The 55145-nt window shown below is 66.1% G+C and carries 57 protein-coding genes (1 of these 57 running past the window's edge); 31 read left to right on the top strand and 26 right to left on the bottom strand.

From position 1 onward, the window contains the following. The 4 genes in view from doeB to VNQ78_RS13440 are tightly spaced (at most 23 nt apart) and all read left to right on the top strand, a layout consistent with a single transcriptional unit that may run on beyond the window. Nucleotides 1-593 carry the 3' portion of a N(2)-acetyl-L-2,4-diaminobutanoate deacetylase DoeB gene (gene doeB, locus VNQ78_RS13455; protein ID WP_414694071.1) on the top strand. Its footprint begins 412 nt before the window's first position, so only the last 593 of its 1005 coding nucleotides appear in the window; its start codon lies beyond the left edge, outside the window; the stop codon is at nt 591-593. Continuing rightward, the gene (locus VNQ78_RS13450) at nt 590-2044 is read left to right on the top strand and encodes an NAD-dependent succinate-semialdehyde dehydrogenase (protein ID WP_414694070.1); all 1455 of its coding nucleotides are present in this window, start codon (nt 590-592) and stop codon (nt 2042-2044) included. Before doeB ends, VNQ78_RS13450 begins: the two co-directional genes overlap by 4 nt. Further along, entirely contained in the window at nt 2044-3414 is a 1371-nt protein-coding gene (locus VNQ78_RS13445; RefSeq protein WP_325690570.1) for an aspartate aminotransferase family protein, read from the top strand. Before VNQ78_RS13450 ends, VNQ78_RS13445 begins: the two co-directional genes overlap by 1 nt. Nucleotides 3415-3437: 23 nt before the next feature. Continuing rightward, nucleotides 3438-4598 carry an alcohol dehydrogenase family protein gene (locus VNQ78_RS13440; protein WP_325690568.1) on the top strand — a complete coding sequence of 387 codons (1161 nt, stop codon included), beginning with the start codon at nt 3438-3440 and terminating at the stop codon, nt 4596-4598. A gap of 15 nt (nt 4599-4613) precedes the next feature. Here the strand turns inward: VNQ78_RS13440 and VNQ78_RS13435 are convergent, their stop codons facing one another. Further along, complete coding sequence (locus tag VNQ78_RS13435; RefSeq protein WP_325690566.1) at nt 4614-5267, bottom strand: GntR family transcriptional regulator; 654 nt, start codon at nt 5265-5267, stop codon at nt 4614-4616. Nucleotides 5268-5430: 163 nt separating this feature from the next. On the opposite strand from VNQ78_RS13435, the gene VNQ78_RS13430 reads away from it, so the two are divergent. From VNQ78_RS13430 to VNQ78_RS13405, 6 genes are all read left to right on the top strand, one after another. Further along, nucleotides 5431-6810 (top strand): SLC13 family permease, encoded by a 1380-nt coding sequence (locus VNQ78_RS13430; protein WP_325690564.1) that lies wholly within the window; start codon nt 5431-5433, stop codon nt 6808-6810. A gap of 32 nt (nt 6811-6842) precedes the next feature. After that, nucleotides 6843-8201 (top strand): malonyl-CoA decarboxylase, encoded by a 1359-nt coding sequence (locus tag VNQ78_RS13425; protein ID WP_414694069.1) that lies wholly within the window; start codon nt 6843-6845, stop codon nt 8199-8201. Nucleotides 8202-8212: 11 nt separating this feature from the next. Beyond that, on the top strand, nt 8213-9712 hold the full coding sequence (locus VNQ78_RS13420) for a malonyl-CoA synthase (protein ID WP_325690560.1): 1500 nt from the start codon (nt 8213-8215) through the stop codon (nt 9710-9712). Nucleotides 9713-9836: 124 nt separating this feature from the next. Then, complete coding sequence (locus VNQ78_RS13415; protein ID WP_325690558.1) at nt 9837-10403, top strand: hypothetical protein; 567 nt, start codon at nt 9837-9839, stop codon at nt 10401-10403. After that, a complete protein-coding gene (locus VNQ78_RS13410; protein ID WP_325690556.1) occupies nt 10400-10948 on the top strand; it encodes a hypothetical protein in 549 nt (182 codons plus the stop codon). The genes VNQ78_RS13415 and VNQ78_RS13410 overlap by 4 nt, the downstream gene beginning before the upstream one ends. Continuing rightward, nucleotides 10945-11493, top strand: a complete 549-nt coding sequence (locus VNQ78_RS13405; RefSeq protein ID WP_325690554.1) for a hypothetical protein — start codon at nt 10945-10947, stop codon at nt 11491-11493. The genes VNQ78_RS13410 and VNQ78_RS13405 overlap by 4 nt, the downstream gene beginning before the upstream one ends. 21 nt (nt 11494-11514) lie before the next feature. Here the strand turns inward: VNQ78_RS13405 and VNQ78_RS13400 are convergent, their stop codons facing one another. The 11 genes from VNQ78_RS13400 to VNQ78_RS13350 form a co-directional block, all read right to left on the bottom strand. Continuing rightward, nucleotides 11515-12813 carry a hypothetical protein gene (locus VNQ78_RS13400; protein ID WP_325690552.1) on the bottom strand — a complete coding sequence of 433 codons (1299 nt, stop codon included), beginning with the start codon at nt 12811-12813 and terminating at the stop codon, nt 11515-11517. 205 nt (nt 12814-13018) lie between these two features. Then, nucleotides 13019-14233: an NAD(P)/FAD-dependent oxidoreductase gene (locus tag VNQ78_RS13395; RefSeq protein ID WP_325690550.1), complete on the bottom strand. Its 1215-nt coding sequence runs from the start codon at nt 14231-14233 to the stop codon at nt 13019-13021. A gap of 10 nt (nt 14234-14243) precedes the next feature. Then, nucleotides 14244-14564: a 2Fe-2S iron-sulfur cluster-binding protein gene (locus tag VNQ78_RS13390; protein WP_325690548.1), complete on the bottom strand. Its 321-nt coding sequence runs from the start codon at nt 14562-14564 to the stop codon at nt 14244-14246. A 26-nt stretch (nt 14565-14590) separates the two neighbouring features. Next, nucleotides 14591-15775, bottom strand: a complete 1185-nt coding sequence (locus VNQ78_RS13385; protein WP_325690546.1) for a cytochrome P450 — start codon at nt 15773-15775, stop codon at nt 14591-14593. Between the two features lie 11 nt (nt 15776-15786). Further along, nucleotides 15787-16977, bottom strand: coding sequence for a cytochrome P450 (locus VNQ78_RS13380; protein ID WP_325690543.1), 1191 nt, complete (start codon nt 16975-16977; stop codon nt 15787-15789). After that, nucleotides 16974-17693, bottom strand: coding sequence for an ABC transporter ATP-binding protein (locus tag VNQ78_RS13375; protein WP_325690540.1), 720 nt, complete (start codon nt 17691-17693; stop codon nt 16974-16976). Before VNQ78_RS13375 ends, VNQ78_RS13380 begins: the two co-directional genes overlap by 4 nt. Next, on the bottom strand, nt 17686-18438 hold the full coding sequence (locus VNQ78_RS13370) for an ABC transporter ATP-binding protein (protein ID WP_325690538.1): 753 nt from the start codon (nt 18436-18438) through the stop codon (nt 17686-17688). The genes VNQ78_RS13375 and VNQ78_RS13370 overlap by 8 nt, the downstream gene beginning before the upstream one ends. Beyond that, the gene (locus VNQ78_RS13365) at nt 18435-19469 is read right to left on the bottom strand and encodes a branched-chain amino acid ABC transporter permease (RefSeq protein ID WP_325690536.1); all 1035 of its coding nucleotides are present in this window, start codon (nt 19467-19469) and stop codon (nt 18435-18437) included. The genes VNQ78_RS13370 and VNQ78_RS13365 overlap by 4 nt, the downstream gene beginning before the upstream one ends. 10 nt (nt 19470-19479) lie before the next feature. Further along, nucleotides 19480-20334, bottom strand: coding sequence for a branched-chain amino acid ABC transporter permease (locus VNQ78_RS13360; protein WP_325690534.1), 855 nt, complete (start codon nt 20332-20334; stop codon nt 19480-19482). Between the two features lie 80 nt (nt 20335-20414). After that, nucleotides 20415-21596 (bottom strand): ABC transporter substrate-binding protein, encoded by a 1182-nt coding sequence (locus tag VNQ78_RS13355; RefSeq protein WP_325690532.1) that lies wholly within the window; start codon nt 21594-21596, stop codon nt 20415-20417. A 61-nt stretch (nt 21597-21657) separates the two neighbouring features. Then, nucleotides 21658-22422, bottom strand: a complete 765-nt coding sequence (locus VNQ78_RS13350) for a GntR family transcriptional regulator (protein ID WP_325690530.1) — start codon at nt 22420-22422, stop codon at nt 21658-21660. 327 nt (nt 22423-22749) lie between these two features. Here VNQ78_RS13350 and VNQ78_RS13345 point away from each other — a divergent pair, with 327 nt between their 5' ends. Genes VNQ78_RS13345 through VNQ78_RS13315 form a run of 7 tightly spaced genes read left to right on the top strand, consistent with a single transcriptional unit; the run spans nt 22750 to nt 28439 of the window. Next, nucleotides 22750-23712 carry a MoxR family ATPase gene (locus tag VNQ78_RS13345; RefSeq protein ID WP_325690528.1) on the top strand — a complete coding sequence of 321 codons (963 nt, stop codon included), beginning with the start codon at nt 22750-22752 and terminating at the stop codon, nt 23710-23712. Beyond that, nucleotides 23706-24563, top strand: a complete 858-nt coding sequence (locus VNQ78_RS13340; RefSeq protein ID WP_325690526.1) for a DUF58 domain-containing protein — start codon at nt 23706-23708, stop codon at nt 24561-24563. Before VNQ78_RS13345 ends, VNQ78_RS13340 begins: the two co-directional genes overlap by 7 nt. 4 nt (nt 24564-24567) lie before the next feature. After that, complete coding sequence (locus tag VNQ78_RS13335) at nt 24568-24879, top strand: hypothetical protein (RefSeq protein ID WP_325690524.1); 312 nt, start codon at nt 24568-24570, stop codon at nt 24877-24879. Then, a complete protein-coding gene (locus tag VNQ78_RS13330) occupies nt 24879-25802 on the top strand; it encodes a VWA domain-containing protein (protein WP_325690522.1) in 924 nt (307 codons plus the stop codon). The genes VNQ78_RS13335 and VNQ78_RS13330 overlap by 1 nt, the downstream gene beginning before the upstream one ends. Further along, nucleotides 25799-26662, top strand: a complete 864-nt coding sequence (locus tag VNQ78_RS13325) for a vWA domain-containing protein (RefSeq protein ID WP_325690520.1) — start codon at nt 25799-25801, stop codon at nt 26660-26662. Before VNQ78_RS13330 ends, VNQ78_RS13325 begins: the two co-directional genes overlap by 4 nt. Then, the gene (locus tag VNQ78_RS13320) at nt 26659-27264 is read left to right on the top strand and encodes a hypothetical protein (protein WP_325690518.1); all 606 of its coding nucleotides are present in this window, start codon (nt 26659-26661) and stop codon (nt 27262-27264) included. Before VNQ78_RS13325 ends, VNQ78_RS13320 begins: the two co-directional genes overlap by 4 nt. Next, nucleotides 27258-28439 carry a hypothetical protein gene (locus VNQ78_RS13315; protein WP_325690517.1) on the top strand — a complete coding sequence of 394 codons (1182 nt, stop codon included), beginning with the start codon at nt 27258-27260 and terminating at the stop codon, nt 28437-28439. Before VNQ78_RS13320 ends, VNQ78_RS13315 begins: the two co-directional genes overlap by 7 nt. 107 nt (nt 28440-28546) lie before the next feature. On the opposite strand, the gene VNQ78_RS13310 is transcribed toward VNQ78_RS13315, so the two are convergent. Beyond that, a complete protein-coding gene (locus VNQ78_RS13310) occupies nt 28547-29134 on the bottom strand; it encodes an FMN-dependent NADH-azoreductase (protein WP_325690515.1) in 588 nt (195 codons plus the stop codon). Between the two features lie 97 nt (nt 29135-29231). Here VNQ78_RS13310 and VNQ78_RS13305 point away from each other — a divergent pair, with 97 nt between their 5' ends. The 3 genes from VNQ78_RS13305 (at nt 29232) to VNQ78_RS13295 (ending at nt 34480) form a co-directional block, all read left to right on the top strand. Further along, nucleotides 29232-30080 carry a LysR family transcriptional regulator gene (locus VNQ78_RS13305; protein WP_325690513.1) on the top strand — a complete coding sequence of 283 codons (849 nt, stop codon included), beginning with the start codon at nt 29232-29234 and terminating at the stop codon, nt 30078-30080. 159 nt (nt 30081-30239) lie between these two features. Beyond that, complete coding sequence (locus VNQ78_RS13300) at nt 30240-31340, top strand: efflux RND transporter periplasmic adaptor subunit (RefSeq protein WP_325690511.1); 1101 nt, start codon at nt 30240-30242, stop codon at nt 31338-31340. 5 nt (nt 31341-31345) lie between these two features. Then, nucleotides 31346-34480: a multidrug efflux RND transporter permease subunit gene (locus VNQ78_RS13295; RefSeq protein WP_325690509.1), complete on the top strand. Its 3135-nt coding sequence runs from the start codon at nt 31346-31348 to the stop codon at nt 34478-34480. 402 nt (nt 34481-34882) lie between these two features. On the opposite strand, the gene VNQ78_RS13290 is transcribed toward VNQ78_RS13295, so the two are convergent. The 5 genes from VNQ78_RS13290 to VNQ78_RS13270 form a co-directional block, all read right to left on the bottom strand. Continuing rightward, a complete protein-coding gene (locus tag VNQ78_RS13290; RefSeq protein ID WP_325690507.1) occupies nt 34883-35356 on the bottom strand; it encodes a sigma-70 family RNA polymerase sigma factor in 474 nt (157 codons plus the stop codon). Nucleotides 35357-35458: 102 nt separating this feature from the next. Beyond that, the gene (locus tag VNQ78_RS13285) at nt 35459-35623 is read right to left on the bottom strand and encodes a hypothetical protein (RefSeq protein ID WP_325690503.1); all 165 of its coding nucleotides are present in this window, start codon (nt 35621-35623) and stop codon (nt 35459-35461) included. Nucleotides 35624-35781: 158 nt separating this feature from the next. After that, complete coding sequence (locus VNQ78_RS13280) at nt 35782-36390, bottom strand: isochorismatase family cysteine hydrolase (protein WP_325690501.1); 609 nt, start codon at nt 36388-36390, stop codon at nt 35782-35784. Nucleotides 36391-36461: 71 nt separating this feature from the next. After that, nucleotides 36462-37052, bottom strand: coding sequence for a hypothetical protein (locus tag VNQ78_RS13275; RefSeq protein ID WP_325690499.1), 591 nt, complete (start codon nt 37050-37052; stop codon nt 36462-36464). 160 nt (nt 37053-37212) lie between these two features. Beyond that, the gene (locus VNQ78_RS13270) at nt 37213-37791 is read right to left on the bottom strand and encodes a response regulator (RefSeq protein WP_325690497.1); all 579 of its coding nucleotides are present in this window, start codon (nt 37789-37791) and stop codon (nt 37213-37215) included. Nucleotides 37792-37995: 204 nt separating this feature from the next. Between VNQ78_RS13270 and VNQ78_RS13265 the strand changes: the two genes are divergently transcribed. After that, a complete protein-coding gene (locus VNQ78_RS13265) occupies nt 37996-38796 on the top strand; it encodes a Ku protein (protein ID WP_325690495.1) in 801 nt (266 codons plus the stop codon). 3 nt (nt 38797-38799) lie between these two features. Further along, nucleotides 38800-41250, top strand: a complete 2451-nt coding sequence (ligD, locus tag VNQ78_RS13260) for a DNA ligase D (protein WP_325690493.1) — start codon at nt 38800-38802, stop codon at nt 41248-41250. A 22-nt stretch (nt 41251-41272) separates the two neighbouring features. Here ligD and VNQ78_RS13255 read toward each other — a convergent pair whose 3' ends face one another. The 6 genes from VNQ78_RS13255 to VNQ78_RS13230 all read right to left on the bottom strand — a co-directional run bounded on the left by VNQ78_RS13255 (nt 41273) and on the right by VNQ78_RS13230 (nt 44788). Beyond that, nucleotides 41273-42076 (bottom strand): Ku protein, encoded by an 804-nt coding sequence (locus VNQ78_RS13255; RefSeq protein ID WP_325690491.1) that lies wholly within the window; start codon nt 42074-42076, stop codon nt 41273-41275. 1 nt (nt 42077) lies between these two features. After that, nucleotides 42078-42320, bottom strand: coding sequence for a hypothetical protein (locus VNQ78_RS13250; protein ID WP_325690489.1), 243 nt, complete (start codon nt 42318-42320; stop codon nt 42078-42080). Nucleotides 42321-42420: 100 nt separating this feature from the next. Then, entirely contained in the window at nt 42421-42609 is a 189-nt protein-coding gene (locus VNQ78_RS13245; RefSeq protein WP_325690487.1) for a hypothetical protein, read from the bottom strand. 90 nt (nt 42610-42699) lie between these two features. Further along, nucleotides 42700-43701 carry a DNA topoisomerase IB gene (locus VNQ78_RS13240; RefSeq protein ID WP_325690485.1) on the bottom strand — a complete coding sequence of 334 codons (1002 nt, stop codon included), beginning with the start codon at nt 43699-43701 and terminating at the stop codon, nt 42700-42702. Nucleotides 43702-43704: 3 nt separating this feature from the next. Continuing rightward, nucleotides 43705-43917 carry a hypothetical protein gene (locus tag VNQ78_RS13235; RefSeq protein WP_325690482.1) on the bottom strand — a complete coding sequence of 71 codons (213 nt, stop codon included), beginning with the start codon at nt 43915-43917 and terminating at the stop codon, nt 43705-43707. A 13-nt stretch (nt 43918-43930) separates the two neighbouring features. Further along, entirely contained in the window at nt 43931-44788 is an 858-nt protein-coding gene (locus VNQ78_RS13230) for an SDR family oxidoreductase (RefSeq protein WP_325690480.1), read from the bottom strand. A 267-nt stretch (nt 44789-45055) separates the two neighbouring features. Here VNQ78_RS13230 and VNQ78_RS13225 point away from each other — a divergent pair, with 267 nt between their 5' ends. Both VNQ78_RS13225 and VNQ78_RS13220 read left to right on the top strand, forming a co-directional pair. Beyond that, entirely contained in the window at nt 45056-47110 is a 2055-nt protein-coding gene (locus VNQ78_RS13225) for a catalase (RefSeq protein ID WP_325690478.1), read from the top strand. A gap of 2 nt (nt 47111-47112) precedes the next feature. Continuing rightward, a complete protein-coding gene (locus VNQ78_RS13220; RefSeq protein WP_325690476.1) occupies nt 47113-48345 on the top strand; it encodes an FAD-dependent oxidoreductase in 1233 nt (410 codons plus the stop codon). 28 nt (nt 48346-48373) lie between these two features. Here VNQ78_RS13220 and VNQ78_RS13215 read toward each other — a convergent pair whose 3' ends face one another. Together VNQ78_RS13215 and VNQ78_RS13210 are read right to left on the bottom strand one after the other, a co-directional pair. Next, a complete protein-coding gene (locus tag VNQ78_RS13215; RefSeq protein ID WP_325690474.1) occupies nt 48374-48559 on the bottom strand; it encodes a DUF3008 family protein in 186 nt (61 codons plus the stop codon). Nucleotides 48560-48618: 59 nt separating this feature from the next. Continuing rightward, nucleotides 48619-48915, bottom strand: coding sequence for a PRC-barrel domain-containing protein (locus tag VNQ78_RS13210; protein WP_325690472.1), 297 nt, complete (start codon nt 48913-48915; stop codon nt 48619-48621). A 281-nt stretch (nt 48916-49196) separates the two neighbouring features. Between VNQ78_RS13210 and VNQ78_RS13205 the strand changes: the two genes are divergently transcribed. From VNQ78_RS13205 to VNQ78_RS13175, 7 genes are all read left to right on the top strand, one after another. Next, nucleotides 49197-49892 carry a FadR/GntR family transcriptional regulator gene (locus VNQ78_RS13205; RefSeq protein ID WP_325690470.1) on the top strand — a complete coding sequence of 232 codons (696 nt, stop codon included), beginning with the start codon at nt 49197-49199 and terminating at the stop codon, nt 49890-49892. A gap of 185 nt (nt 49893-50077) precedes the next feature. Continuing rightward, nucleotides 50078-50623, top strand: a complete 546-nt coding sequence (locus VNQ78_RS13200; RefSeq protein ID WP_325690468.1) for a TRAP transporter small permease — start codon at nt 50078-50080, stop codon at nt 50621-50623. Next, entirely contained in the window at nt 50620-51900 is a 1281-nt protein-coding gene (locus tag VNQ78_RS13195; protein WP_325690466.1) for a TRAP transporter large permease subunit, read from the top strand. The genes VNQ78_RS13200 and VNQ78_RS13195 overlap by 4 nt, the downstream gene beginning before the upstream one ends. A gap of 44 nt (nt 51901-51944) precedes the next feature. Beyond that, nucleotides 51945-52940 (top strand): DctP family TRAP transporter solute-binding subunit, encoded by a 996-nt coding sequence (locus VNQ78_RS13190; RefSeq protein ID WP_325690464.1) that lies wholly within the window; start codon nt 51945-51947, stop codon nt 52938-52940. Between the two features lie 57 nt (nt 52941-52997). Further along, entirely contained in the window at nt 52998-53828 is an 831-nt protein-coding gene (locus VNQ78_RS13185) for a carbon-nitrogen hydrolase family protein (protein WP_325690462.1), read from the top strand. Next, complete coding sequence (locus VNQ78_RS13180) at nt 53825-54604, top strand: HpcH/HpaI aldolase family protein (protein ID WP_325690460.1); 780 nt, start codon at nt 53825-53827, stop codon at nt 54602-54604. The genes VNQ78_RS13185 and VNQ78_RS13180 overlap by 4 nt, the downstream gene beginning before the upstream one ends. Next, nucleotides 54601-55145 (top strand): RraA family protein (locus tag VNQ78_RS13175; RefSeq protein ID WP_325690458.1); only part of this gene is annotated, 545 nt, incomplete at its 3' end. The genes VNQ78_RS13180 and VNQ78_RS13175, both read left to right, overlap by 4 nt.

Raw genomic sequence — 55145 nt, 5'->3', positions numbered from 1 at the left:
ATGTGGTGCTGGATTTCCACTCCGGCGGGCGCACGCTGGATTTCCTGCCCTATTGCGCCGCGCATATCCTGCCCGACAAGCGCCAGCAGGCGCAGAGCTTCGACCTCGTCCGGGCCTTCGGCGCGCCATGGTCGGTCAGGATGCTCGAGATCGACGCGGTCGGCATGTATGACACCGCCGCCGAGGAGATGGGCAAGGTCTTCGTCACCACCGAGCTTGGCGGCGGCGGCACCGCCAGTGCCCGCACCGCCCGCATCGCCCGCGACGGGCTGCTGAGCATGCTGGTCGCGGCCGGGGTGATGCGGGGCGCGGTCGCGGCGGGGCCGACCCAATGGCTCGACATGCCCGACGCCGATTGCTTCACCTTTGCCGAGGATGGCGGGCTGATCGAGTTTCACGCCGATCTGGGCGACCGGATTGAAAAGGGCCAGCCCATCGCCCGCATCTTTCCCGTCGCGCGCACCGGCCTGCCGCCCGTCACCGTTCACGCCAATCGCGCGGGCCTGTTCATGGCCCGGCATTTCCCCGGACTGGTCAAGCCCGGCGATTGCGTCGCGGTGATCGGCGTCGAAATCGAGGATGAACCATGTTGAAGGACCAGAAACTGTTCCGCGAGGATGCCTATATCGGCGGCGGATGGCGCGCCGCGGATACCCGCTTCGCCGTCACCGACCCCGCGACCGGGCAGGCCATCGCTCAGGTCGCGAAGCTCGGGCCATCGGGCGCGCGTGCGGCGGTGGATGCAGCCGAGGCCGCCTTTCCCGGCTGGGCCGCGATGCTGCCACAGGACCGTTCTGCGCTGCTTCTGCGCTGGTATCAGCTGATCCGCGACAATCGCGAGGATCTGGCGCGGCTGATGACCGCCGAGCAGGGCAAGCCGCTGTCGGAATCCCGGGGCGAGATCGACTATGCCGCGAGCTTCGTGGAGTTCTATGCCGAGGAGGCGAAGCGCCCGAATATCGAGAGCATCACCTCGCACCTCTCCACGGCCGAGATGGAGTTGTGGCGCGAACCGCTGGGCGTCGCGGCGCTGGTGACGCCGTGGAATTTTCCCTGCGCCATGATCACCCGCAAGGCGGCGGCCGCGCTGGCGGCGGGCTGCACGGTGGTGGTCCACCCCTCGGCCGAGACGCCGCTTTCGGCCACGGCGCTGGTGGAACTTGCGGACCGTGCGGGCATTCCGGCAGGCGTCTTCAATGTCGTGACCGGCGCGGCGCCCGAGATCGTCGCCGAATGGTGCGCCGATCCGCGCGTCCGCGCCCTCAGCTTCACCGGCTCGACCGAGATCGGCAAGCTGCTCTACCGCCAATCCTCGGACACGGTGAAGCAGCTGGTGCTGGAACTGGGCGGGCACGCGCCCTTCATCGCCTTTGCCGATTGCGACCTCGACCTTGCAATCGAGGAGGCGATCAAGGCCAAATTCGCGACCTCCGGGCAGGATTGCCTTGGCGCGAACCGCTTCCTGATCGAGCGTCCGATCTACGACGAATTCTGCCGCCGCTTTGCCGAGGCGACCGCCGCATTGACGCTGGGTCCGGGCATCGAGGATCGCGACCTTGGCCCCCTGATGAACGAGAACGCGGTCAGGAAGCAGGAGGAGCAGGTCCGCGACGCGCTGGACCTTGGCGCGCGGCTGCTGACCGGGGGTGATCGAGACGCGCAGGGGCCACTCTTCTATCAGGCGACCGTTTTGGCAGATGTCCCGCCCAACGCGCTGATTTTCCGCGAGGAAACCTTCGGCCCCGTCGCCGCCCTCGCCCCCTTCGAGACCGAGGCCGAGGCGCTTAGCATAGCCAATGCCACCGAATACGGGCTGGTCGCCTATCTGCACACGCAGGATCCGCGCCGCATCTATCGCCTGTCCCGCGCGCTGCAATTCGGCATGGTCGCCGTCAACCGCACCAAGGTCACCGGCGCGCCAATCCCCTTCGGCGGCATGAAACAATCCGGCCTTGGCCGCGAAGGCTCGCGCCACGGGCTCGAGGCTTTCACCGAGATCAAATACGTCTGCCGCGACTGGGCAGAGCAAGACAGGAGAGCGTGATGCTGACCAATGACGAGCTGTCCAAATGGGACCGCGAGAGCTTCTTTCACCCTTCGACCAATCTCGGTCCGTTTGCCCGGGGCGAGGGGGCGCAACGGATCATCCAGACAGCCGAAGGTGTCCATATCACCGATCGCGACGGCAACCGCCTGCTGGACGGCTTCGCCGGGCTTTATTGCGTGAACGTGGGCTATGGCCGGACCGAAATCGCCGAGGCCATCGCGAAGCAGGCGCAGGAACTGGCCTATTACCATTCCTATGCCGGGCATGGATCGGAGGCCTCGATCACGTTGGCGAAGATGGTGATGGATCGCGCGCCTGAAGGGATGGCGCGGGTCTATTTCGGCCTCGGCGGGTCGGATGCCAATGAAACGAACGTGAAAATCGTCTGGTATTACAATAATATTCGCGGACTTCCTCGGAAAAAGAAGATCATCTCGCGCTGGCGCGGCTATCACGGGTCCGGGCTGATGACGGGCTCGCTGACCGGGCTGGAGCTGTTTCACAAGAAGTTCGACCTGCCGCTGGCGCAGGTCATCCATACCGAGGCGCCCTATTACTTCCGTCGCAAGGAAGCTGGCATGACCGAGGAGCAGTTCAGCGCCCATTGCGCCGAGGAGCTGGAGAAGCTGATCGCGGCCGAGGGCGCGGACACCATCGCCGCCTTCATCGGCGAGCCGGTGCTGGGAACCGGCGGCATCGTCCCCCCGCCCAAGGGCTATTGGGAGGCGATCCAGAAGGTTCTGGCGCGCCACGACATCCTGCTGATCGCGGATGAGGTGGTGACGGGCTTCGGACGGCTTGGGTCGATGTTTGGCAGCGATCACTATGGCATCGCGCCCGACATCATCACCTGCGCCAAGGGCCTGACCTCTGCCTATGCGCCGCTTTCGGGCAGCATCGTCGGCCAGCGCGTCTGGGACGTGCTGATGCAGGGCAGCGACGAGTTCGGGGTCTTTGGCCACGGCTGGACCTATTCCGCCCATCCGATCGGCGCGGCGGCGGGCATCGCGAACCTGAAGCTGATCGACGAGCTTGGCCTTGTTGAAAATGCAGGAAAGACAGGAAAATACCTGAATAACCTCATGCAATCTGCATTGGCCGAACACCCGAATGTCGGTGAGATCCGGGGTGAGGGTATGCTCTGTGCGGTCGAACTTGTCCGCGACCGCGACAGCCGCGCCTTCTTCGACCCGGCCGAGGGGATCGGGGCCAAGGTGGTCGGCGCGATGCTGAAGCGCGGGGTGATCGCGCGCGCCATGCCGCAGGGCGACATCATCGGACTCGCCCCGCCGCTTTGCCTGACCGAAGCCGAGGCGGGCGTCATCGTGGAAGCCGCCGCGGATGCCGTTCGCGAAGTCTTGGGCTGACCATGACCGGGATTCCGAAAACCATGTCCGCCATGATCCTGACCTGTCATGGCGGGACCGACCGGCTGAAATGGCGGCAGGACTGGCCGGTGCCTCGGCCCGGACCGGGCGAGGTTCTGGTCCGCATCACCGCCTGCGCCAAGAACAACACCGATCGCAAGGTGCGCGAGGGGCTTTACTCGACCGCCGAGGACGGAGGGATCACCTCCTTTGCCATGGCCGGGACGACGCTCAGCTTCCCTCGCATACAGGGCGCGGATACCGTCGGCCGGGTGGTTGCGGTCGGCGATGGCGTCCCGCCCGGCAGGATCGGCGAGCGCGGCCTGCTGGATTTCAACATCTATCCCGATGCGCGTCCCGACCTGAACCTCGCGCCGGATTACTACGGCCACGGCGCGGATGGCGGGTTCGCGGAATATGGCGCGTTTCCCGCCGACCAGTTCCACGCCATCGCCAACCCGGAGCTTTCCGATGCCGAGCTTGCGACGCTCGGGATGTGTTCCTGGCAGACGGGCTATCACATGCTGACCGCGGCGGGCGTCCGGGCGGGCGAGCATGTCCTCGTCACCGGCGCTTCAGGCGGGGTCGGCACCGCGCTGATCCAGCTTTGCCGCGTGATCGGGGCGATCCCCCATGCCGTTGCGAGCGCCGGGAAAGGCGCGGCCCTGCGCGAATTGGGGGCGGAAAGCGTCATCGACCGCCGCGCGGTCACGGACTGGGCGGATGCGATCGCCGAGGCGACGGGCGGGGCCACCCTCGACGCAGTGATGGACCTTGTCGGCGGCGCGATGACGGTTCCGCTGATCGAGGCGATGTGCCGGGACATGCGCCAGCGCCGCACGCCGCCGCGCCTCTCGATTGCCGGGGCGAGCGGCGGCAATGTCACCGCGCTGCCCTGGACTCTGATCTACCTCAATCAGGTGCAGATCTTCGGCGTCTCGCACGGCACACGCGACGAAGCCCGCCAGCTTGTCGCCTGGATCAGGGAGGGGCGGCTCCGCCCCGTGCTGGCGGGGATCGTGCCGCTTTCCCGCCTCCACGATGCCGAGCGTCTTTTTATCGAGCGCGGCCGGGATTTCATCGGCAAGCTGGTCGTCGTGCCCGATGCGGTCCTGCGTGAAGGGAACGGGACGGATCGGCAGAACCTCATGGCCGGGTTCGCCGCCGAGGAGCCGGTCCCTTAGACGGCTGCCGCTGCCCTAGCCCTGACGCAGCGCGGCGATCAGGTCGTGGAAACGGTCGCCCTGCACGATGACATGGTCGCGAAGGGCGCGGGCCGCGCCCTCGGCATCGCCGGCGCGGATGGCCTTGACCACCGCGTCATGCTCGGCAAATGACCGCCCCATGCGGTTTCTGACCTGAAGCTGCATCCGCCGGTAAGGTTGCAGCATCGCGTGCAGCCTTGAGGCCTCCTGCTCGAGAAACGCGTTATGCGTCGCGCGATAGATGCAGTGGTGGAACTCCGAGTTCCGCGCGTAATACCCCTCGACGTCGCCCTCCTCGGCGCGCTGGCGGCAGGCGTCATGGGCCGCCTCGAGGGCCGCCATCTCGCTGTCGAGGATACGCCGCGCGGCCAGTCGCCCACAGGTCGCCTCGACCTCCGCCATGACCTCGAAACGCTCGGCCAGTTCCTCGGGGCTCCATTCGGTGACGAAGGTTCCGCGCTTGGGCAGGACGCGCACCAGTCCCGAGGCCTCGAGCTGATGCAGAGCCTCGCGGATCGGTGTGCGCGAACAGTCAAACTCGCGCTCCAGCGCCTCGGGATCGAGGCGCGCGCCGGGCTGGTAGATGCCTTGGACAATGGCGTTTTCCAGCGCATTTCGGATCCGCAGCGTATTTGGAATCGTCGCCATGCCTTCCCCCGTCATCCTGCGGATTCCTTATAGCAGGACGGCAGGTGCGATTCATCAGGCTTTCTGTTATATACATCACAAAATCCAAAACGTATAACAATTGCGGGAGGGGATTCGCGCCCGGCGTGGATCCAAGGAGATTGCAAGGAGGGAGGAGCCGCGCATGACCCCGCATTTTCTATCCATTTACGCTCTGGTCGCTATGTTCGTGGTGGCCACGATCTGGCCGATCAACATGGGCGTCCTGGCTTTTGTCGGGGCGTTTCTGGTCGGCACGCTGCTGGCCGGTCAAAGCACCAACGACATCATCGGAGGTTTTCCGGGCGGGTTGTTCCTGACGCTGGTTGGCATCACCTGGCTGTTCGCCCTGGCGCAGAACAATGGCACCATCGACTGGCTGGTCCGCATGGCGGTGCGCGCGGTCAAGGGCCGCATCGCGGCGATCCCGTGGATCATGTTCGGCATCTCGGCCATGCTGACGGCCGTGGGCGCGGTCAGCCCCGGCGCGGTGGCGATCGTGGCGCCGATCGCGCTGGGTTTCGCCTTCCGTTATCACATCTCGCCCTTGTTGATGGGCCTGATGGTGGTGCATGGCGCGCAGGCCGGGGGCTTTTCGCCGATCAGCATCTATGGCGGCATCACCAATGGCGTCGTGGCAAAGGCGGGCCTGCCGCTCAGCCCGATGACGACCTTCGCGGCCAGCTTCGCCGTCAACGCGGCCGTCGCGCTGATCCTGTTCATGGTGCTGGGCGGACGGGCCCTGATGCAGATGCGCCAGCAGATCGAGCCGGTCGCCGTCCCCCATGTCGAGATCGCCCGCGCCGCCACCGGCCCGCAGATCTTTGGCGACAGCGAGGCCGAGGCGATCAGCCCGCGCATCGGGCGCGAGGGCGGCGGCCATTCCAACAAGCTGGTGGATGAGGTCGATGAGGGCAACCATCCCGACGGCAGCCTCTATCAGATCGTCACGCTTGCGGGTCTGGCGTTGCTCGCGGTGCTGGTTCTGGCCTTCAAGCTGGATATCGGCTTTGTCGCGCTGACCATCGGCCTGGGCCTCGCGCTCTGGGTGCCGACGATGCAGAAACGCGCCATGGCACAGGTCGCATGGCCCGAGATCATGCTGATCACCGGCGTTTCCACCTATGTCGCGGTGCTGGAAAACATGGGAACCATCGACTTTGTCGGCCATAGCGTCGCAGGCATGGCCTCGCCGCTTCTGGCCGCCTTGATGCTGTTCTTCATCGGCGCCGTGGTTTCGGCCTTTGCGTCCTCGACCGCGGTTCTGGGCTCGCTGATCCCGCTGGCCGTGCCGTTCCTGCAGGGCGACACCGGCGTTGGCGCCATCGGCTTCATCGCCGGCATGGCCGTCGCCTCGACCATCGTGGATGTCAGCCCGTTCTCGACCAATGGTGCGCTGGTGCTGGCCAATGCGTCGGGCGTGGACAAGCAGGTCTTCTTCCGCAGACTGCTGAACTATGGCGCGCTCGTCACGCTGATCGCGCCGGTGGTCCTGTGGCTCATCTTCGTCGTGCTGCCGGGATGATCCCGGTGGCCAGTTCCCAAAAGGAGGCCATGATGAAAGCACCCCGCGCCAACCGCCCCGCCTTTCTGGGCGAGCTGTTCGAGAGTCTGACCGAACGCAGCCGCCGCCTGTGGGGGCGGCGGGGCGCGGCGGGCCCCGCCATCGAGGCACCGGACCTGTCGGAACTGGCCGAGGCGCTGCTGTCGCGGCGGGGCGAGGCCTCGGGCGTGGCCATCGCCCGCGAATTGCTCGCGGCCTTCGATCGGGCCGACCCGCAGGCGCGGCTGGCTTTCCTTCTGGTGCTGGCCGACCGCTTCGGCCCCGATACCGACCGGGTCGAGGCGGCAATTGCCGCGCTTGGGCGCGACCCCGGCTCGGCCGAGGCGATCGAGGATTTGCACGCCGCCGCCGAACCCCGCCGGCAGGAGTTGATGCGCCGGCTGAACCTCGCGCCCGGTGGCACGGCCGCGTTGGTGCGCCTGCGCGAGGAATTGCTGGCGCATCTGCGCGACAGCCCGATGCTGAAGCGCGTGGATGACGATTTCGGGCATCTTTTCGGGTCATGGTTCAACAGGGGCTTTCTGGTGCTGCGCCATATCGACTGGAACACTCCCGCCGCGATCCTCGAAAAGATCATCCGCTATGAGGCCGTCCACGCCATCCAGAACTGGGACGACCTGCGCAACCGCCTGCAACCGACCGACCGGCGCTGCTATGGGTTCTTCCATCCCCAATTGCTCGACGAGCCGCTGATCTTCGTCGAGGTGGCGCTGACCAAAGCCATTCCCGAGGCGGTCGGCGGGCTTCTGGACCTGAACCGCCAGCCGATCGAGGCCGAGGAGGCGACGACTGCCGTATTCTATTCGATCTCGAACACGCAGCGGGGCCTTGCCGGGGTGTCCTTCGGCAATTTCCTGATCAAGCAGGTGGTCGAGGAGCTGAAGGCCGAATTGCCCGATATCCGCACCTTCGTCACCCTCTCGCCGGTGCCGGGTTTCGCGTCATGGCTGGCGGCGCAGCGCAAGGACGAAACCTCGGAGATGATCGACGCCGACCAGCGCATCGCCTTCGCGCTGCTGGACGAGCCGGGCTGGCATGAGGATGCCGAGAAGGCCGAGGCCCTGCGCGCGCCCCTGCTGGCCGCCGCCGCCAGCTATTTCCTGCGCGCCCGGGACCGCAGGGGCCGGGTGCCCGATCCCGTCGCGCGTTTCCATCTGGGCAATGGCGCGCAGCTTGAACGCCTGAACCATCTCGGCGATGTATCGCCCAACGGGATGAAGCAGTCGCATGGGCTGATGGTCAATTATCTCTACGACCTCGACCGGATCGAGGCGAACCACGAGGCTTTCGCCGAGCGCGGCACCGTCACCGCCGCCCCGGCCGTGACCCGCGCCCTGCCGAACACGAACTGAAAGGAACCATGATGAGCGACAATCTTTTCGACATCCTTGTGCGCGGCATCACCGACCCCGACGCCACCGCCATCGAGACGCTTTCGGGCGAGCGCATCAGCTATGGCGACCTTGTCGCCCGCACGGGCCGCATGGCGAATGCGCTGGTCGGCCTGGGTGTCCGGCCCGGCGACCGGGTGGCCGTGCAGGTCGAGAAATCCGTCGAGGCGATCATCCTCTATCTGGCGACGGTGCGGGCGGGCGCGGTCTTTCTGCCGCTGAACACCGGCTATACCCCGGCCGAGATCGAATATTTCATCGGCGACGCGGGGCCTGCGGTCTTTGTTTGCGACCCCGCAAAGGCCGAGGCACTGGCCGAGGCCGCAGGCTCGGCCCGGCTGATGACGCTGGGCGCGGACGGGCAAGGCAGCCTGAGCGAGGCGACCAAAGGCCAACCCGAGGAGTTCGCGACCGTGCCGCGTGCGGCGGACGATCTGGCGGCGCTGCTTTACACTTCGGGGACCACGGGGCGGTCCAAGGGGGCGATGCTGACGCATGGCAACCTCGTCTCGAACACCCGCGCGCTAATCGAGGCCTGGGAATACGGCCCGACCGACGTGCTGATCCACGCCCTGCCGATCTTTCACACCCATGGCCTCTTCGTCGCGACCAATGTGACGCTGTTCTCGGGCGCGTCGATGATCTTCCTGCCGAAATTCGACGTCGACCGCATCTTCGAGGGGATGAGCCGCGCCACCGTGCTGATGGGTGTCCCGACCTTCTATACCCGGCTTCTTCAGGACGACATGCTGAACGTCGAGACCACGGCGGGGATGCGGCTTTTCATCTCGGGCTCGGCGCCGCTGCTGGCCGACACCCATCGCGAATGGCGCGAGCGGACCGGCCACGCGATCCTTGAACGCTACGGCATGACCGAGACGAACATGAACGCCTCGAACCCCTATCGCGGCGATCGGGTGGCGGGGACGGTCGGAACGCCCCTGCCCGGTGTCGAGATCATCGTGGCCGATCCCGAAACCGGCGCCGAACTGCCCAAGGGCGAGATCGGCATGATCGAGGTGCGCGGCCCGAACGTCTTTTCGGGTTATTGGCAAATGCCGGAAAAGACCGCCGCCGAATTGCGCGACAACGGCTTCTTCATCACCGGCGATCTGGGGCGCTTTGACGAAAACGGCTATCTGCACATCGTCGGGCGCGGCAAGGATCTGATCATCACGGGCGGCTACAACGTCTATCCGAAAGAGATCGAGACCGAAATCGACGCCCTGCCCGGCGTCACCGAATCCGCGGTGATCGGCCTGCCGCATCGCGATTTCGGCGAGGGTGTCACGGCGGTGATCGTCGGCCCTGCCCCGCCTTCGGAAGCCGAGGTTCTGGCCGCGCTCGAGGGGCGGCTGGCCAAGTTCAAGTTGCCGAAGCGGGTGCTGTTCGTCGATGACCTGCCCCGCAATACCATGGGCAAGGTGCAGAAGAACCTGCTGCGCGCCCAGTTCGGCGGGCTTTACGACTGAAGCACCCAACAGGCGGCGGGCACCGGCTTCGCCGCCTGGAATATACGCGCAAACCCACGACACCTCGCACACGCGCAGGGCGAAAATGGTTGATGGCGGGCCGGGTATCCGGTTTTATAGGATGATGGCTCAGTCCCTGAAATCAGCGGTCGGGCGGATCCGCATTCGCATCATTGCCGCGATAGGCCTTGTGGCCGCCATTGTCCTGACCTGGTGGATGAAGGTCGAGGATGCGCGCATACCGGACGCGCCGCCGCCAATTGCCTTTGGCCAACCTGTCAGCGTCGGTCGCTCGGTTTTCATCCCCGAGAAGCTTGCCCTTGCGAATGACGAGAACGGCGAGCGAAAGCTCGTCCTGACCGGATTGATCGAGAATGTGACGGGTTCGACCCAGGTGGCGGTATTCGGATTTCCCGAAATGCTGCCCGTCCTTTCGTCAGGCGATACGGAATTTCCCGCCCCGCGGGTCAATCTCGTTCGAGACGACGATTTCCTGAAACAGCTTGAACCGCGTATCCGCGAGGCTATCGCGATAATCTGGGATGTGCCCCCGGATTGGCAGGCGCAGGATGTGTTGATCGCCTTCAGCGCGCAGCAATTCAAGCTCAACGACAACCTCTATTCGAAATCCAGCTGGTTGCAGTTTCATCCGACAGGCAGGCTGACCGCGCGACCGGAGCAGGGGGCGTGATCTCCGTCGGGAATATCGCGGTGGTCCTCTTCGGTGCGGCGGCATTGGGTGGGATGATGAACACGGTTCCCGACTATAACAGCAGTTTCCAGCCATTCTCCATTTTCGCCGATCAGGACGGCATCGGAAAAGGCCGTCAGTTCACCGCTGAATTGACGGGGCTGAAGTCCGCCAAGGTCATCTCTTACGCACAATTCGGTCAGGAGGTTTCGCGCGACAGTTCCGCAACCTTTCTCATCGCCGAACTTTCGATTACCGGCCGGACTGAATCGCGCCAGCTCGAGGCGATCTGGCTTGGCGCGACAGGGCGGCAATACAGCCAGTCCGCCCGGCTGGAGGACGCGCCGCGCAACCTCTCCTCGGCCCGGTTCGAGCCGGGGCTGACCGATCGCACCATCGCCGTGTTCGAGATGCCCGAGGACGAGATCGTCGGCGGACGTCTGGTTCTGGCTCCGCGCGCCAGCATGGTGATGGATGGCGCGGTGTATTTTGCCGAAGCCGGGGCTCCGCCCGCAAACCACGAAATGCTGAGGCTGGAGCCGTGAAAAACCTGGGTTGGCTTGCGGTGACACTCGCCCTATTCATCGTCACGCTGGTCCTGACCGGCTGGCCCGCCTTCAAGGATCTGGGTCATCAACGCGAATGGAAGGCGGTCGCGGCGAGTTCGACCGAGGGGGAGCTTCACGGCATTCAGGTTGGCATCCGCGAGGTCAAGGCGGCCGTAGTCGATAACAGGCCGGACCGCGCCCTGCTTTTCCTGCGCATGGAGTTGCAGGGGCCGCAATCCGCCATGGAATCCTGGACCGACTGCCGCGCCAGCCTGCAATCGGCCAGCGGTGAGAGATGGTTGCCCATTGAGGGCTATTCGATCCGCGCGGCGATCCAGATCCTCGCGTCCGACGGGAAGGATAATGGCAACTGCAGCCCGGCAGGTGTGACCGGGAATGCCCCGGCCACCTTCGACCAGATCTATCGCCTGCCCGCCGGGGAGCTGGACAATCTGACCCTGAAGGTTTCGGGCTATGGAACGCGGCCTGAGGCCCTCGCTTTCCCGATCCGGCCGGAAGTGCGCAGGTTCCCTTCGCCTTAGCGCGTCCGGTTTTCGATGCTTCTAAGCCTCCGCAGCGTCTTTCTGTTGCGCGCGTCCGGCAAGTTCCAGTCCAGCCGCCAGAATGCAGAACTGGATGACCACGACGATCAATCCGGTCTGCGGCTGGCCGGGAAATCCGAACAGGATATTCTGCGGCTGCTCCAGCAAACGCCAGACCGCCGGATCCTGCGGACCAATAAGCTGCGCCGATCCGACCCATGCCCAGCGGCCCAGATAATCGGCCAGCCGCCACAGCACGATGACCGAGACCGTCAGCGCCACACCGGCCGAGGCGGCCAGCATGACGCCGTTCACGACCGCGTGCCAGCGCTTCACCGTCCCGCCCCAGAAATAGCCGAGGAAATCCGTGATCGGCTTTGGCAGGCCGGTCCAGCGTTTCAGTATCCCGCCGGTGACGCGCCGGGTCGTATCCGTCATCAGGTCGAGGTCATGGCCATAGATGATGGCGCCGAGGTTGAACCAGATCAGCGGCAGGGCCGAATACCAGAAGAGCGCGTTCAGCCATTGCAGCGGCTGGAACTCCGGCGCCCAGTCGATAGGGCGCGAGGCCGAACTCGTGACTTCGGCATTCGCGGCGGGGATCAGGTAATCCAGAAGCTCGCGCGGCGACGGCAATTCTGCCAGCCATCCGACAAGCTGATCCTTCCAGCCAGAGATCAGATAGAGGCCCAGCAGTGCCCAAGCCGTTTCGCAAGCCACGATCACCAGCGGCCAGAAACGGTTGCCGGTCTTCTTGTGCAGCTTCTTGGCGGTGTGGCGCAGCAGCCAGATCAGCAGAACGGCAATGACGATCCACCACGAGCTTTGCACCTCCAGCGCCGTCGGTCCGTTATCGGAGGGCGCCAGAAAGTCGATCCGGCTGTTCTGCGTATCCAGAAACAGTTTCGAATAGTCGCGCAGCGTATTCGAAAGAAACCCCCAGCCCGCATAATAGCCGTAGAACGGGATGAGGACGGCAAGCAGCGCGGCGGCGAAAAAACCGCGCTCGGGGGGCGTGGCGGCTTCGGGCGCGTCCGCGTCCTCGGCGGTCGAGCTTCGCCGATGCCGCAGCAGCGGCAGCCCGTCGCGCAGAACCAGGAACATCGCCGCGAAGACCAGCAGTTGCAGCAGGATGATCGGAGCAAGCGCAACCAGCCCCGCGAAGCGACTGACAAGGCCGATCTCGACCGCGGCGCGCAGCAGCAGGATGTTCAGCAGATAGCTGCCCATCCAGATGGCGCCCAGCGGCGCGCCGAAACGCAGAAGAAGCCGTGCCGCAAGCCTGAAATGGGCACCCATGATATGCAGGGATTCGGGCATCGTATCAGATCAACAGACCTCCGGCCTGCTGCTGCGTTGTTTCCGGGGCGTCAGGGACCATTCTGGCCGCTCGCACCCGATGTGGCAACCCGGTAGCCCTTCCGGCGGTCCTCCAGCCGCCGGGCGTCACCTCTCAAACCCGAAGCTGTGCGCAGGCGCGGCAGCTGGGGGCGGCCCTGCAGCTACCCTCTGGCCCGGCTGGCGGTCAGGCCGCGGCCCCCGCCTTTGCCGCCGCCCGAAGGTCGAGGTCATGGGCCTGAAGTTCGGCAAGCGGCATTCCGATCAACTTGCGGCCCGCCATGTGGATACCCGGCGCGTTCACCGTCTCGACCGCCAGCAGCCTGCCTTGTCCGAACAGCAGGACCGTGGGGCCGGTGGGTTCGTCGCGCAGGATTGCCTGATCGGCGCCCTGCCCCAGCCCGGCGATCTGCAGCTTGGTCTTGCCCTGATCGGACCAGAACCACGGCACGGCCGAGTAAGGCGCATCCTCGCCCCGGACCAGCCGGCGCGCGATGTGGCGGGCGTGATCCACCGCCGCCTGAACCGATTCCAGCCGGAGAGGCGCGCCGAGCGGACCCGGAAAGCTTGCTACGTCGCCAAGCGCCGAGATTGCCGGGTCCGAGGTCACAAGCCCGCCATCCACGGAAATGCCGTTGTCGCAGTCCAGCCCGGCCTCGACGGCAAGCTCGACATTCGGACGCACTCCGGTCGCGATCAGGACCATGTCGCCCAGAATCTCGCGCCCATCGGCCAGCGCCACGCCCGAGGCCTGCCCCTGCGCATCGGTCAGCACCCGCGCGGCCATCGCGCCCAGCACCACCTCGGTCCCCATCTGGCGATGCAGGTCCAGAAAGTGCCCGGACATCTGCGGCGACAGGGCGCGCGACATCAGGCGAGGCGCGGCCTCGACCACCGTGACGGCGACGCCTGCGGCACGCGCCATCGCCGCGAATTCAAGCCCGATGAAGCCGCCGCCGACGACCACGGCATGGCGCGTGCCGGCCAGCCGAAGGCGGATAGCCTCGGCATCGGCAAGGGTGCGCAGCTCGACCGTGCCCGGCGCGTCGATCCCCGGCACCGGGGGCCGAAAGTTCCGCGCGCCCGTCGCCAGCACCAGATGGTCATAGCCATGCCGCGTGCCGTCCTCGGTCTCCACCTCGCGCGCAAGGCGGTCGATGCGGGCCACGCGGGTCGTGTCGCGAAGGGTGATTTCGGACCGCTCATAGAAGCTGGCGGGCTTCAGGGTCAGGGCAGCCGCATCGCCGCTGGCCATATAGGCCTTGGACAAAGGCGGGCGCTGATAGGGCAACCCCGGCTCGTCCCCGATCATCAGGATCTCGCCCGCGAAGCCCTCTTGCCGCAGGCTGGCCGCCATCTGCTGCCCGCCCTGCCCCGTGCCGATGATGACGATGCGCTCCATCCCTGCCTCCTTACAACTGGGCTTCCGGCAGGTGGATGGTCAGCCCGTCCAGCTCGGGGCGCATCCTGATCTGGCAGGACAGGCGGCTGGTCGGCTTCACCTCGGACGCGGCGCAATCCAGAAGGTCGCTTTCCCCATCCTCCTGCGGGCCGACCGCATCGGCCCAGGCGTCGTCGACATAGCAATGGCAGGTCGCGCACATCATCGAGCCGCCGCATTCGCCGATGATCCCGTCCACGTCGTTCTGGACCGCGGCGCGCATGATGCTTTCGCCCTCGGCCACCTCGATGCGGGTCTCGGTGCCATCGGCGGCAATGAAGGTGATGTTCATGTAGTCTCTCCTTGCGTATTGCTGGGTCAGCCCAGACGGACGGGCAGGTTGATCGGCCCGCGGAAGCCGAAGCCGCGCCACAGCACGGCCTCGGGGTCGGGCAGGCTCATGTTCGGGAAACGCTCGAACAGCGCCTCCAGCATGATCGCGCCCACGGTCCGGCGGGCGATATGGGCGCCGCCGCAGTGATGGGGGCCCGAGCCGAAGGCCTGATGCGGGTTCTTGGCGCGGAAGACGTCGAAGCGCTCGGGGTGGTCGAACAGCTCCTCGTCGTGATTGGCCGAGGCCTGGAGGGTCATCACCGTATCGCCCTTGGGGATGTGGAAGCCGCGGATCTCGACATCCTCCATCACCAGCCGGGACGAGGCCTGGATCGGCGCGACCCAGCGGATGCCCTCCTCGAAGGCCGCGCCCCATTTGGCGGTGCGGCGCACCTCCTCAAGCTGCCCCGGCTCGGTCAGGAAGCCATAGACGATCGTTGACAGCGCATCGCGCGGCTCGTTGATGCCGCCGCCGATGGCGATCTTGATATTCGCGATGATCTGGCTTTCCGCGATCGGGTTCTCGGCATTGACCATGACCGACAGGGCCGAGCGGTCGGGTTCCGCCCGGACCCGCGCGATGGCCTTGCCGAGCAGTTGGTCCATTTCCGCATTGGCCCGGTCCGAGATCTCGAACGGTCCCGGCAGCCAGCCGAAATTCCCCGCGCCGTCAATCAGCGCCTGCGACCAGAAGATCATCTGTTCGTCCGTCGCCTCGGGGATGCCGAGGATATGGGCAAGGATCCGCGCCGCGATCGGGGCCGACAGGTCGCGATGCAGGTCCACCACCTCGCCCGCCGGCAACCGGTCCAGATATTCGTCGGCGAATTGACGATAAAGCGGCGCCCAGACCTCCTGAATGGTCTTGGGCATCAGGGCGGGGGCCATCGCCATGCGCTCGGCCAGATGCTCCTTGCCGTCCTTGCGCATCAGCGTATGGGCCAGAAAGGCGCGTTTCATCGGCGTGTTCGGATCGTCCGAGGAAAAGATCTCGGGCGTGTCTTTTACCCATTTGCAATCCGCGGCCTTGGTCAGAAAGGTGCGCCCGACCGATTTCACGCGCAGCACCGGCGCTTCGGCCCGCAGCCGGCGATAGATCGGATAGGGCGCGACCGTCAGTTGGTCGATGGTGATCCCTTCGTCCAGCGGCGCGAGTTGATGGTCCAGCATCGTGGAACTCCTTACGAGATGCGCAGCGGCAGGCTTTTCAGCCCGCGCAGCGTGTTGTTATAGGCGCGGACCGGCTGGCCCGTGATCTCGATCGAGGTGGCATGGCGGGCCAGCGCCTCCAGCACCACCTCGCCCTCGAGGCGCGCGACAAGCTGACCCACGCACATGTGGATGCCCGAGCCGAAGCCGACATGGCCGCTGGTCTTGCGGGTGATGTCATAGGCATCGGCCCGGTCCCAGCGGCGCGGGTCGCGATTGGCCGAGGCGAGGAACATCAGCACCTTCGCGCCTTCGGGGATGGTGGTGCCGGACAGCTCGACCTCGCGCGTGGTGGTGCGGAAAAAGGTCTGGACCGGGCTTTCAAAGCGCACCGCCTCCTCGAAGGCATTGCGGGCCAGCTTCGGATCGGCGCGCAATGCCTGAAACTGCTCAGGGAAACGCGCAAGGCAGTAAAGCGCCGCGCCAATCCCGTTGACCGTGGTGTCGATCCCCGCCGTCAGCAGTGATCGGACCAGAAGCGTCGCCTCGTCCGAGGTGATCTCGCCCGTGTCGGCGGCGGCATGGATGCGGGCGCCGAGGCTGTCGGGGGCAAGGTTCTCGCGCCGGCATTGTTCCGTCACCCATGCGACATGGGGCATGGCGCGGTCCATCGCCTCGCGCCGCAGCGCGTTGTCGGGACCGAAGGCGTTGAAGGCGAGCCCGGCATAGGGCAGCAGGTGTTCGCGCCCGTCCTGACGAAGGCCGATCCGGTCGGGAAAGACCGACAGGGGGAAAGCCTCCGCCAGATCGGCCATGCCGTCGATCTCGCGCCCGATGACGCCGCGCAGCAGCGCATCCGCAGCCTCGGCAAAGCCGTCGCGCAATTCGCGCATGGTGACGGGCGACAGCACGCGGGCCAGCACCTTGCGGGCGCGGTCATGTTCGGGCGGATCGGTTTCGAGGACGAGGCTGGGCTGACGCCACGGCTTTTCGCGGCTGAAATCCTGAAGCCCCACCCCGCGCGAGGAACAGAAGGTCGCCCAGTCGTTCAGAACCTGATGCACCTCGGCGTAGCGGGCGACGCCGTAGATGCCATAGCGTTCCAGCCAGACCACCGGCCCGGCCTCGCGCAGCCTTTCGTGATCGGGAAAGGGATCGTCGAAGAACGCGATGCTGAACGGGTCCAGATCGGAATGCGGAAGCGGCAGGGTATCGAGGCTCATGCGGCGGCTCCTTTCGCGATCACGCCGAGATGCTGTTCCAGAGGTCCGGGGTCAGCCAGCAGATCGGCGCTTGGCGCTTGGTGGACGATCTCGCCACGATCGAGGATCAGGGCGCGATCGGTGACTTTCAGGATCTTGCGGGCATGCTGCTCGACGATGATCGTCGCCATCCCGTCCTCGCGGATGATGCGGCGGATCGAGGTCAGCAATTGCTCGACGATGATCGGGGCCAGCCCCTCGGTCGGCTCGTCCAGAAGCAGCAGACGCGGGTTCAGCATCAATGCGCGGCCCACGGCCAGCATCTGCTGTTCGCCCCCCGAAAGCTGCCCGCCCATATTGCCGCGCCGCTCCTCGAGGCGGGGGAACATCTCGTAGATGCGGGCCAGCGTCCATTTGCCGGGCAGCGCGGTCGCGGTCAGGTTTTCCTCGACCGTCAGGGACCGGAAGATGTTGCGCTCCTGCGGCACCCAGCCGATGCCCGCGCGCGCCCGCGCCTCGGGCGGCAGGGCGGTGATGTCGCGCCCCGCCAGCGACAGCGTGCCGCCAAAGCGGCGTGTGACGCCGATGATGCTGTCCAGAAGCGTGGTCTTGCCGACGCCGTTCCGGCCAAGGATCGCCAGCGCCTCGCCCTCGGCCAGGTTCAGGCTCAGGCCGGGGATGACCACGGCGTCGCCATGACCGGCGCGCAGGTTCTGGATGGTCAGAAGCTCAGGCATGTTCACTGCTCCCCAGATAGACGGCCTGCACGCGGGGATCGGCCATGATCTCGGCCACCGAGCCGCTGGCGAAAAGCGCCCCGTTCACCAGCACGGTGATGCGCTCGGCAAAGGCAAAGACCAGATCCATGTCGTGCTCGATCAGCAGGATCGAAACCTCGCGCGGCAATTCGGCCAGCGTTTCCAGCAGCTCGCCCCGTTCGGCCTCGGGGACGCCGGCTGCGGGTTCGTCCAGCAGCAGCACCCGCGGTTTCGAGGCCAGCGCCAGCGCAATCTCCAGCAGGCGCTGCTTGCCATAGGGCAAAAGCCGGGTCGGATGATCCATCACCTCGGTCAGGCGAAACCGCTCGATCAGGCAGGTGATCTCGGCCATGATGTCGGCGCGGGTGCCGATCCGGCGCCAGAAATCCGCCCCGCCCCCCATGCGCTCCGAGACAGCGAGGCCAAGCGATTCAACCGGCGTCATCTCTCCGAAAAGCTGGTTGATCTGGAAGGTCCGGCCCATCCCCAGACGGGCGCGCTGGATCTGGTTCTTGGCCGTAACGTCCTGCCCGTCCAGCAGGATCTTGCCGCCATTGGCGGGCAGAACCCCGGTCAGCAGGTTGACGAAGGTGGTCTTGCCCGCGCCGTTCGGTCCGATCAGCGCATGGCGCGCGCCCTGCTCCAGCGTCAGCGAGACCTTGTCGGTCGCGACCAGCCCGCCGAAGCGCTTTTCCAGCGCGATGGTTTCCAGCGCGGCGGTCATGCCCGGCCCTCCCCACGGATGCGGCGCAAAAGGGCGCGCGGCGCGGCGTCGATCCGGTCGCGGCCGATCAGCACGACGACCAGCAGCACCAGCCCCATCCAGAACATCCAGTATTCCGGCGTGATGGCCGAGAACCAGTCCTGCAACAGCTTGAAGACGATGGCGCCGACCAGCCCGCCGTAAAGATAGCCGACCCCGCCGAGGACCAAGACCAGCAGCACATCGGCCGAACGGTGAAAGGCCAGCACATCCAGCGACACGAACATCGTCGTCTGCGTCAGCAGCGCGCCCGCAAGTCCCGCGATCAGCGCCGAAAAGGCATAGATCCCCAGGATGCGCGGCCCGACCGGGATGCCCATGCTGCGCGCGCGCAGGGCATTGTCGCGGATGGCCCTGAGCGACAGCCCATAAGGCGAACTGACGACACGGCGCGCGATCAGGAAGGTCACGAAGGTCACGACAAGGCAATAGGCATAGGCGGTGGTGCCGAAGAGGTCGAACTCGAACCGGCCGAAAAGCGGGTCGATCATCACGCCCTGCAATCCGTCCGCGCCGCCCGTCAGCCAGGCCGCGCGGTTCGCGGCCTCAAGCAGCAGCATGGCGATGCCCAGCGTCACCATCAGCCGCGTCAGGTCCGAGGCGCGCAGCAGCAAAAGCGGCCCGGTCAGCAGGCCCAGCAGCCCCGCCGCCAGCCCGCCGATCGCAAGCCCGGTCAGCGGCTCGCCCGTCAGGTGGATCGAGGTCAGCCCCGCCGCATAGGCCCCCAGCCCGAAGAACGCGCCATGTCCCAGCGAGACCACGCCCGCATAGCCGATGATCAGGTCCAGCGACAGCGCGAAGAGGCCGAGGATCACGATCTCGGACAGCAGCAGATGACGCTCGGGCAACAGGAAGAAGCTGGCGGCGGCCACCAGCCAGAAGACGATCTCGGCCGGTTTCCAGCGCACGCGCCGCATCAGGTCGCGGCTGGCCCGCCGTTCGGTTTCGGGCGGCGTCGCGCTGCCGGCAGAGGAAAGGGTGGTATAGGTCATCAGCATCTCCTCAGCGGGCGGGGGCGATAAGGCCCTGCGGGCGCAGGATCAGAAGCGCGATCATCAGCAGATAGATCAGGAAGGCGCCAAGCTCGGGGATGTAGTATTTCCCGGCGACATCGGCGGTGCCGATGATCAGGGCGGCAAGGAACGGTCCGGTCAGGGTCGCGGTGCCGCCGATGGTGACGACGATCAGCACATAGACCATGATCTTCAGCGGGAATGTCGGGTCGAGGCCCATGATCTCGATCCCCAGCGCCCCGCCCAGACCGGCAAGGCCGGAACCGACGGCAAAGGTCGCGGCGAAGATGCCGCCGACATTGATCCCCAGCCCGCGCGCGGCGCGCTGGTCATCGACCGCGGCGCGCAGCCTTGCGCCAAAGGCGGTGCGGGTCAGCACCAGTTGCAGCCCGACGACCAGCGCCGCGCAGACCACGATGAGGAAGGCGCGGTAGCGGCCGATATCGACGCCCGCGACCTCGAACCGGCCCTGAAGCCAGCCGGGCAGCGAAATCAACATCTGGCTGGAGCCGAGGCTCCAATCCGCCGCCGCGACTGCCATGAAGACCAGCGCGATCGAGAACAGCACCTGATCCAGATGGCTGCGCCGGTAGAGCCGCGCGTAAAGCGTGCGCTCGGCCACCACGCCGACAAGGGCGGGGACCAGAAAGGCCAGCGGCAGCGTCAGCACGAAGGGCACGCCCAGCCGGTTCACGGCCAGCGCTGTGACATAGCCCCCGATCATGGCGAAGGCACCGTGGGCGAGGTTCACGAAATTCATCAGCCCCAACGTCACGGCCAGTCCCGAGGCCATGACGAAAAGCAGCATTCCATAGGCGATGCCGTCGATCAGGATGGTCAGCATGGGCGCATTCCCTGGCATGCAGTCCCCGGTCCCGCGCAGCTTGGCCGCGCGGGTCGGGTTCCCTGCGATTGGCTTGGGGATCAGGAACCGGTCTTGCCGGGATCCTTCACCGCTTCGAAGGTTTCGAACTCGACGTTCCAGAGCTGGTCGTCCCGACGCTCGACCCGGCGCAGATAGACGTTCTGGACGATGTCGCGGGTTTCGGGATCGAGGCTGACCGGTCCGCGCGGGCTTTCCCAGGCGAGACCCTTCATCGCCTCGATCAGCTTGTCGCCATCGCTGTCGCCGCCGGTCTTTTCCAGCGCCGCATAGATCGCGTGCATCCCGTCATAGCCGCCGACGGCCATGAAGTTCGGGCGCATCCCGTTATTGGCGCTTTGGAAGGCCTCGACAAAGGCGCGGTTCGCGTCGCTGTCATGGGCGGCCGAGTAATGGAAGCCGGTGATCGCGGCCAGCGCCGGGTCGCCCATGCCGTTCAGGATGTCATCATCGGTGATGCCGCCATCGGCCAGCAGCTTGACGCCCGACTTGTCGAGGCCGCGTTCGACAAATTGCTTCATGAACTGCGCGCCGACGCCCGAGGGCACGAAGACAAAGATCGCATCGGGCTTCGCATCCACGACCTTTTGCAGGAAGGGCGAGAAATCGGGGTTCTGCAGCGGCACGCGCAGGGTCTGCGGCACCTCGCCCCCCGCCGCGCCGAAACTGGCGACGAAGGTTTTCTCGGCATCGACGCCGGGGCCATAGTCCGAGACCACGGTGATCGCGCGCTTGATCCCCTGCTGCGCCGCCCATTCCGCGATCTTCGAGGTGACCTGCGGCGTGGTATAGCTGGTGCGTACGACATAGGGCGAGGCCTCGGTGATCGACGAAGTCGCCGCCGCCATCACCACCGCCGGCACCTTGGCGCGCGAGGCGAGCGGCGCGGTCGCCATCGCGAGCGGCGTCAGGCCGAACCCGGCGACGACGCCGACCTTGTCGCGCACGATCAGTTCTTGGGCGACGCGCTTCGTGGTATCCGCGACCCCGGCATCATCCTTGACGATCAGCTCGATCTTGCGGCCCGCGACCTCGTCGCCATGCTCGGCGATATAAAGCTTCGCGGCCGCCTCGATCTGCCGCCCGGTCGAGGCGAAGGCGCCGGTCATCGGCAGGATCAGCCCGACCTTGAAGGGCTCGCCCCCGGCGGCAAGCGCCGGCATTCCGGCAAGCGCGGTCGAGGCCGCCAGGACTGCGCCCAGCAGCAGGCTTCGTCTTTGCATCGGTAGTTCCTCCCTGTGGTTGCGGCAGCCTCCCTTTGCTGCCGTTGACTTGGTGGGTCGATCAGCCGGGTTCGTCCCCCGGTTGCCGGATCAGGCTCGCGCCGCGGATCTGGTCCAGCAGACGGCTGGATTCCACGGCGCGCGTCAGGTTGCGCAGCGACAGCCGCGCGTGTTCGCGCATGATCGCCTCGGCTCGCGCGCTCTGGCGTGCGGCAATGGCCTCGATCACGGTGCGATGGTGGTCCTGGCCGATGCGCAGATGCTGGCGCGCGGCCCGGTCGCTTTCATACATGCCGACCAGCGAGCTGGCCGAGGCGAAGGGACGGTTGTTCGCCCGCTCGATCTCCTGGATCAACAGCGACGAGCCGGTGCCCTCGACCAGCACCCGATGGAACTGCGCGTTCAGACGCTCGTAATTCGGCAGGTGGCTGCGGTCGAAATTGTCGTCCTCGAGAAGCGTGTCCAGCTTTGCCAGAATCCCGCGAAGCTGGTTCAGCACCTCCTGCGGCGCGCCGCGCTCGGCCAGAAACCGGGCGCAAAGCCCCTCCAGCGTGCCGCGCAACTCGATGGTCTCGCCGATTTCGACCGGAGACAGCTGGCGGATGACATAGCCGCCCGCGGCCTGCTGGGTCAGCAGCCCTTCGTCCGTCATGCGCTGAAGCGCGGCGCGGATCGGGGTGCGCGACATGGACAGCATCCCGGCAAGCTGCGTCTCGGTATAGCGCAGATCAGGCTGCAACTTGCCGCCGATGATCATGTCGCGCAGGGTCATGGCCGCGCGAACGGTCTGGTTCTGCCCTGCCCCGATCTGCTCTGCTCGATCCATCGCAAATTCCTCACTCCTCGAGTGCATGTATACAACGCCGCGAGCGAGCAGAAAGAGAATCTGTGTTTTCTCATCCTTAAGTCGTAGATTTTTGAGATATGTCCAAAATCGCTGTATACACTCAAACACCTCGCCAAGCGCGGTCAGGCCGGCCAAGACCCGGAAAAAGCGGCAGGATGCCTTGAGCGGGGCCGTTCCCGCCCGCGCCGCCCATTCCGAAGGCAGCGGCGGCCATCCGCGCCGGCCCTCAGTCCTTGGTCGTAGAAACGGCTATTCGGCTTGGCGAAAACCCGGACTCGGGCCAGCGTTCCCGCAGGGAGAAGAGAAATGTCGCATCTGGAACATGTGGACGCGCAGGCGGTGGCGCGTCTGGCGCAGGGCGTTGCGCAGGGGCTTGTCGGGCATGAAAGGCTTGCCGAACGGCTGGTGATCGCCCTGCTTGCCGGCGGCCATGTCCTGCTGGAGGGGCCGCCCGGCATCGCCAAGACCCGGGCCGTCAAGCGGCTGGCCGCAAGCCTTTCGGGCAGTCACGCGCGGATCCAGTCGACGCCGGACCTGCTGCCCTCGGACCTGACCGGAACCCAGGTCTTTCGCGCCGAAAGCGGCGGCTTCGACTTTCTGCCCGGCCCGATCTTTCATTCTCTGGTGCTGGTGGATGAAATCAACCGCGCGCCGCCCAAGGTGCAATCGGCGCTGCTGGAGGCCATGGCCGAGAACCAGGTGACGACCGGCGGCACCACCCGTCCCCTGCCCGATCCGTTCATGGTCGTTGCGACCCAGAACCCGATCGAGCATGAGGGGACATTTCCCTTACCCGAGGCGCAGATGGACCGCTTCCTGCTGCATCTGAGCCTCGACCTGCCCGATGCCGAGGCCGAGCGCGGCATCCTCGATCTGGTCGAGAGCGAGACGCTGACCCCGCCCCCTGCCGTGGCGGGCCTGATCTCGGAGGCGCAGATCCATGCCGCCAAGCATCAGGTCGCGGCCGTCCATCTTGCTCCCGCGCTCAAGGATTTCATCGTCCGGCTGGTCATGGCCACGCGGCAGGGCGGCGCGGTCCATGACTGGGTCGAGCATCCGGTCTCGCCCCGCGGGACGCTGGCGCTGGCCTCGGCGGTCCGGGCGCGGGCCTGGATGTGCGGGCGCGACCACGGCCTGCCCGAGGATGTCGAGGAACTGGCCGTGGACGCTCTGGCCCATCGCCTGACCCCAAGCTGGCAGGCACAGGGCGAGGGGCGGACGGGCCGCAGCCTGATCGCCGATGCCCTTGGCGTGGTGCGCCCGTGGTAGGGGCAGCGGCAGGCATTCCTCCGGCGCTGGACCGTCCCGGCCTGCGCCTGACCGCGGCCGAGCTGATGGCCCTGCGTCCGCTGGCCCGGATGCCGCGCCAGCAACCGGCCAGCCGCCGGCCGGGCGCCATCCCCGCCCGCATCGCCGGGCATGGCATGGACCTGCGCGAGATCCGCGCCTTTGCCGAGGGCGACGACCTGCGCCGCATCGATCCCGCCGCGACCGCGCGCACTGGCCAGCTTCATGTCCGCAGCTTTCACGAGGATCGCGATGACAGCACCCTGCTGATCGCCGATTTCCGTCAGGGCGCGCTCTGGGGAACGGGAAGCGCGCTCCGCTCGGTCCGGGCGGCGCGGCATCTGGCGATGCTGGGCTGGCGCGCGGTCGGGCGCGGCAGCTCGGTCGGGCTGCTGGTCATCGGGGATGACGGCCCGGTGGCGCTGAACCCGGCCTCGGGCAGCGGGCAGATGCGGGCGATTGCCGTCGCGATGGCGCAGGCCCATGACGCGGCGCTGATGCGGCGGGGCAAGGTCACGACCGGCCTCGCACCCGCCTTCGCGCGGGCGATGCGCATGGTGCCCGCTGGCAGCCGCGTGCATCTGGCGACCGGTCCCGAGGGCACGGCCGGGGCCGACGCCGCCTTGATGCGGCTGGCGCAGGGGCGTCGGCTGGAGGTGCATGTGATCCTCGATCCGGCAGAAGTCGCGCCGCCGCCGGACCTGCTGGCCGTCAGCGATGGCAGCCACAGCCGGCACGGGCGACTGTCCCGACACGACCCGCAGCCCTGGCTGGCGCATCTGCGCATATTGGGCGCGCATCCCGATCTGGTCGCGGCCGATGACGCCGGATGAGCTGATGCAGGGGCTTGCGCCGTCGCGCCTGCCGCCGACGCTGCAAACCGCGGGATGGCCCGAATATCTCGCGCTGTTCGGGCTGGGCCTGATGCTGGGCGCGGCCCTTGCCCTGATCCTGGCGCCGATGCTGGCGCCCCGCATCTCGCGGGCCGAGCGGATCCGGCTGACCCGCCACCTGCCGCCGCAGGAGCGGCTGCTCGCGATCGCGCGGATCCTTGGCCACTTGCCCGCCGCCCTGCGCCCCGCCGCCTATGGCGCGGCCCCGCCCCCCTCGCCCGCCCGGATCGAACGCATCGCGAGGCGCGGGCGCTGATGAGCTTTGCCTTTCCGCTGGCCTTCCTCATGCTGCCGCTGCCCTTGCTGATGCGGCTGCTGCCGTCGGTCCCGGTGCAAGGCGGGCTTGTCGTGCCGCCGCAGGTCTTTGGCGACACGGTCCCCAGCCCCGCGCGCAGCGACCGCTGGCTGGCCGGGCTGGCATGGGTCGCGCTGGTCACGGCACTTGCCGGGCCGCAGCTTGACCGGCAGACGGCGCTGCTCAGCGCCTCGGGGCGCGACATCATGCTGGCGATCGACCTCTCGGGCAGCATGGAGAAAGAGGATTTCAGCCTTGACGGCCAGCCCATCTCGCGGCTCGACGCGGTCAGGCGCGTGGCCTCGCGCTTTGTCGAGGCGCGCAGCGGCGACCGGATCGGGCTGGTGGTCTTTGGCGAGCGCGCCTATGTCGCCCAGCCCGTCACCTTCGACGTCGCCGCCGTCGGCCGCGCCATAGACGAGGCGCAGATCGGCATTTCGGGGCGGGCGACGGCGATCTCGGACGGGCTCGGCCTTGCCATGCGGCGGCTGGCCGAGAGTGACGCGCCGACGCGGGTGGTGGTGCTGCTGTCAGACGGGATCGACACCTCGGGCAAGGTCGGCGCGGTCGATGCGGCGGGTCTGGCCGCACGCCACGGTATCCGCGTCCACACCATCGCCCTTGGCCCCGAGGATCTGGAGACCGCGCCGGGATCGCGCGATGCGGTCGATGCCAAGACCCTGCGCGAGGTGGCCGAAGCCTCGGGTGGGACCAGCTTCCGCGTGCGGCAGATGAGCGATCTGGAGGCGATGGCCGCGACCCTCGACCAGCTGGAGCCGAATCCCGGCGAGCGGCCGCCGCTGCGCTTCTGGCAATCCCTCTGGATGTGGCCGGCGGTCCTCGCGCTGGCTCTGTTGCTGCTGCTTGGCTGGAGGCGGGCATGATCCTGCTGCGTCCCTGGTGGCTCATGGCGCTGCCGGCGCTTGCGCTGCTGGTCTGGGCCGTCCGGCGGCGCGGGCCGGATGCGGGCGGCTGGCAGGCCGTGCTGTCGCCGCAGATGCTGGCGGGGCTGGCTGCGCTGGGACAGGTGCGGGCCGCGCCGGGTTGGGTGCGGCTCTTGCCCTTTGGGGGGGCTCTGGCACTGGTGCTGGGGCTGGCCGGACCGGCGGTGCCGCGCCCCGATGCCCCGGTCCTTGCCCAGAACGATGCGGTGGTGATCGCGATGGACATGTCGGCCTCGGTCGTCCGGGCCGGGCTGGGCGATGCGCAGGCGGCTGCCGCGCAGGTGATGGCGGGTCTGGCGGGCCGCCCGGTCGGGCTGATCCTCTATTCGGGCGAGGCCTATGTCGCCAGCGCCCCGACCGCCGACCCGCGTGTGCTGGAAAGCGTGATCTCGGTGCTGGATCAGGACACGATGCCCGACAAAAGCAGCAGCCCCTCGGCCGCGCTGGCGCTGGCGGGGCAGATGCTTGCGGGTCTTGCCCGCGCCGACCTGATCCTGATCTCGGATGGCGGCGGGGTCGATGCCGCCGCGGTGGGCGAGGCGGAACGGCTGCGCGAAAGGGGCGTGCGGGTTCAGGCGTTGAGCGTCGTGGGCGATCCGGTCGCGGATGCGGCGGCGCTGGAACGGATTGCCGAGCGCGTGCTGCCCGGCACCGAGGCCGCGCCCATCGTCGCCTCGCTCTCCCATTCGGCGGTCAGCCGCGATCCGGCGGCGGTCGCGCTGCAATATCGCGACCTCGGGCCGTGGCTTGCGACGCTGGCGCTGCTGCCGCTTCTGTGGAAATTTCGGAGGCAGGCATGAAATGGCTTCTCCTCCTCGGCCTCGCCCTTGTCGCGCTTGCCGGGCCGCAGGCATGGGGCCGGCTGGCGCTCTGGGCGGGGATGCCCGCCATGGCCTCGCATCTGCTGAGCGATCCGGCCGAAAGGGGCCTCGCCCTCTATCGCGCGGGCGATTTCGCGGCCGCCGACCGCGCCTTCGCGCAATCCGGGCGGACGCAGACCTATAACCGGGGATTGAGCCTTGCGGGGACCGGGCAATATGCGCTGTCGCGGGCCTATTTCGACGCGGTCCTTTTCGCCAATCCCGCCGATGCCGAGGCGCGGCAGAACCGCGATCTGGTCAATGCGATGATCCCGCCCGAGCAGGGGGACAGCATCGTTCCGGGCCGCATCGCCGCCAAAGGGGGGCTTGGCCCCTCGGGCCTCGCCGCGGCCACGACCTCGGGCGTCCTGATGATCAACTGGAAGCGCGATGTCGAGGCCCGCGGCATCACCGCCAGCGATGAATGGCTGGACACCCTCTCGGACGATCCGGGCGAGTTTTTGCGCCTGCGCCTCCGGGCCGAGTTCGACCGCCGCGCGGCGCTTGGCCTGATCCGCCCGGCCGAGGGCGAGCCATGGTAGGCCGGTTTCTTCTGCTGCTTTTGCTGCTCGCCGCCCCGGCGTGGGCCGATGACAGTTTGCGCCTTATCCTGCCCGATACCCGCCCCGTGGTCGGAGAGATGATCCACCTGACCGTTCGGGGTGAATATGACGGCTTTATCGCGCTGGAGGACATGACCTTTCCCGACGCGCCCGGCTATGACTGGATGCAGCTCCGGCCCGATGACTGGCGCGAGGAACGGGTGGGCGGCCTGCTCCGCCGCGTGTTCGAGCGGCAGATCGCCATCTTTCCCCGCCAGCCCGGCCGTCTGGTGATCGGCCCGGTCACGCATCACCTGACCAAGGCCGATGGCGGAACCCGGACCGAGGTGGCGATCGAGGCCCCGCCGGTTTCGATCGCGATCACGCCCTATCCGGCGCCGGGCCTGCCGCTGGCGGCGCGGAACCTCAAGGTCACGGACGAGCTTTCCGGCGACCCGGCCCGCATCCGCGACGATGAGACCATCCAGCGCCGTATCACCATCACCGCCGAGGAGACCATGGCGCATCTGCTGCCGCCCCGGCCTGAGCTGCGCGAGAAGTGGCTGATCAGCTTCACCGCCCCCGAAAAGCGCGAGACGCGGCTGACCGAGCGCGGCCCGCTGGCCTTCGTGCAATGGGAGTGGAGCCTGCGCCCCATCACGGGCGAGCAGGGGACATTGCCGCCGATGCGCTTCTCGTGGTTCGATCTGGCCAAGCGCGAGATGCGGGGGGCGATCACCCAGCCGGTGATCTTCGGCTATGGTCAGGTCGGCGCGAATGTGGGCGGCGTATCGGGCCCCGGCGCGCGCTGGCCGCAATTGCTCGTCCTGCTGGCAGGCGTAGCGATAGCGCTGGGGCTTGCCCTTTACCGCAAGGGGTGGCGTGGGCCGCACCTGCGGCGCTGGCGGCCCAATCCGCACCGGGCCGCCCTGCGCGAGGCGGCGTCGCGTGCGGACCTGCCCGAGTTGCGCCGGGTCGCGCTGGCCTATGCGGGATATGAACGGGACCGCGGCCGGAACGTCGATCCCGCCGCCCTGCACCGGCTCGACGCGGCGATCTATGCGCCGGGCGAGGGAGATCTCGACCGGGAGCGGTTCCTGAGCGAACTGACCCGGCGACCACCACGCGCGAATGGCAAAGCCGAACCGTCCGGTCAGGGGTCACACGCGAACTAGCCGCATGAGGTCGCCGGGCGTAACGGCCGCGTCGGGGGATGAATCGCAAGGGCGGCCCACATGCCGGTGGACCGCCCCGTTTGTCGCATCTGGCTGGCTTGGCCGGATCAGGCCGCGATCTTGTCCAGCGCTTCCTTGGCGCGGGCAAGCCCGCCCTCGCGGTCGAAGGCCAGCCGGTCGGCCGGGACGAATTCGACATCGGTGATGCCCATGAAGCCCAGGATGTGGCGGACATAACCCGAAGCGAAGTCGAGTTCCGAGCCGAAGGGCGTGCCGGCGGCGGCATAGGCGATGATGGCGCGCTTGCCTTTCAGCAGGCCCTCGGGGCCTTCGGCGGTATAGCGGAAGCTGAGGCCGGCGCGGGCGATCTGGTCGAACCAGTTCTTGAGCTGCGCGGTCACGGTGAAGTTGTAGATCGGCAGGCCAAGAACGACCACATCGGCGTCCTGCACCTCTTTCAGATAGGCGTTCGAGGTCGCGATCAGCGCCTGCTGGTCGGCGGTCGGGTTTTCCGGATTCAGGCGAACGGCGTGGAACCAGTCATTGTCGATGGCGGGAACGCCTTCGGCAAGGTCGCGATAGGTGACGGTGGCGTCCGGGCGCTCGGCCTTCAGCTTGGCCACGATCTCGGCGGTCAGTTGACGCGAAACCGAGGTGTCGCCGGTGATCGCGCTGTCGATATGGAGAATGTTCATTTCGGCTTCCCGTGTTCGAATGTCGAAAAGGGAGATAGGACTTTGCATGGATGAACAAAAGAGGGATAATCGCGCATCAACTGTGCATGGACGCACAATGGACGACCAGAACTGGGACGATATCCGCGCGGCGATGACCGTGGCCCGCGCCGGCACGGTCAGCGGCGCCGCCGATCTTCTGGGCGTCCATCATGCGACGGTGATCCGGCGCATCGACGCGCTGGAGGCGCGGCTGGGCGCGCGGCTGTTCCAGCGCCACCCGCGCGGCTATGCCCTGACCGAGGCCGGGCGGCTGCTTCTGGACGCCGCCACCGCCGCCGAGGCGCGCTTTGCCCAGATGGCCTCGCGGATCGCCGGCACGCGGGATCTGATCGAGGGCGAGATCACCGTGACCTCGCTGCCGGGGCTGTCGGATCTGGTGATGCCGCGCCTGACCGCGATGCTGGCGCTGCATTCGGGCCTGCGGCTGAACTATGTCACCGACCTGCGCCTTTACCGGCTGGATGCGGGCGAGGCGCATGTCGCGATCCGGGCAGGCGCCCGCCCGACCGAGCCTGACTATGTCGTCACCCCCATGTGCCAGCTTGAGGGCCGGCTTTATGCGGCTCAAGCCTATCTGGACCGGCACGGGCCGGTGCGCGACCTCTCGGGCCACGCCTTCATCGTGCCGGGCTATGAGAGCGCGCGCGCCCCGCATTCGCGCTGGATGGCCGAGCATCTGCCCGAAGCCGCGATCGTCATGGCCAGCAATGACGGCGATGCGCGCGCCGCCGCGATCCGCGCGGGGCTGGGGCTGGGCTGGCTGCTGACCGGTCAGGCCGCCGGGCTGGTCGAGGTGATGACCCTGCCGGAATGGCGCTCGCAACTCTGGCTTGTCAGCCATGTCGACCTGCACCGCACGCCCAAGGTTCAGGCGGTCCTGAAGGCGCTGAAGGACAGCGGATGAGGCTGGGCGGCAGCGTGACCAAGCTGACCCAGCACCCGGCCAGCATCTCGCAGCCGCGAATGCCGTGGCAGCGACAGATTTCGACCCCTTGCCAAGGACTTCTTGTCTGATCGCCAATGCCATGCGAGCATTTGCGGGAGTCGATGAGGGGACAAGTGCATGCCACGCGTAATTCCCGTACTGGCCCTGCTGCTGGCAATGCAATTGCCGCTGGGGGTTTCGGCCCAGACCACCCCCGCCGTGACCGTCGCCTCGGCCGAAATGACCGAGGTTCGGGCGAATGCCAGCTTTACCGGCCGGGTGGAGGCGATCCAGAAGATCGACATCCGCGCCCGCGTCTCGGGCTTTCTCGAGGAGGTGGGCTTCAAGGAGGGTGCGCGGGTCGAGGCGGGCACCCCGCTCTACCGCATCCAGGACGAGGACTACCGCGCCGCCGTCACCGAGATCGAGGGCCAGATCGCCACCGCCGAGGCGCAGCGCAAGCTGGCCGAGCTGGAGCGCGACCGCAAGGCAGAGCTGGTCAAGCGCAATGCCGTGGCACAGAACGACCTCGACATGGCGCAGGCCAATCTGAGCGAGGCGGAGGGGCAGCTTCAGCAGCTTCAGGGCACGCTGGACCGGCAAAAACTGCAGCTTTCCTATACCACGATCACCGCGCCCTTCCCCGGCATCGTCGGGCTGAGCACCGTCGATGTCGGCGCGCTGGTCGGACCCGACAGCGGTGCGCTGACCACCCTGACCCGCCTTGACCCGATCGAGGTGACCTTCCCCGTCGCGACAACCCTGCTTCTGACCTATCAGGAGAAACTGGCGCGGGGCGAGATGAGCAAGGATGCCGTGGTCCGGCTGGTCCTGCCCAATGGCACCGAATATCCCATCCGGGGCGATATCGACTATATCAGCGCGAATGTCGCGCAAGGCACCGATACCGTGTTGCTGCGCGCCCAGTTCAAGAACCCCGACGGCACCCTGCTGGACGGGGCACTGGTCCGCGTCACGTTGGAGGAGCGCGAGGGCGCGCGCGAGCTGACCGTGCCCCAGCAAGCCGTGCAGCGCGACCAGCAAGGCTCGTTCGTGCTGCTGGTCAATGCCGAGTCGAAGGTCGAGCGCCGCGCGATCAAGACCGGCAGCACCCAGCTCGGCCGCACCGTCGTGGCGGATGGGCTGGCCGAGGGCGACCGGGTCATCACCGAGGGCCTGAACAAGGTGCGTCCCGGCATCGTCGTGGACGCGACGTCTGAACCCGCAGCGGGTGGCTGAACGGCATGATCTCCGAAGTCTTTATCGACCGTCCCCGCCTCGCCGCCGTCATCTCGATCGTGCTGACGCTGGCCGGGCTGATCGCGCTGACGGCTTTGCCGATCGCGCAATATCCCGACATCGTGCCGCCGCAGGTCACCGTCACCGCCAACTATCCCGGCGCGGGCGCCGATGTGGTCGAAACCACGGTGGCCCAGCCAATCGAGGCGCGCGTCGTCGGCGTCGACGACATGCTCTACATGAAATCGACCAGCGGCGCGGATGGCTCCTACAAGCTGACCGTCAGTTTCGCGGTCGGCACCGATCCCGACATCGCGACGGTGAACGTCCAGAACCGCGTTGCACTGGCAACACCGGGCCTTCCGGCCGAGGTCAGCGCTACCGGCGTCAGCGTCAAGAAGCAGTCCTCGGCGATGCTGCAGACCATCGCGATCACCTCGGACAATCCGGCGCATGACGACCTGTTTTTGTCGAACTATGCCACGATCAACGTCCTCGACGCGCTGAAGCGGGTGCCGGGCGTGGGCGACGCCTCGCTTTTCGGGGCGCTCGACTATTCCATGCGCGTCGTCCTGAATGTCGACCGGATGACCAGTCTGGAGGTGACCCCGGGCGATGTCGTGGCGGCGCTGAAGGCGCAGAACGTGCAGGCCGCGATCGGCCGGATCGGCGCCCAGCCGATGACCAATGACCCGCAATTCCAGCTGAACCTCGTCACGCAGGGCCGCCTGACCGACCCGGTCGAATTCGGGAATGTCGTGTTGCGCGCCAATCCCGACGGCTCGTTCCTGAGGATCAAGGACGTGGCGACGGTCGAGCTGGGCGCGAAGATCTCGGACACCCATTCGCGCTTCAACGGCCGGCCGACCGCGATGATCGGCATCTACCAGCTGCCGGGCGGCAATGCGCTGGCGGCGGGGGACGGGATCGCGGCGGCGATGCAGCGGCTTTCGGCGAATTTCCCCGAAGGCATGCGCTATGACATCGTCTATGACACCACCGCCTTCGTGAAGGCCTCGATTTCCGAGGTCGAGCATACGCTGATCGAGGCCTTCATCCTCGTCATCATCGTCGTCTTCCTGTTCCTCGGCAGCGTGCGCGCGACCATCATCCCGCTTATCGCCGTGCCCGTGGCGCTGATCGGGACATTCGCGGTCATGCTGGCGCTTGGCTTTTCGCTGAACACCGTCTCGCTGCTGGCCTTGGTGCTGGCCATCGGGATCGTGGTCGATGACGCCATCGTCGTGGTCGAGAATGTCGAGCGCGTGATGGAGGAAAACCCCGGCATGAGCGCCGCCGACGCCGCCCGCATGGCGATGGGCGAGATCACCGGGGCCATCGTCGCGATCACGCTGGTGCTGCTGTCGGTCTTCGTGCCGGTGGCCTTCATTCCCGGCCTGTCGGGCCAGCTTTTCCAGCAATTCGCGGTCGCGGTCTCGGTCTCGATGGTGATTTCGGCGATCAATGCGCTGACCCTCAGCCCCTCGCTCTGCGCGATCCTGCTGAAGCCGCATCACGGACCGAAACGCGGGCCATTGGGCTGGATCTCGCGCCGGATCGACAATGCGCGCGACGGCTATGTCAAGGGCGCGGGCATGATCGCGCGGCGCCTCGTCCTTGGCCTCGTGCTTCTGGGGCTGGCCATGGGCGCGGTCTTTGGCCTTTTCCGCGTGGTCCCCTCGGGCTTCCTGCCAGCCGAGGATCAGGGCGCCTTCTTCGTCGAGGTGCGGCTGCCCGAAGGCTCCTCGGTCAACCGGACCGATACCGCCATGCGCGAGGTCGAGGAGATGCTGGGCGGGATCGAGGGGGTGGAGGGCGTCGTCTCGGTCACCGGGTTCAGCTTCCTTGACGGGCTGGCGAAATCGAGCAGCGGCTTTGTCATCGCCGCGATGAAGCCCTTCGACGAACGGACCACCGCCAGCAGCAGCGTCTTTGCCGCCATCGCCACCGCGATGGAAAAGGGGGCGGCCATCCGCTCGGCGCAGGTCTTTGCCTTCAACCTGCCGCCGATTGTCGGGCTGGGCACCGGCTCGGGCTTCGAATACCAGCTTCTGGATATGGAGGGGCGCTCGCCCGCCGATCTGGCCTCGGTCGCGGGCGGGCTGATGGTCGCCGCAAGCCAGGATCCGCGGCTTGGCCCGACCTTCACCACCTTCTCGGCCGGGTCTCCCCAGCTTTATCTCGAACTGGATCGCGAGCGGTTGCAGACCCTCGGCGTTTCGGTCAGCGATCTGTTCACCACGCTGCAGGGCACGCTGGGGCAGATCTATGTGAACGATTTCAACCTTTATGGCCGGACGTGGCAGGTGAACGTGCAGGCTCGCGAAAGCGACCGCGCCGCCGTCGCCGACATCAACGCCCTGCATGTGCGCAGCGCGACCGGGGAAATGGTGCCGGTGAGCGCCGTGGCCCATGCCGAATATACCGTCGGGCCGCAATCCATCGTGCGCTACAACAACTATCGCTCAGCGACGCTGAACGGCTCGCCCGCCGATGGCGTGGCCTCCGGCACCGCGCTTCTGGCGATGGAGGAGATCAGCGCGAAAGCCCTGCCCGCTGGCTACAGCTTCGAATGGACCGGCACCGCCTTGCAGGAGAAGCAGGCGGCCGGCCAGACCACCCTGATCCTCGCGCTGGCGCTGGTCTTTGCCTATCTGTTCCTCGTCGCGCTTTACGAAAGCTGGACGATCCCGATCCCGGTCCTTCTGTCGGTGGTCGTGGGCGTCGCAGGGGCGCTGGCGGCGCTGAAGCTCGCCGGCCTCGATTTCGGCATCTATGCCCAGATCGGCCTGATCGTGCTGATCGCGCTGGCCGCCAAGAACGCCATCCTGATCATCGAATTCGCCAAAGCCCGGCGCGAGAGCGGAATGGGCATCCACGAGGCCGCCATGGCCGGCGCCCGCGACCGTTTCCGCGCCATCCTGATGACCAGCTTCGCCTTTATCGCCGGGCTGCTGCCGCTGGTCGGCGCAACCGGGGCCGCGATGCTGAGCCGTCGCGCCGTCGGCACCGGCGTCGCTGGCGGGATGCTGGCCGCGGCGCTGATCGGGATTTTCCTGATCCCCTCGCTTTACGTGATCTTCCAGACGCTGCGCGAAAGGATCAAGAGGCTGTGGAAGAAGGCCGAGGAAAAGGGCTGATCTGAGGCGTCCGCCGGTGATGGAGCGGGCGCGTCGCTGGGGCCGGTGCGGTCTGGAGGAACCCGGCTGCGAACGCCGCGTGCGAATAGCAAGATTGCAGTTGGCCGGTCGTTCCCGTTGCTGCTCGCGGGGTGTCCTCCTCTTCAGCGTGGTGAAAATGCGGCTCACGAAGTCCACGATGCACGGTCGCTTCGGGGACTTTTGCCGGCGGTTCGGGAAATCGCCGCTGAAAGCCAACTCGCCCCCGCCCGCAAGCATCGCTTCGCGCCATCGGGGCCTTCGACACCCCATAAAGGACAATCAGCCACATTTGCGAAATGGACCAACGGCGGCCGGATGGTCAGCCTCGCACGCCCGATCATATGTCGAATTTTCGGAACCCGCTCAAAGCCTGCGCCCGGTCTACAACTCCGGCTCCAGCGCCTTGCGGAGCATGTTGCGGGCGCGGTTCACGCGGCTCTTGATGGTGCCGATGTCGCAATCGAGGACGCGGGCCGCCTCGAGATAGCTTTCACCCAAAGCTCCGACCAGAATGATCGCCTCGCGGTAATGCACCGGCATGTCGCGCAGCGCGGAATGCAGCTCGATCGTCTGCATGTGCCATTCCTGTTCGGGCTCGCTCCGCGGCTGCTCCGAGACGCAATCCATTCCGCCGGTCCGCTCGCGCGCCGATTTGCGGCAATTGGTGTAGAAGCGATTGCGCATGATGGTGAAAAGCCAGGCCCGCAGATTGGTGCCGGGCCGGAAGCTGCCAGCATATTCGATCGCCCGCAGCAGGGTCTCCTGAACCAGGTCCTCGGCATCTGGAACAGACCGGCACAGGACGCGCGCATAGGCGCGCAATCCCGGGATTTGCTCAAGGATCTCGCCCTTCATGGAATGCCTCCTCGCTTTCCATGGAAAGGAAATCCCGCAAGGCCGGTCGGGGTTCCGTCCCTTTTCAGTCCCTCGGCCAATTCCCGCGGAGAGGTCCGCCGGTCATTGCCGCGCCTTTTCCAGCGCCCTCGCCAGCCGCTCGGCCAGTTCGCGCAGGCGCGGCGAGATCGGCTCCCTGCGGGTCTGGTCCAGCAACTCGGCAAGCGCCTTGTCCAGTTCGGGCCCCAGACCGGGCCCCTCGTCTTCTTCCTGCATCGAGTAGCCCATTCTTCGTCCTGGTCCTTTCCCTCGCAGAACCTTCGCAGCGGCGGAAATGTTACCGCCGAACCGATGCAATTTCCCTCACAAACATGAGAAGCTTAGCCTCAAACCCTGATTTCTCCAAACACTTGCGGGCAATGGCGGCGCAGGCCCGCTGGAACCTCTCAACCGCGCCAGTTCTCCAGCACCTCCTCCAGCGGGATCGCCTCGACCTGTTCCGAGAAGCGCAGCCGGAACATGGTCATCGCCGCATCATGCGCCTCGTCCAGGGATGAGCAGACGGCATCGGAGACGAGAATGGTGCGATAGCCGCGATCCACCGCGCCAAGCGCCGTCGCCATGACGCAGATATCCGTCTCGCCGCCCGAAATGACCAGCGTATCGACCTCGGCCTTGCGCAGGAACCGGTGCAGCTCTCCATCCTGCCAGGGCGAATAGACCGACTTGTCCTTGACCCGCGCCGGAGGCACGAAATCCGCCAGTTCCGGCAGCAGATCCAGCTGCGCCGGCGGCAGGCTCTCGCCCAGAATCCCGGGCCATTTCTGGTAATAGCGGCGCCAGCAGCCGGTGGCAGAGGCGAGGTCGCGCGGCGGGATGAAGCGGGTGAAGATCGTCCGCTCCGGGTGAAAGCGCGCAAGGTCATGGATCGCCGGCAGCACCTTCGCGGCCCAGGGGACGTGCCACGGCCCGCCGGGCCCGAAAAGGCGCTGCATGTCGACGCAAAGATGCACCGCATTCGGGCCGATCGGTCCATGCTTGATGTTTGCCGCCATGCCTTGCCCCCAAAGCCACAGAACCACAGCAGGCGGTCATTGTTCCCGGCCGGCGGCCCAGCGATCAGCCCTCAGCGATCGGAATCCGTGTTCCGGTTCGGATCTTCCGTCACCTCGTTCGCCGGGTCGATGCGTTGCTGGCGCTGGTCGATCACCGGCGGGGCGGGATGGCGCAGCGCGTCGGGTCCGTGATGTGGGACCGGGATTCCTGTCACAGGTATCGGCGCCGTCGGAAATGGTGGCGACTGAACCCGCGAGACGCGGGAGAGGCCCAGCCAAAGCCCCAGACCCAGCGCGATGAAGCCGCAGACGACCACGGGAAAGACCAGCGCGAGATGCCAGCCCGGGCTCAGCCGCTCGGGCAGGATGCCATAGTCGATCACCAGGGCCAGCAGCGCGGTGCCGAAACCCGCCGCTGCCGCCGAACCGATCCACTGCATGAAAATCATGGCGACTGCCGCCCAGAAGATGCAGGAAATCACATGGATCAGCAGTCCAAGGCCCGTATGTCCGAGGTCGAAGGCGGGAATTTCCGCGACTTCAGGACCGTAGATCGCCTGCGTGGTCACGTTCAGCGGCATCCAGAAGGGCTGGCCAGAAACGGCGGTCAGTCCCCCAAGGACGATGAGCGAGAAGATTGCCGCAAGACTGCCGGCAAGCATCACTCCGCCTGTCGAAAATGAAGGCTTCATCCCATCCTCGCATGAAGGTTGCCTGTTTCGGCGAACCCGCGCCGGGGCCCAATGTTTCGCCGCCCGGTTCACAAGATCGCGAGTCAGGGCATCAGGACGGTGTGGCCCGTCAGGCCCCGCCCGCGTCGCCTCAGTTCAGGTAGAGCCTGCCGCGCTGCCGGAACTCATCCTCGAGCAGCGACAGCAGAAAGGCCGAGATCCGCTCGCCCGGCGCGCCGGCCTCGGTCTCGGCGATGGCGCGCAGGAGCGTCGCTTCAACCAGACGCTCGGCCGAGGCGGTGTCGGGCAACAGAAATCTCGCGCGCTGGAGCAGTCGGATCACCGCCGTTTCGATGCTGTCGTCGCGCGCCGTGATCCCTTCGGCATGCTGGCCATGCAGATCGTCCAGCAGCAATCCGGTCCGGCTGGGCTTCTGATAGATGTGCCGGTCGAGGAAACGCTGCGGAAAGCAGTCCCGGTCGTATCCGGTCAGAAAGACGAACGGAACCTCGCGGGAGATCAGGGAATCCGCGACGGGAAAGGACTGATGCCCGCGAATCCTGACGTCGAGAATGGCGACCTCGGCCCTTGCGACATTCGCGATCGCCGCGCCAATATCGGCAAAGGGACCGATGACCTGATCCCCGCAATCCCGGATTTCCTCGGCCAGATTCGTGGCAAGGAAATAGTCGTCCTCGACCACGAGAACACGCAGAGATTGCTGAAGCATCTGGTCTCCTACCCCGCCCGGCCGTCGGGCAGTGAAAATCCGATTCGATCACCGGAGAGCTGGCGCCGGGATCGACCGCCCGACTTTCGCAGGCTGGGAGGTGCATGGCAATCCTTTGCCACCGCGCCGACTGCCCCCGGATCAGGGAACCTCTGCCCGGTCGCAAGGTTGACTGGGGGCACAAGCGGGGCGAACGGACGGGTCATGGCACCACGGGCAAACTGGAAGGGCACTCTCAGGATCGACGAACTGGTCTGCCCGGTCGCGCTTTATACGGCCAGCTCGACCTCGGACCGGATCGCTTTCCATATGGTGAACCGGGCAACGGGTCACCGGCTGCGCCGCGAATTCGTCGATGCCGACACCGGAAAGCCGGTTGCGACCGAGGATCAGGTCAAGGGCTATGATCCCGGGACGGGCGAGCATGTCATCCTGTCGCCGGACGAGATCGCCGAGGCGGTGCCGGACAGCGACAAGACCCTTGCCGTCTCGGCCTTTCTGGATTGCGGGGATATCGACAAGCTCTATTTCGACAAGCCCTATTACCTCGCCCCGGCCGACCGTATCGGGGACGAGGCCTTTCTGCTGATCCAGAACGCGATGAAGAAGAAGGGTGTCGCGGCCATTGCCCGGACGGTGCTGTTCCGGCGGATGCGAACGCTGCTGATCCGAGCACATGGCGAGGGCCTGATCGCGACCACGCTGAATTTCGACTATGAGGTGCGCAAGCCCGCCGAAGCCTTCGCCGAGATCTCCGCCCGCCGGATCAAGGGCGAGATGCTGGACCTTGCCAAGCACATCATCAAGACCAAGGCCGGAACCTTCGATCCGGCGGCCTTCGAGGATCGCTATGAGGCGGCGCTGGCCGAACTGGTGAAGGCCAAGGCCGAGGGGCGCCGGATCAAGCCCCGCCCCGCCCGCCCGAAGGCGAAGGTCGTGGACCTGATGGCCGCGCTACGCCAGAGCGCCGAGGCGGCGAAAAAGCCGCGCAAGAAGGCAGGCTGACGCATGGCGCTGGAGACCTATCGCAAGAAGCGCGACTTTGCCGCCACGCCCGAGCCGAAGGGCGGCAAGGCCAGCAAATCCGGCAATTCCTTCGTCATCCAGAAACATGCGGCGCGCCGGCTGCATTACGATTTCCGCCTCGAAATGGATGGGGTGCTGAAAAGCTGGGCGGTGACGCGGGGCCCCAGCCTCGATCCCGAGGAGAAGCGCCTTGCCGTCCATGTCGAGGATCACCCGCTGGATTACGGCACGTTCGAGGGCACGATCCCCAAGGGCCAATATGGCGGCGGGACGGTGCTGCTCTGGGATCGCGGGACATGGATACCCGAGGGTGATCCCGCCCGCGCCTATGCCAAGGGGCATCTGGAGTTCACGCTGGACGGCGAGAAGCTGCACGGACGCTGGCATCTGGTGCGGATGCAGGCCAAGCCCGGCGAAAAGCGCGAGAACTGGCTGCTGATCAAGGGAGATGACGAATTCGCCCGCCCCGAGGGCGCGGGGGATATCCTTGAGGAAAGCCCGGACTCGGTGGCCTCGGGACGTAGTCTTGATGAAATCGCGGCGGGAAAGGCACCCGGCAAGCTTGCCGCGAAGGCTCGCAAGCCCGCCGCGCGCGGCAAGAAGGCCGCCATGCCGGATTTCATCCCCCCGATGCTGGCCACGCTGGTAAATGCGGCCCCGTCTGGCGCACGCTGGCTGCATGAGATCAAGTTCGACGGCTACCGCGTGCAGGTCCGCATTGAGAAGGGCAAGGTCACATTGCTGACCCGCAGCGGGCTGGACTGGACCGGGAAATTCGGCAAATCCGTGATCGCGGCGCTAGAGAAGCTGCCGGTCGAAAACGCCATCCTCGATGCGGAACTGGTGGTCGAGGGCGACAGCGGCGCGTCGGACTTCTCGGCCCTTCAGGCGGATCTGAGCGCGGGACGCGAGGATCGCTTCCGGCTCTATGTCTTCGACCTGCTCTATCTCGACGGGCGCGACCTGCGCCGCCTGCCGCTGGTCGAACGCAAGGAGATGCTTGCGGGCCTGATCCCCGAGGGCGGGGGCATCATCCGCTTCAGCAATCATTTCGAGGATGACGGCGACATGGTGCTGCGCCATGCCTGCCGCCTCAGCCTCGAAGGGATCGTCTCGAAACTCGCGGCCTCGCCCTATCGTTCGGGCCGGGGGCGGTCATGGGTGAAGTCGAAATGCTCGGCCCGGCAGGAATTCGTGATTGGCGGCTTCACCCCCTCGACCGCCAAGCCGAAGGCGGTGGGATCGCTGGTCCTTGGCGTGCATGAAGGGGGTGCGCTGCGCCATGTCGGGCGGGTCGGGACCGGCTTCAGCCATGCGGCCGCGGCCGAGCTTTTCACCCGGCTGGAGGCGATGCGCGTGAAGGAAAGCCCCTTCAAGGGCAAGCTCAGCGCCGAGGAAGCCCGCCATGTCAGCTTCGTCCGCCCCGAGCTGGTCGCGGAGGTCGAGTTCCGGGCATGGACCGCGGACGGCCATCTGCGCCATGCCGCGTTCCGGGGCCTGCGCGAGGACAAGGATCCGCGCGAGATCGAGCAGGAAAGCCCGAACCCGGCGAAACCCCCGCCTGTGCCACGCCGCACGGTCACGCTGAGCCATCCCGACCGCATCTATTGGCCCGATGCAGGCGTCACCAAGGAGGGGCTGGCCGATTATTATGCCGAGGTCTGGCGTCGCATCGCCCCCTTCGTCACCGGCCGGCCGCTGGCGCTGCTGCGTTGTCCGACCGGGATCGAGGGGCAGAAATTCTTTCAGAAGCATGCGTGGAAGGGGATGAACCCGAAAATCACCCGCATCCGCGATCCGAAGGACCGGGCGGGCGAGGAGTTGATCAGCATCAGCGATCTCGACGGGCTGATGGCGCTGGTGCAATCCGCCGCGCTGGAGATCCATCCCTGGGGCTCGACCATCACCGATTGGGAAAGGCCCGACATGATCGTGATGGACCTCGACCCCGGAGAGGGGGTGAACTGGCCCGCGGTGATCGCCGCCGCGCAGGAGGTGCGCCGGCGTCTCGAGGATGCGGGCCTCGCCGCCTTCGTCAAGACCTCGGGGGGCAAGGGGCTGCATGTCGTCGCGCCCCTGAAGCCGAAAGCCGACTGGCGCGCGGCCAAGGCCTTCACCAAGGCGATGGCCGATGCGATGGCCGCCGACACGCCCGAGGCCTATGTCTCGACCATCACCAAGTCGAAGCGAAAGGGCCGCATCCTGATCGACTATCTGCGCAACCAGCGCGGCGCAACGGCGGTTTCCGCCTATTCGGCCCGGGCGCGCGCGGGGGCGCCGGTCTCGACCCCGCTCGACTGGGAGGAGCTTGGCCCCGAGATCGGGCCCGCGCATTTCACCGTAACGAACCTTCCCGCCCGGCTTGCCGCGCTGAGCCGCGATCCGTGGGATGGATTTCGCGCGGCCGCACGGCCCCTGCCCGCGAAACCCTGAGGCGGGACAGCGCGCGAAACCGCTATCCCGGCTTCCCCTTCCGCTCGGATGCGAGGCTCTTTTTCAGCGCGTCCATGATGTTGATCACATTGCCCGGCTTCTCCTCCTCGGCGGGCTTGGGCTTTGCCTTCTTGCGCCCCTTCTTCTTGGCCGCGATGATTTCCAGCAGCCGCTCCTGCACGGGGTCATGCACCATCGCCTCGTCCCAGGGCTCGATCCGTTCGTCGATCAGACGCAGGGCAAGCTTCATCTGCGCGGGGTCGGGCTTGTCCTTGGCAGGGGCGCCAAAATAGGCGCTCTCATCACGCACCTCGTCGCCATAGCGCAGGGTCCAGACCAGAATCCCGTTGTCGCGCGGCTCAAGCATCACCGCACGCTCGCGCCGGTAGAGGACCAGACGCGCGATCCCGACCGTTTGCGTGGCGACCATCGCGTCCCGAATGACCGAATAGGCCTCTTCGCCGATCGTATCGGCGGGCATCAGGAAATGGGGTTTGTCATACCAGATCCACTCGATCGAATCCTGCGGCACGAACATCTCGATATCTATGGTCCGCGTGCTTTCGAGGGCGACGGCGTCAAGCTCGTCATCCTCGATGATGACGTGGTCCTCCTCGCCTCGCGGATAGCCCTTGGCCTGATCGTCCTCCTCGACGGTCTTGCCGGTGACGGCATCCGCGTAACGGCTGGTGACGCGGTTGCCGGTCCGGGCGTTCAGCGTATGGAAGCGGACCCGCTCGCCCTCGGTCGTGGCGGGCATCATGGTGACGGGACATGTCACCAGCGAAAGCTTCAGGTAACCCTTCCAGAAGACGCGCGGCGCCATCTCATTGGCTCGGCGGGCTGCCAGCGGCGGGCGTTCCGGCCGGAGGCGGTGCGGTCGGTGTCGTCTGCGCCCCGCCCTCGGGCGCGGCGGGGGCTTCGATCCGGCTCACATCGCCTTCCTCGACCGGATCGGAACCCATCCACCAGATCAACGCAATGCCTGCCACGGCAAGGGCCAGGATGATCGCAATGATCGCGGCCGGATGCCGGCGCGCGGCGCGTTCGGGTTCGGTGTTATAGGACATCGGAACTCTCCACTTGGCGGGTGCCGTCAGAATATCCCGGTCACATAGAGCAGGATGATGACGACGAGGGGCACACCCAGAAACCATGCGATAATGCCTTTCATAGCTCTCTCCTTTGATCGGGGTCATGGGCGGTCTTGTCCTCGGGGCGATGCTCCGGGGACGGTTTCGGCTTGTCGGCACCGCCCGCAGGTTCGCGCCGCTCGCGCTCCAGTCCTGAGGGATAGGTACCGCGTTCCTGTGGCGGATGGTTGGGCAGGTGCTGCTCGTCTTTCTCGGCGCTCTGCATCGCTTCTCCTTTAGAAACCGCTTTCCGGGGATCAACCGCAAAAATCCGTGAAAGTTCGCACAAGATTTCGCGACTGTGTTGACGCATGGCTCATCCGCCTTGTTCCGGGTCCAGTAGGGCGAGGAGGCGCCGCTCGCTCGCGCGCAATTCGGCGATCTCGGGACAGGGCAGCCCTGTGAGCAAGGCGGCGCGCCTTGCGGAGGGCAGGTCTGCCAGGGCCAGGACCGCGGGATGGATATAGGATTTCCGGCAGACTGTCGGCGTATTGAAAAGCCGTTCGGCGGTCGCATCGGCCAGCATCCGCGCGCTCAGCCCTTCCTCGGGCGGCAGGCTCTCCGCAAACTCGAAGGCCGCCAGCGTCCCGCCCCAGGTGCGGAAGGTCTTGGCCGTCACCCCCTCGCCCGCGATCTCCGAAAGGTAGTCGTTCACATCCTGCGAATGCAGGCAGCGCGCCTCGCCATCCTCGTCGAGATAGGTGAAGATATTGCGCCCCGGCAGGTCACCGATTTCATGCAGGATGCGGTTCAGCCGCTTGTCGCGCAGAACATGGCGGCAAAGTTTGCCGCCCTTGCCGCGAAACTTCAGCTCGACCAGCCCGTCCTCGCTGAGGCTCAGATGCCGCGCGAGCAGGGTCGAGGCGCCGAAGCTGCGATTGGCGGCGGTATAGGCGGGATTGCCGATCCGCAGGCAGGTCCGGTCGAGCAGCAGAACCAGCGCGGCAAGGCTGAAATCGCGGTCCCCGACCTCACCCTGCAGATCCCGGCGCAATCGGCGGCGCAGCGCGGGCAGCGCCTGCCCGAAGGCCGCAAGCTGGTCGAATTTGGTGCGAGACTGCGCCTCGCTCCATTCCGGGTGATAGCGATATTGCTTGCGGCCCCGGTCGTCGCGCCCGGTCGCCTGAAGATGGCCGTTGGCGAGGGTGCAGATCCAGACGTCGCGATAGGCGGGCGGGATGGCCAGCGCCTTGATCCGCGCGATCTGGTCGCGCCCCAAGGTCTCGCCCTTGGGTCCACGATAGCTGAAGCCCCTGCCGGCCCTGCGCCGCGAGATGCCCGGATCGCTGTCCGAGACGAAAACCAGCCCCTCCCCCATCCCTCAGTAATTTGCCGGAGGGTCGCTTGCCGGAAAGGATTCGTCCGCCTGCTCGTCCACCGCATCCCAGTCGCGGGGTGGGTTCTTCATCGCCTCTGGTCCAGCGTCGCGCACATTTCCCAGCCGCGGGGTCGGGGTTCGCCGCGCGTCGAGGGCGGATTTCAGCAAAAAGCCCGCGGCGATGCCGAGGCCGAGGCGCAGGATCGCGTTCTTCATGGTCGCTCCTTTCTCAGATCATGGGCATGCCGCCGGTCACGGCAATCGTCGCGCCCGAGACATAGCTCGACATCGGTTCGGCCAGCATGACATAGCTTGACGCCAGCTCGACCGGCTGGGCCGGGCGTTTCATCGGATATTTCTCGCCAAATTTTGCCACGTCACCGGGGGGCATGCTGGCAGGGATCAGCGGCGTCCAGACCGGGCCGGGGGCCACGGCATTCACCCGGATGCCCTTTTCTGCCAGCAACTGCGCAAGGCCCGCGGTGAAGTTCTGGATCGCGCCCTTGGTCGTCGCATAGGCCAACAGCGTCGGGTTCGGCTTGTCGGCATTGATCGAGGCGGTGTTGATGATCGCGCTGCCCGGCGCCATATGCGGAACCGCCCCCTTGGCGAGATAGAACATCGCGTCGATATTCACCGCGAAAGTGCGTCGCCATTCCGCGTCCGAGATCTCGCCGATCTCGTCGAATTTCATCTGATGCGCGGCATTGTTCACCAGAATGTCGATGCGCCCGTAACGCTCAACCGTGCGGGCCACGACGGCGCGGCAATGCTGGGGATCGCCCAGATCTCCGGGCAGCAGCAGGCAGTCGCGCCCGGCTTCCTGCACGATCTGCGAGGTGTCGGTCGCGTCCTCGGTCTCATCGAGATAGGCGATGGCCAGATTCGCCCCCTCACGGGCATAGGCGATGGCGACGGCGCGGCCGATGCCGCTGTCCCCGCCGGTAATCAGTGCGACCTTGCCCTCCAGCCTGCCCGCCCCGCGCCATGACGTCTCGCCATGATCGGGGCGCGGCGTCATTTTCTGGAAACTGCCGGGCAGCTTCTGGCTCTGTTCGGGGAATGGCGGTCTGGGATAATCCTTCATGCGCTGCTCCTCCTGCGGCAGGCCGGCCTTTCCGGCCCGTCGATGGCGTTGTTTCGGGGAGGAACCCGTCCGCCCGGCCATTGTTCCAAGATCGAAGATCGCCGGGATGACGCGGCGCAACCCTGCTGGAAACCCTGCCAGCAACCATTTGTTCCCGGCCTGCCGGGGATGCAGATTTTCGGAACCCTGCCCCGCCCCGGACGTTTCCGCCCCGACCCGGACGAGCCGGCGCTCGTCCCTGACCTACCAATCGGAAGGCGAGCACAGATGGCACATCCCTATGACCAGACCACCGGCGAAGGCGGCGAGACGCAGCAGGTCGGAACCAAAGACACGCCGCTTCTCACCACCAATCACGGGACGCCGATCTCGGACAACCAGAACAGTCTGCGCGCCGGGGCGCGCGGACCGACGCTGCTGGAAGATTTCATCCTTCGCGAGAAGATCTTCCATTTCGACCATGAACGCATCCCCGAGCGGATCGTCCATGCCCGCGGCTCGGTCGCGCATGGGTATTTCGAATGCACCAATCCGATCCCGGATCTGAGCCGGGCGAGCCTCTTTTCCCAGAAGGGCAAGCGGACCGAGGTGATCGTGCGCTTCTCGACCGTCGCGGGTGGCGCGGGCTCGGTCGATACGCCCCGCGACGTGCGCGGCTTCGCCACCAAGTTCTATACCGACGAGGGCAACTGGGATCTGGTCGCGAATAATATCCCGGTCTTCTTCATCCAGGACGCGATCAAGTTTCCCGACCTGATCCATTCGGTGAAGATGGAGGCCGACCGGGGTTTTCCGCAGGCGGCATCCGCCCATGATACGTTCTGGGATTTCGTCTCGCTGATGCCCGAGACATTGCACACAGTCATGTGGGCCATGTCCGATCGTGGCATCCCGCGCAGCTATCGCATGATGGAGGGCTTTGGCATTCACACCTTCAAGCTGGTGAATGCCGCGGGCGAGGAGCGCTTCGTCAAGTTCCACTGGCGCCCGCGCCTTGGCACGCAATCGCTGGTCTGGGACGAAAGCGCCAAGCTGCAGGGCGCGGATAACGACTATCACCGCCGCGACCTGTGGGAGGCGATCGCGGCCGGCAACCACCCCGAATATGACTTCGGCGTGCAGGTCTTCGACGCCGAACTGGCGGCGAGCCTGCCCTATGACGTGCTTGATGCGACGAAGCTCATCCCCGAGGAGGTCGTGCCCCTGCGCATCATCGGCCGCATGGTGCTGGACCGCAATCCCGACAACCATTTCGCCGAGAACGAGCAACTGGCCTTCCTGCCCTCGAACGTGGTGCCGGGGATAGACTTCTCGGATGACCCGCTGTTGCAGGGGCGGCTTTTCTCGTATCTCGATACGCAGAAATCGCGCCTCGGGACGACCAATTTCCACCAGATCCCGGTCAACGCGCCGAAATGTCCCTTTGCCAACATGATGCGCGACGGGATGATGCAGACCCATGTTCCGAAAGGCCGCGCCGCCTATGAGCCGAACAGCCTTGCCGAGGCGGGCGAGGATGGCGGCCCCCGCCCCCGCGCGTCGGGCTTTCGCACCGCCCCGCAAGAGGTTGCGGGGCCAAAGCTGCGGGTCCGGGCCGAGAGCTTTGCCGATCATTACAGCCAACCGCGCATGTTCTGGAAATCCCAGACCGTAAGCGAACAGGCCCATATCGCCTCGGCGATCACCTTCGAGCTGTCCAAGGTCGCCCTCGAACATGTCCGGCAGCGGTTGCTGTCGCATCTGCGCCATGTCGACGAGGATCTGGCCAGCCGCGTCGCGAAGGGGCTGGCGATGGATCTGCCCGCAGCCGCAAAACCCGCGCGCCCGCCGGTTGATCTGGAGCCCAGCGACGCGCTGTCGATCCAGAAGAAATGGCACGCCACGCTTCAGGGTCGCAAGGTCGGGATCCTCTTTGACGAGGGCTCGGACAAGGCGGCGCTGGAGGCGCTGATCGGCAAGGTCAAGGATGCCGGGGGCACGCCATTCACCATCGCGCCCAAGGTCGGGGGTATCGCGCTCGACGGCGGAAAAATGAAGGCGGACGGCCAGCTTGCAGGATCTCCCTCATGTCTTTTCGATGCCGTCGCACTGGTCCTGAGCGAGGCGGCAGCGCGAAAGCTTGCGGAGGACAGCGCGGCCCTTGGCTTCGTGATGGACGCCTTCGCCCATCTGAAGGCGATCGGGCATGACGCCGGGGCGAAGCCGCTGCTCGACCGCGCAGGGATCAAGGCGGATGCCGGCGTGACCGATCTTGCGAAACTGCCCGAGGCGGCCACGCTGCGCTATTGGGACCGCGAACCGACGCTGCGGGATCTCGCCTGATCGTGGCGCCCCAGCAGAAGGCCCGCACGCGAAAGCGCCGCCTGCATCTGGACACGCCCTTCTGGGCGGCGACGAAAGGCATTTCAGTTCCGATGATTGCGGCGCCTTCCTCGAAATCCTGGGATGTGATCATCATGGGCAGCGGGATCAGCGGCGCGCTGATGGCCGAGGCGCTGTCGCGGCAGAAGGGCCGGATCCTGCTCCTCGACCGCCGCCCGCCGGCGCGGGGCTCAACCCTCGCCTCGACGGCGATGATCCAGCATGAGATCGACGTACCCCTGCACCGGCTTGCCCGGCGCATCGGGCCGGAGAAGGCGGCCCGGGCATGGCGCCGCTCGGTCAAGGCGGTGCACGCTTTGGAGAAGCTCGTCGCCCGCTGCGGCATCGAATGCGACATGCAGCCGAAATCGGCCCTTTATCTCACCGGTGACGAGATGGGCCACCGCGCCATGCATACCGAATTTCTGGCGCGGCAGGAGGCGGGAATTGCCAGCGAATATCTGGACCATGCGGAGCTTTTGCGCCGCTATGGTATCGACCGCATGGCTGCGCTTCTGTCGCGGGCATCCGCCTCGGCGAACCCGGCGCGGCTGACGGCCGGCCTCTTGCGGCTGGCGGCAGAGCGCGGGGTCGAGATCGCATCGCCGGTCGAGGTCACCGATCTTGCCGAAGGGGCGGACAGCGTCGCGCTGGCAACCTCGGATGGGACGATCCTGACGGCCGGACAGGCGATTTTCTGCACCGGCTATGAGTTCCTGCCGCAGATGGAAAGCAAGGCCCACCGCATCACCTCGACCTGGGCCCTCGCCAGCCAGCCGCGGATGGCGCGGCCGGACTGGCTCGACGGAATGCTGGTCTGGGAGGCGGCCGATCCCTACCTCTATTTCCGCACCGCCAAAGACGGGCGCATCATCGCCGGCGGCGAGGATCGCGACGACGCCCTCGCCTACAAGGATCCGGCGCTGCTGCGCGCAAGCACTGAACGGATCATCGGCAAGCTGCATGCCCTTTGCGGGATCGAGATCGGCGCGCCCGCCTATGTCTGGGCCGCACCTTTCGGCAACACCACGGACGGGCTTCCGATCATCGACCGTGTGCCGGGCCTCAGCCGCTGCCATGCGGTGATGGGCTTCGGCGGCAATGGCATCACCTTCTCGATGATCGCGGCCGAGATCGTCGCCGCCCGGCTGGCGGGACACGTCGATGCGGACGAGGATCTTTTCGCCTTCAGGTAGCGCGCCTTACCGCGCTGACCCCACAAGGTCACTTCTTCACATGCTCGGGCTTGCCCTTGCGCTTGGTGCTGGCGAAATCCTCAAGCTGGGATTCCGACATGGAGTCGTACATCTCCTTCGAAGCGCCGCGCAATTCGCTTTTCTTCGTATCGCCGCGCTTGGCAGACAGGGCCGCGCCCGCGGCTTTCTGCTGGGCTTTCGATTTCGCAGGCATCGCAGTGCCTCCTTCGCAGGAATGCGGCGGCGCCGTCATCGGCGCCGCCAGATGGCCGGTCAGTGATGATGCGCCGGCAGCGCCTTGAGTTCATCCTTGCCATGGCGCGTCACGCCATGGACGGTGCCGCTTTCGTCGCGCATGAAGTCGATCTCGGAGACACTGATGGCAATCGGCTTCGAGCCGATGCCCAGAAAGCCGCCGACATCAATGATGGCTTCGGCCCCGGAACCCGCGCCATGCAAGTGCGAAACCTTGCCGACCGTCTCGTCTCCGGGTCCGTAGATCGTCGCGCCCGAAAGCCGGTCGTCGGTCAGTTCCGTCTCGCTCAACCGCTGGTGCAATGTGTGATCCATCTTGGAATCCTCCTGGCTGGTTGCGTAGAGGGGGATCAACAATTCCCGGCGAAGAGTGTTTCCGATGCTCAAGCGAAGGTGAGGGGAAACATGGACGCGGCCTGAAAATCATTGCCGCCGCCTGCCAGAATTACCAGAATGGCGAATGCCAGCATCTGCCCCGGCGCGTGGAGAAGTCTCGCGCTGTTCGGTCCCGGCCCAGAAGATGCCCTGCGGCACAAGAAGCTTCCCGTGGCCCGCTGCTTCATGTATGACATCATATAACAAACATGGGTAGATACATGAGAAAACGCCGGGACAGCCTGTCATCCATCGTCGCGAAGGGCATTGCCGAGCGGATAGAATCCGGCGAGTTTTCGGTTGGTGACAAGCTGCCGATCGAAGCCCAGCTTGGCGAGACCTATAACGTCAGCCGCACGGTCGTGCGCGAGGCGATCGCGCATCTGCGGTCCGAGGGGCTGGTGGAATCCCGGCAAGGCGTCGGCGTCTTCGTCTCCGGGCAGAACGGTGTCCTCAAGATCAGCCCCGAGAAAGCCGGAGAACTGGCTGAAATCCTCGAAATCCTGGAGCTTCGCCTTGGGGTCGAGGTCGAGGCCGCCGGGCTGGCCGCACAACGCCGAAGCGATGAAAACCTCGCGAAAATCATGGAGATCATCGAAACCACCGCTGATCTGGACCGGTTCATCGAGAACCCGCGCGAGCTGGATTTCTCCTTCCACATGGCGATCGCCGAGGCGACGGGCAACGGCTATATGCCCCGCTTCCTGTCCTTTATCGGCCCGGTGATCATTCCGCGCAGCCAACTGATCCACGCCTCGGTTCCAGAACTGACGCGGGACTATCTGGCCAAGATGAACGATGAGCACCGCCGCATCGCCGATGCCATCGCACGCAAGGATGTGCTGGATGCGCGCGAGGCCATGCGCTTTCACCTGGTCGGCAGCCTTGAGCGTTACAGAAAATTGAAGGACGCCTGATTCATATGTTGACAGTCATCATACAATTAAATTACGCCTGAACCCGACAGGGAGATCGCGTGGCATAGGCCCGAAAATGGGCAGGCGCTGTCGACGAGGGCAAACCGGCTTTGGCCGATGGTGGAATCGCGTCCTCTGTCAGGACGAGGGGGACCAACTCCCTTTCTTATGACAGCGGAGAGTGCATGACCGCCCTCAGAAACATCTATCTCGGAATTTTGCGCTGGATCGTGATCCTTTGCATGGTGGGCATGCTTTGCCTGATCTTCTGCAATGTGGTCCTGCGCTACGCCTTCAACAGCGGCATCTACCTCTCTGAAGGGGTGTCGGGCCTGCTTTATGTCTGGATGACCTTCATCGGGGCGCTGCTCGTGCTTTACGAGCGCGGCCATGTCGGCGTCGACATGCTGGTGCGCCGCCTTCCCCCCGCAATGCGCCGCATGACCTTCGCGTTGACCCATGTGATCATGCTTTACGTCACATGGCTCATGCTGGTGGGAAGCTGGCAGCAGGCCCGGATCAATCTCCATGTCATCTCGCCTGCGACGCATCTGCCGATCGGCGCGATGTATCTGGCGGGCGTGGTCTTTGCCGTGATGAGCGGGATCTTCCTGCTCTCTCAGCTCGTCCTTCTGCTCGCCGGCCGGCTTGCGGATGACGATCTTACCGTTTCCGCCGCCGAAGACGAGGACGAGGCCGAGCGCCTGATGGCCCAGGGAGCCTTGAAATGACCGTCGCACTTTTCACCGGATCGCTGCTGCTGGTCATCGCCATCGGCGCCCCGATCGCCTATGCGCTGATCATCACCGGTGCCGCGCTCATGTGGCAGATGGGGCTGTTCGACGGCCAGATCATCGCCCAGAACCTGCTGAACGCCGTCGACAGCTTTCCGATGATCGCCATTCCGCTGTTCATCCTCGCCGGAGAGGTGATGAACACCGGGGGCCTGTCGCGCCGCATCATTGCGCTGGCGCAATCGCTGCTGGGGCATCGCCGTGGCGGTCTGGGCTATGTCGTGATCTTCGCGGGCGTGCTGCTCTCCAGCCTTTCAGGCTCGGCGCTGGCCGATGCGGCTTCGCTTTCGGCCATGCTGCTGCCGATGATGGTCGCGGCCGGGCACAGCAAGGAGCGCGCGGGGGGCCTTATCGCAGCCTCGTCGATCATCGGCCCGATCATCCCGCCCAGCATCGGCTTCATCGTCTTTGGTGTCGCGACGAACCTTTCGATCAGCAAGCTTTTCATGGCCGGCATCGCGCCCGGCGTGATGATCGCGCTGGCACTGGCGATTACCTGGTTCTTCCTCTCCCGCGCCGAGGAGAGCGAACCCGCGCCGCGCGCAAGCTGGGCCGAGCGCGGCCGCGCCTTCGCCGACAGCCTCTGGGCGCTGATGCTGCCGGTCATCATCATCGTCGGCCTGCGCTTCGGCATCGTGACCCCGACCGAGGCCGCCGCCGTCGCAGCCGCCTATTCGCTGTTCGTCGCCATGTTCGTCTATCGCGAACTCAGCTTCGACGAGTTGAAGGACGTCACCTTCCGTGCCGGCAAGACCGCGGCGGGCGTCATGTTCCTTGTCGCCGCAGCCGCGATCCCGGCATGGATGATCACCATTGCGGACATCCCCGGCCAGATCATCGAGATGGTCCAGCCCTTCATGGACAATCCCAAGCTGCTGGTCTTTATCCTGATGCTGCTGATCATCGTCGTCGGCACCGCGATGGACCTGACGCCGACGATCCTGCTGCTGGGCCCGATCCTCGTCCCGGTCGTCACGGCCGCGGGTGTCGATCCGATCTATTTCGGCGTGCTCTTCATGATCAACTGCGCGATCGGCCTGATCACGCCGCCGGTCGGAACCGTGCTGAACGTGGTCTGCGCCGTCGGCAAGATGGATTACGAGGCGCTGTGCAAGGGCACCCTGCCCTTCTTCTTCGCACAGGTCGCGGTGCTGTTCCTGCTGGTGCTTTTCCCCGGACTGGTCACCGTCCCCGCGGCATGGATTTCCCACTAAAGGGCATCAAGACCCTTTTCCCCTTACCCAACACGGATATCGACATGAAAACGATCATCGGTCTTCTGACCGCCGCCTTCCTTGTATCGGGCGTTCAGGCGCAGGACTACAATTCGCACCTGATCAAGTTCGCCGCCACCGGGCAGGCTGGCACGCCTCCGGTTCTGGGCATGCAGATCTTCGCCGACAAGCTGGCCGAGCGCAGCGGCGGCAAGCTCAACACCAAGGTCTTCGCCAATGGCGTGCTGGGCGGCGACGTGCAGGTCCTGTCCTCGCTGCAGGGCGGCGTGGTCGAGATGATGGTCTGGAACGCCGGCAACATGATCACGCAAGAGCAGGATTTCGGCATTCTCGACCTTCCCTTCATCTATCAGGATGTCGAGGTGATGGATCAGCTGCTGGATGGCGAGGTCGGCAAGAAGCTGAACGACCAGTTGCCCGAACATGGCGTGATCGGCCTCGCCTTCTGGGAGCAGGGCTTCCGCCTGCTTACCAACAACAAGCATGAGGTCACGAAGATCGAGGACATCTCGGGCCTGAAGGTCCGCGTCCAGCAGAACCAACTGCTCGTCGACATGTGGGCGGCGCTTGGCGCGAACCCGACCCCGCTGGCCGTGACCGAGCTTTACACCGCGCTGGAAACCGGCGCCGTCGACGGGCAGGAAACCACCGCGCCCTTCATCCTCGGGTCCAAATATCATGAGGTGCAGAAATACGTCTCGGTCACGCGGCACAATTACAATCCGCAGATCGTGCTGATCGGCAAGCCCTTCTGGGACAAGCTGAACGAGGACGAGCAGAAGCTGATCATCGAGGTGGCGCGCGAAACCGCCATCGAGCAGCGCAAGATCTCGCGTGATGCACAGGTCTCGGCGCTGCAAGCGATCCGCGACGCGGGCAATACCGTCACCGAGATCGACCCGGCCGAACTGCAGCGCATGAAGGAAGCCGTGCGCCCGGTGATCGCGAAATACGCGCAGACCTTCGACCCCGAACTGACCCAGACCGTTTTCGATGCGGTCGGCTTCAAGCTGAACTGATCCTGACAGGGGGCGCGGTTCGGTTCGCGCCCCCCTCCCTTCCACGGAACGAAATCCATGAAAATCTCATTCGCCCAGTTCTCGCCCATTCATGGCGACACCGCAGCCACCACGGCGCTCGTCGCCGAGAAAGCGCGCGAGGCCGCCGCTTCGGGCAACCGCCTGATCGCATTTCCGGAATGCTTCCTGACCGGAGGCTCCTTTGACGATCGCGACAGCCTTGTCGCGGCGGCGGTCGATATCGAACGCGGCGATCTTGAGCCGATCCTGGCCGCCGCGCGCGACACGGGCATTCATGTCGTCGTGGGTTTCTACCAGCGGCGCGGCGATCAGGCGTTGAACACCGCCGCCCTGATCGGTCCCAAGGGCATCATCGGCCTGCATCACAAGATGCACCTGCCCTTCATGATCGGGGACCGTTTCGTCGACATCCCGCAGATCGACGGCCCGTCGGTCTTCGAGACCGAGATTGGCCGCATCGGCCTTGCGATCTGCTACGAGATCCGCTTCCCCGAAGTGGCCCGCACCCTCGCACTGGAAGGCGCCGACCTGATCGTCCTGCCCGCCGCATGGCCCGAGGCCGCGCGCATCCTGCCGGACCTCTTCAGCCGGGTCCGCGCCGCTGAGAATTTCGTCTATTTCCTCTCCGCAAACCGCAACGATCTGGATGACGGCATGCAGTTCATGGGTGACAGCCACGTTATCGGCCCGGACGGCCGCGAGGTGATCAATGCCGGCATGGCCGACGGCATCTTCTCGGTCGATGTCGATCTGGAGCAGTCGCGCGTGAAATCCATCATCCGCGATCCCGGCATCTATGAGGTTCACCCGTGGCGCGACCGCCGCCCGCAGGACTACGCCATCTGCACCAAGGCCGCCGTGGTATGAGCCTGCGCGAGAAGCTGGACCGCCCGACCTTCGGGATGAATGTCTATTCCGGTGCGCCCGCCGTCGTCGAGATTGCGGGGAACTGGGGGCTGGACTTCGTCTTTATCGACGCCGAGCATACGGCCCTTGGCCTTGACCTGCCGATGGAGCGGATGATCCTTGCCGCAAGGCTTGCCGGCGTCGCGCCCTTGGTCCGTGTGCCGGACAGCACCCCCACCGGTTTGCGCAAGGCGCTGGAACTGGGGGCCGAGGGGGTCATCATCCCGCAGGTCCATTCCGCCGCCCAGATGCGCGAGATCGTGGCCGCGACCAAGTTCCCGCCCTTGGGGCGGCGCGGCGGCGACAGCTCGGTGCGCTCGGCGAATTATGGCGGGCCGGGCTTCGACTGGGGCGAATATGCGGCGCGCGCGAACCGCGAGACGCTGTTGGTGCCAATGGCCGAAAGCCCGGAATTCTTTGACGAGATCGACGCCATCCTTGACGTTCCGGGCATCGACGCGGTGCATTTCGGGCCGGCCGACTATTCGCTGGCCTGCGGCATCCCGGTCGATTACGCCATGCGCCACCCGCAGGTGCGCGCCGCCATGCGCGAGCTGATCGCGAAATGCCATGCGCGCGGGATCAAGGTCATGCTGCCCTGCTTCCCCTATGAGGCGGATCAGGTGGCGGAGCTTCTGGGCGAAGGCGGGGACATGCTTCTTGTCGGGAATGACATGGCCTTCCTGAATGCCGGCTGCCGCCGTGCCGCGGATCTGGCGAAGGGCGTGGTCGCATGATCCGCCATCCCCGCGCGCCGATGGCGGCCCTCGACCCGGCTCTTCTCGAGCGGATGCAGAAAATCCAGCCCGCATCGCTTGGACATTACCTGACGACGGGCATCGTCTCGCCCCTGGTCAGGCCGATGACCTCGGGCAAGTTGCTGGGCCGGGCGGTGACGGTCCGCCAACCCCTGCCGGATGCGGTGCCGGTCCATCTGGTGCTTGACGATCTGGGTCCGGGCGATGTGCTGGTCATCGACCGCGCCGGCGACCACCACGTCGCCTGCGTCGGAGAGATGGTCGCGCGCGCCGCCCTTGCCGCCGGGGCTGCAGGGATCGTCGTGGATGGTGTCGTCACCGATATCGAGGAGCTGCGCGAAATCGGCCTCCCGGTCTATGCGCGCGGGCTGAACGTGGTGACGACGCGGGTGCTGAACACCCCCGGGGCAGAGCTTTTCGGCGCGGTCATCATCGGTGGCGTCGTGGTGCGGCAGGGCGATCTGCTGTTCGGCGATGCGAATGGCCTGCTGTCCCTTGCCCCCGCCGATCCGACGCTGCC

Source organism: Paracoccus sp. (in: a-proteobacteria), from assembly GCF_035556475.1.
Classification (GTDB): Bacteria; Pseudomonadota; Alphaproteobacteria; order Rhodobacterales; family Rhodobacteraceae; genus Paracoccus.
This window is presented reverse-complemented; position numbering and strand designations above follow the sequence as displayed.

Bases quoted from the DNA above. Each gene is read 5' to 3' on its own strand.
- VNQ78_RS13395 (WP_325690550.1), bottom strand. From the start codon at position 14,233: ATGGAGCGCATCGTCATCATCGGCACGGGGCAGGGCGGGCAGCAGATG.
- VNQ78_RS13325 (WP_325690520.1), top strand. From the start codon at position 25,799: ATGATCCTGCTGCGTCCCTGGTGGCTCATGGCGCTGCCGGCGCTTGCG.
- VNQ78_RS13375 (WP_325690540.1), bottom strand. From the start codon at position 17,693: ATGCCTGAGCTTCTGACCATCCAGAACCTGCGCGCCGGTCATGGCGAC.
- VNQ78_RS13280 (WP_325690501.1), bottom strand. From the start codon at position 36,390: ATGGCGGCAAACATCAAGCATGGACCGATCGGCCCGAATGCGGTGCAT.
- VNQ78_RS13370 (WP_325690538.1), bottom strand. From the start codon at position 18,438: ATGACCGCCGCGCTGGAAACCATCGCGCTGGAAAAGCGCTTCGGCGGG.
- VNQ78_RS13315 (WP_325690517.1), top strand. From the start codon at position 27,258: ATGGTAGGCCGGTTTCTTCTGCTGCTTTTGCTGCTCGCCGCCCCGGCG.
- VNQ78_RS13285 (WP_325690503.1), bottom strand. From the start codon at position 35,623: ATGGGCTACTCGATGCAGGAAGAAGACGAGGGGCCCGGTCTGGGGCCC.
- VNQ78_RS13215 (WP_325690474.1), bottom strand. From the start codon at position 48,559: ATGCCTGCGAAATCGAAAGCCCAGCAGAAAGCCGCGGGCGCGGCCCTG.
- VNQ78_RS13435 (WP_325690566.1), bottom strand. From the start codon at position 5,267: ATGGCGACGATTCCAAATACGCTGCGGATCCGAAATGCGCTGGAAAAC.
- VNQ78_RS13385 (WP_325690546.1), bottom strand. From the start codon at position 15,775: ATGCTGGACCATCAACTCGCGCCGCTGGACGAAGGGATCACCATCGAC.
- VNQ78_RS13355 (WP_325690532.1), bottom strand. From the start codon at position 21,596: ATGCAAAGACGAAGCCTGCTGCTGGGCGCAGTCCTGGCGGCCTCGACC.
- VNQ78_RS13300 (WP_325690511.1), top strand. From the start codon at position 30,240: ATGCCACGCGTAATTCCCGTACTGGCCCTGCTGCTGGCAATGCAATTG.
- VNQ78_RS13305 (WP_325690513.1), top strand. From the start codon at position 29,232: ATGGACGACCAGAACTGGGACGATATCCGCGCGGCGATGACCGTGGCC.
- VNQ78_RS13275 (WP_325690499.1), bottom strand. From the start codon at position 37,052: ATGCTTGCCGGCAGTCTTGCGGCAATCTTCTCGCTCATCGTCCTTGGG.
- VNQ78_RS13255 (WP_325690491.1), bottom strand. From the start codon at position 42,076: ATGGCGCCGCGCGTCTTCTGGAAGGGTTACCTGAAGCTTTCGCTGGTG.
- VNQ78_RS13345 (WP_325690528.1), top strand. From the start codon at position 22,750: ATGTCGCATCTGGAACATGTGGACGCGCAGGCGGTGGCGCGTCTGGCG.
- VNQ78_RS13190 (WP_325690464.1), top strand. From the start codon at position 51,945: ATGAAAACGATCATCGGTCTTCTGACCGCCGCCTTCCTTGTATCGGGC.
- VNQ78_RS13235 (WP_325690482.1), bottom strand. From the start codon at position 43,917: ATGAAGAACGCGATCCTGCGCCTCGGCCTCGGCATCGCCGCGGGCTTT.
- VNQ78_RS13440 (WP_325690568.1), top strand. From the start codon at position 3,438: ATGTCCGCCATGATCCTGACCTGTCATGGCGGGACCGACCGGCTGAAA.
- VNQ78_RS13330 (WP_325690522.1), top strand. From the start codon at position 24,879: ATGAGCTTTGCCTTTCCGCTGGCCTTCCTCATGCTGCCGCTGCCCTTG.
- VNQ78_RS13250 (WP_325690489.1), bottom strand. From the start codon at position 42,320: ATGTCCTATAACACCGAACCCGAACGCGCCGCGCGCCGGCATCCGGCC.
- VNQ78_RS13365 (WP_325690536.1), bottom strand. From the start codon at position 19,469: ATGACCTATACCACCCTTTCCTCTGCCGGCAGCGCGACGCCGCCCGAA.
- VNQ78_RS13415 (WP_325690558.1), top strand. From the start codon at position 9,837: ATGGCTCAGTCCCTGAAATCAGCGGTCGGGCGGATCCGCATTCGCATC.
- VNQ78_RS13240 (WP_325690485.1), bottom strand. From the start codon at position 43,701: ATGGGGGAGGGGCTGGTTTTCGTCTCGGACAGCGATCCGGGCATCTCG.
- VNQ78_RS13205 (WP_325690470.1), top strand. From the start codon at position 49,197: ATGAGAAAACGCCGGGACAGCCTGTCATCCATCGTCGCGAAGGGCATT.
- VNQ78_RS13425 (WP_414694069.1), top strand. From the start codon at position 6,843: ATGAAAGCACCCCGCGCCAACCGCCCCGCCTTTCTGGGCGAGCTGTTC.
- VNQ78_RS13265 (WP_325690495.1), top strand. From the start codon at position 37,996: ATGGCACCACGGGCAAACTGGAAGGGCACTCTCAGGATCGACGAACTG.
- VNQ78_RS13320 (WP_325690518.1), top strand. From the start codon at position 26,659: ATGAAATGGCTTCTCCTCCTCGGCCTCGCCCTTGTCGCGCTTGCCGGG.
- VNQ78_RS13310 (WP_325690515.1), bottom strand. From the start codon at position 29,134: ATGAACATTCTCCATATCGACAGCGCGATCACCGGCGACACCTCGGTT.
- VNQ78_RS13350 (WP_325690530.1), bottom strand. From the start codon at position 22,422: ATGGATCGAGCAGAGCAGATCGGGGCAGGGCAGAACCAGACCGTTCGC.
- VNQ78_RS13185 (WP_325690462.1), top strand. From the start codon at position 52,998: ATGAAAATCTCATTCGCCCAGTTCTCGCCCATTCATGGCGACACCGCA.
- VNQ78_RS13445 (WP_325690570.1), top strand. From the start codon at position 2,044: ATGCTGACCAATGACGAGCTGTCCAAATGGGACCGCGAGAGCTTCTTT.
- VNQ78_RS13335 (WP_325690524.1), top strand. From the start codon at position 24,568: ATGCAGGGGCTTGCGCCGTCGCGCCTGCCGCCGACGCTGCAAACCGCG.
- VNQ78_RS13295 (WP_325690509.1), top strand. From the start codon at position 31,346: ATGATCTCCGAAGTCTTTATCGACCGTCCCCGCCTCGCCGCCGTCATC.
- VNQ78_RS13245 (WP_325690487.1), bottom strand. From the start codon at position 42,609: ATGCAGAGCGCCGAGAAAGACGAGCAGCACCTGCCCAACCATCCGCCA.
- VNQ78_RS13290 (WP_325690507.1), bottom strand. From the start codon at position 35,356: ATGAAGGGCGAGATCCTTGAGCAAATCCCGGGATTGCGCGCCTATGCG.
- VNQ78_RS13195 (WP_325690466.1), top strand. From the start codon at position 50,620: ATGACCGTCGCACTTTTCACCGGATCGCTGCTGCTGGTCATCGCCATC.
- VNQ78_RS13180 (WP_325690460.1), top strand. From the start codon at position 53,825: ATGAGCCTGCGCGAGAAGCTGGACCGCCCGACCTTCGGGATGAATGTC.
- VNQ78_RS13210 (WP_325690472.1), bottom strand. From the start codon at position 48,915: ATGGATCACACATTGCACCAGCGGTTGAGCGAGACGGAACTGACCGAC.
- VNQ78_RS13400 (WP_325690552.1), bottom strand. From the start codon at position 12,813: ATGCCCGAATCCCTGCATATCATGGGTGCCCATTTCAGGCTTGCGGCA.
- VNQ78_RS13230 (WP_325690480.1), bottom strand. From the start codon at position 44,788: ATGAAGGATTATCCCAGACCGCCATTCCCCGAACAGAGCCAGAAGCTG.
- VNQ78_RS13225 (WP_325690478.1), top strand. From the start codon at position 45,056: ATGGCACATCCCTATGACCAGACCACCGGCGAAGGCGGCGAGACGCAG.
- VNQ78_RS13420 (WP_325690560.1), top strand. From the start codon at position 8,213: ATGAGCGACAATCTTTTCGACATCCTTGTGCGCGGCATCACCGACCCC.
- ligD (WP_325690493.1), top strand. From the start codon at position 38,800: ATGGCGCTGGAGACCTATCGCAAGAAGCGCGACTTTGCCGCCACGCCC.
- VNQ78_RS13390 (WP_325690548.1), bottom strand. From the start codon at position 14,564: ATGAACATCACCTTCATTGCCGCCGATGGCACCGAGACCCGCATCGAG.
- VNQ78_RS13430 (WP_325690564.1), top strand. From the start codon at position 5,431: ATGACCCCGCATTTTCTATCCATTTACGCTCTGGTCGCTATGTTCGTG.
- VNQ78_RS13360 (WP_325690534.1), bottom strand. From the start codon at position 20,334: ATGCTGACCATCCTGATCGACGGCATCGCCTATGGAATGCTGCTTTTC.
- VNQ78_RS13270 (WP_325690497.1), bottom strand. From the start codon at position 37,791: ATGCTTCAGCAATCTCTGCGTGTTCTCGTGGTCGAGGACGACTATTTC.
- VNQ78_RS13200 (WP_325690468.1), top strand. From the start codon at position 50,078: ATGACCGCCCTCAGAAACATCTATCTCGGAATTTTGCGCTGGATCGTG.
- VNQ78_RS13380 (WP_325690543.1), bottom strand. From the start codon at position 16,977: ATGAGCCTCGATACCCTGCCGCTTCCGCATTCCGATCTGGACCCGTTC.